Annotated in this window: 54 protein-coding genes (2 of these 54 only partly in view); 23 read left to right on the top strand and 31 right to left on the bottom strand. The window is 66.0% G+C overall.

Annotated features, from left to right (window positions below; genetic code table 11):
- Positions 1–1,566: the 3' portion of an arylsulfatase gene (locus EV560_RS03035; RefSeq protein WP_131853851.1), read on the top strand. 69 nt of this gene lie to the left of the window's left edge; only the last 1,566 of its 1,635 coding nucleotides appear in the window; the start codon falls outside the window, past its left edge; it ends in the stop codon at positions 1,564–1,566.
- A gap of 72 nt (positions 1,567–1,638) precedes the next feature.
- On the opposite strand, the gene EV560_RS03030 is transcribed toward EV560_RS03035, so the two are convergent.
- The gene (locus EV560_RS03030; protein ID WP_131853849.1) at positions 1,639–2,406 is read right to left on the bottom strand and encodes an SDR family oxidoreductase; all 768 of its coding nucleotides are present in this window, start codon (positions 2,404–2,406) and stop codon (positions 1,639–1,641) included.
- Between the two features lie 123 nt (positions 2,407–2,529).
- On the opposite strand from EV560_RS03030, the gene EV560_RS03025 reads away from it, so the two are divergent.
- Positions 2,530–3,567: an L-idonate 5-dehydrogenase gene (locus EV560_RS03025; RefSeq protein ID WP_131853847.1), complete on the top strand. Its 1,038-nt coding sequence runs from the start codon at positions 2,530–2,532 to the stop codon at positions 3,565–3,567.
- Between the two features lie 374 nt (positions 3,568–3,941).
- Here EV560_RS03025 and EV560_RS03020 read toward each other — a convergent pair whose 3' ends face one another.
- On the bottom strand, positions 3,942–5,615 hold the full coding sequence (locus tag EV560_RS03020) for a formate--tetrahydrofolate ligase (RefSeq protein ID WP_131853845.1): 1,674 nt from the start codon (positions 5,613–5,615) through the stop codon (positions 3,942–3,944).
- Positions 5,616–5,867: 252 nt separating this feature from the next.
- Here EV560_RS03020 and EV560_RS03015 point away from each other — a divergent pair, with 252 nt between their 5' ends.
- Entirely contained in the window at positions 5,868–7,376 is a 1,509-nt protein-coding gene (locus EV560_RS03015; protein WP_131853843.1) for a sensor histidine kinase, read from the top strand.
- Positions 7,377–7,605: 229 nt separating this feature from the next.
- Here EV560_RS03015 and EV560_RS03010 read toward each other — a convergent pair whose 3' ends face one another.
- Positions 7,606–8,292 (bottom strand): glutathione S-transferase family protein, encoded by a 687-nt coding sequence (locus EV560_RS03010; RefSeq protein WP_131853840.1) that lies wholly within the window; start codon positions 8,290–8,292, stop codon positions 7,606–7,608.
- Positions 8,293–8,308: 16 nt separating this feature from the next.
- Positions 8,309–9,052 (bottom strand): haloacid dehalogenase type II, encoded by a 744-nt coding sequence (locus EV560_RS03005; protein ID WP_131853838.1) that lies wholly within the window; start codon positions 9,050–9,052, stop codon positions 8,309–8,311.
- A 115-nt stretch (positions 9,053–9,167) separates the two neighbouring features.
- Here EV560_RS03005 and gpmI point away from each other — a divergent pair, with 115 nt between their 5' ends.
- Positions 9,168–10,682 carry a 2,3-bisphosphoglycerate-independent phosphoglycerate mutase gene (gene gpmI, locus EV560_RS03000; RefSeq protein ID WP_131853836.1) on the top strand — a complete coding sequence of 505 codons (1,515 nt, stop codon included), beginning with the start codon at positions 9,168–9,170 and terminating at the stop codon, positions 10,680–10,682.
- Between the two features lie 221 nt (positions 10,683–10,903).
- Here the strand turns inward: gpmI and EV560_RS02995 are convergent, their stop codons facing one another.
- Both EV560_RS02995 and EV560_RS02990 read right to left on the bottom strand, forming a co-directional pair.
- Positions 10,904–11,803, bottom strand: coding sequence for a hypothetical protein (locus EV560_RS02995; RefSeq protein WP_131853834.1), 900 nt, complete (start codon positions 11,801–11,803; stop codon positions 10,904–10,906).
- A gap of 170 nt (positions 11,804–11,973) precedes the next feature.
- Positions 11,974–12,543 carry an NUDIX hydrolase gene (locus EV560_RS02990; protein ID WP_165923295.1) on the bottom strand — a complete coding sequence of 190 codons (570 nt, stop codon included), beginning with the start codon at positions 12,541–12,543 and terminating at the stop codon, positions 11,974–11,976.
- Positions 12,544–12,609: 66 nt separating this feature from the next.
- Between EV560_RS02990 and EV560_RS35670 the strand changes: the two genes are divergently transcribed.
- Positions 12,610–12,831, top strand: a complete 222-nt coding sequence (locus EV560_RS35670) for a hypothetical protein (protein ID WP_165923294.1) — start codon at positions 12,610–12,612, stop codon at positions 12,829–12,831.
- Positions 12,832–12,837: 6 nt separating this feature from the next.
- Here EV560_RS35670 and EV560_RS02985 read toward each other — a convergent pair whose 3' ends face one another.
- Together EV560_RS02985 and EV560_RS02980 are read right to left on the bottom strand one after the other, a co-directional pair.
- A complete protein-coding gene (locus tag EV560_RS02985; protein ID WP_131853830.1) occupies positions 12,838–13,881 on the bottom strand; it encodes a DUF3616 domain-containing protein in 1,044 nt (347 codons plus the stop codon).
- Between the two features lie 109 nt (positions 13,882–13,990).
- Positions 13,991–14,821, bottom strand: coding sequence for an alpha/beta fold hydrolase (locus tag EV560_RS02980; RefSeq protein ID WP_165923293.1), 831 nt, complete (start codon positions 14,819–14,821; stop codon positions 13,991–13,993).
- 121 nt (positions 14,822–14,942) lie between these two features.
- Here EV560_RS02980 and EV560_RS02975 point away from each other — a divergent pair, with 121 nt between their 5' ends.
- Positions 14,943–15,926, top strand: coding sequence for a GlxA family transcriptional regulator (locus tag EV560_RS02975; RefSeq protein ID WP_131853826.1), 984 nt, complete (start codon positions 14,943–14,945; stop codon positions 15,924–15,926).
- 149 nt (positions 15,927–16,075) lie between these two features.
- A complete protein-coding gene (locus EV560_RS35665; protein ID WP_165923292.1) occupies positions 16,076–16,246 on the top strand; it encodes a hypothetical protein in 171 nt (56 codons plus the stop codon).
- Between the two features lie 195 nt (positions 16,247–16,441).
- Here the strand turns inward: EV560_RS35665 and aceB are convergent, their stop codons facing one another.
- The 4 genes from aceB to ygfZ form a co-directional block, all read right to left on the bottom strand.
- On the bottom strand, positions 16,442–18,043 hold the full coding sequence (gene aceB, locus EV560_RS02970) for a malate synthase A (protein ID WP_131853824.1): 1,602 nt from the start codon (positions 18,041–18,043) through the stop codon (positions 16,442–16,444).
- Positions 18,044–18,158: 115 nt separating this feature from the next.
- The gene (locus EV560_RS02965) at positions 18,159–18,761 is read right to left on the bottom strand and encodes a YfbR-like 5'-deoxynucleotidase (RefSeq protein WP_131853822.1); all 603 of its coding nucleotides are present in this window, start codon (positions 18,759–18,761) and stop codon (positions 18,159–18,161) included.
- Between the two features lie 2 nt (positions 18,762–18,763).
- A complete protein-coding gene (locus EV560_RS02960; RefSeq protein WP_131853820.1) occupies positions 18,764–19,387 on the bottom strand; it encodes a DNA-3-methyladenine glycosylase I in 624 nt (207 codons plus the stop codon).
- On the bottom strand, positions 19,384–20,298 hold the full coding sequence (ygfZ, locus tag EV560_RS02955) for a CAF17-like 4Fe-4S cluster assembly/insertion protein YgfZ (protein ID WP_131853818.1): 915 nt from the start codon (positions 20,296–20,298) through the stop codon (positions 19,384–19,386). Before ygfZ ends, EV560_RS02960 begins: the two co-directional genes overlap by 4 nt.
- Before the next feature lie 87 nt (positions 20,299–20,385).
- Between ygfZ and EV560_RS02950 the strand changes: the two genes are divergently transcribed.
- From EV560_RS02950 to EV560_RS02930, 5 genes are all read left to right on the top strand, one after another.
- Positions 20,386–21,726: a dihydroorotase gene (locus EV560_RS02950; protein ID WP_131853816.1), complete on the top strand. Its 1,341-nt coding sequence runs from the start codon at positions 20,386–20,388 to the stop codon at positions 21,724–21,726.
- Between the two features lie 211 nt (positions 21,727–21,937).
- The gene (locus EV560_RS02945; RefSeq protein ID WP_131853814.1) at positions 21,938–22,600 is read left to right on the top strand and encodes a dihydrofolate reductase family protein; all 663 of its coding nucleotides are present in this window, start codon (positions 21,938–21,940) and stop codon (positions 22,598–22,600) included.
- Between the two features lie 104 nt (positions 22,601–22,704).
- The gene (locus tag EV560_RS02940; protein ID WP_131853812.1) at positions 22,705–23,133 is read left to right on the top strand and encodes a YciI family protein; all 429 of its coding nucleotides are present in this window, start codon (positions 22,705–22,707) and stop codon (positions 23,131–23,133) included.
- Between the two features lie 83 nt (positions 23,134–23,216).
- Positions 23,217–23,642, top strand: a complete 426-nt coding sequence (locus tag EV560_RS02935; protein ID WP_131853810.1) for a YciI family protein — start codon at positions 23,217–23,219, stop codon at positions 23,640–23,642.
- 87 nt (positions 23,643–23,729) lie between these two features.
- Positions 23,730–25,010 (top strand): RNA polymerase sigma factor, encoded by a 1,281-nt coding sequence (locus EV560_RS02930; protein WP_131853808.1) that lies wholly within the window; start codon positions 23,730–23,732, stop codon positions 25,008–25,010.
- A 114-nt stretch (positions 25,011–25,124) separates the two neighbouring features.
- Here EV560_RS02930 and EV560_RS02925 read toward each other — a convergent pair whose 3' ends face one another.
- The 5 genes from EV560_RS02925 to pdxH all read right to left on the bottom strand — a co-directional run bounded on the left by EV560_RS02925 (position 25,125) and on the right by pdxH (position 27,933).
- Entirely contained in the window at positions 25,125–25,394 is a 270-nt protein-coding gene (locus EV560_RS02925; RefSeq protein ID WP_131853806.1) for a hypothetical protein, read from the bottom strand.
- 206 nt (positions 25,395–25,600) lie between these two features.
- The gene (locus EV560_RS02920) at positions 25,601–26,050 is read right to left on the bottom strand and encodes a TIGR02301 family protein (RefSeq protein WP_248311866.1); all 450 of its coding nucleotides are present in this window, start codon (positions 26,048–26,050) and stop codon (positions 25,601–25,603) included.
- Positions 26,047–26,529 carry an NUDIX hydrolase gene (locus EV560_RS02915; RefSeq protein WP_248311865.1) on the bottom strand — a complete coding sequence of 161 codons (483 nt, stop codon included), beginning with the start codon at positions 26,527–26,529 and terminating at the stop codon, positions 26,047–26,049. Before EV560_RS02915 ends, EV560_RS02920 begins: the two co-directional genes overlap by 4 nt.
- Positions 26,526–27,248: an SDR family NAD(P)-dependent oxidoreductase gene (locus tag EV560_RS02910; RefSeq protein WP_131854706.1), complete on the bottom strand. Its 723-nt coding sequence runs from the start codon at positions 27,246–27,248 to the stop codon at positions 26,526–26,528. The genes EV560_RS02915 and EV560_RS02910 overlap by 4 nt, the downstream gene beginning before the upstream one ends.
- A 70-nt stretch (positions 27,249–27,318) precedes the next feature.
- On the bottom strand, positions 27,319–27,933 hold the full coding sequence (gene pdxH, locus EV560_RS02905; RefSeq protein ID WP_131853804.1) for a pyridoxamine 5'-phosphate oxidase: 615 nt from the start codon (positions 27,931–27,933) through the stop codon (positions 27,319–27,321).
- Between the two features lie 143 nt (positions 27,934–28,076).
- On the opposite strand from pdxH, the gene EV560_RS02900 reads away from it, so the two are divergent.
- The 3 genes from EV560_RS02900 (at position 28,077) to fabI (ending at position 30,663) form a co-directional block, all read left to right on the top strand.
- Positions 28,077–28,520 carry an RT0821/Lpp0805 family surface protein gene (locus tag EV560_RS02900; RefSeq protein ID WP_248311864.1) on the top strand — a complete coding sequence of 148 codons (444 nt, stop codon included), beginning with the start codon at positions 28,077–28,079 and terminating at the stop codon, positions 28,518–28,520.
- A 264-nt stretch (positions 28,521–28,784) separates the two neighbouring features.
- Complete coding sequence (locus EV560_RS02895; RefSeq protein WP_131853800.1) at positions 28,785–29,705, top strand: DnaJ C-terminal domain-containing protein; 921 nt, start codon at positions 28,785–28,787, stop codon at positions 29,703–29,705.
- A gap of 118 nt (positions 29,706–29,823) precedes the next feature.
- Positions 29,824–30,663 (top strand): enoyl-ACP reductase FabI, encoded by an 840-nt coding sequence (fabI, locus tag EV560_RS02890; RefSeq protein WP_131853798.1) that lies wholly within the window; start codon positions 29,824–29,826, stop codon positions 30,661–30,663.
- Between the two features lies 1 nt (position 30,664).
- Here the strand turns inward: fabI and folK are convergent, their stop codons facing one another.
- The 3 genes from folK to folP are packed head-to-tail and all read right to left on the bottom strand — an operon-like array spanning position 30,665 to position 32,371.
- Positions 30,665–31,180 carry a 2-amino-4-hydroxy-6-hydroxymethyldihydropteridine diphosphokinase gene (folK, locus tag EV560_RS02885; protein ID WP_248311863.1) on the bottom strand — a complete coding sequence of 172 codons (516 nt, stop codon included), beginning with the start codon at positions 31,178–31,180 and terminating at the stop codon, positions 30,665–30,667.
- Positions 31,170–31,544, bottom strand: a complete 375-nt coding sequence (folB, locus tag EV560_RS02880; RefSeq protein ID WP_131853794.1) for a dihydroneopterin aldolase — start codon at positions 31,542–31,544, stop codon at positions 31,170–31,172. Before folB ends, folK begins: the two co-directional genes overlap by 11 nt.
- The gene (gene folP, locus EV560_RS02875; protein ID WP_131853792.1) at positions 31,541–32,371 is read right to left on the bottom strand and encodes a dihydropteroate synthase; all 831 of its coding nucleotides are present in this window, start codon (positions 32,369–32,371) and stop codon (positions 31,541–31,543) included. The genes folB and folP overlap by 4 nt, the downstream gene beginning before the upstream one ends.
- A gap of 155 nt (positions 32,372–32,526) precedes the next feature.
- On the opposite strand from folP, the gene EV560_RS02870 reads away from it, so the two are divergent.
- From EV560_RS02870 to ribB, 5 genes are all read left to right on the top strand, one after another.
- Positions 32,527–33,123 carry a histidine phosphatase family protein gene (locus tag EV560_RS02870; protein ID WP_131853790.1) on the top strand — a complete coding sequence of 199 codons (597 nt, stop codon included), beginning with the start codon at positions 32,527–32,529 and terminating at the stop codon, positions 33,121–33,123.
- A gap of 274 nt (positions 33,124–33,397) precedes the next feature.
- The gene (locus tag EV560_RS02865) at positions 33,398–37,408 is read left to right on the top strand and encodes a Pls/PosA family non-ribosomal peptide synthetase (RefSeq protein ID WP_248311862.1); all 4,011 of its coding nucleotides are present in this window, start codon (positions 33,398–33,400) and stop codon (positions 37,406–37,408) included.
- A 104-nt stretch (positions 37,409–37,512) separates the two neighbouring features.
- Complete coding sequence (locus EV560_RS02860) at positions 37,513–37,890, top strand: hypothetical protein (RefSeq protein WP_165923291.1); 378 nt, start codon at positions 37,513–37,515, stop codon at positions 37,888–37,890.
- 73 nt (positions 37,891–37,963) lie between these two features.
- Complete coding sequence (gene aroC / locus EV560_RS02855; RefSeq protein WP_131853784.1) at positions 37,964–39,082, top strand: chorismate synthase; 1,119 nt, start codon at positions 37,964–37,966, stop codon at positions 39,080–39,082.
- A 70-nt stretch (positions 39,083–39,152) separates the two neighbouring features.
- A complete protein-coding gene (gene ribB, locus EV560_RS02850) occupies positions 39,153–40,430 on the top strand; it encodes a 3,4-dihydroxy-2-butanone-4-phosphate synthase (RefSeq protein ID WP_165923290.1) in 1,278 nt (425 codons plus the stop codon).
- 130 nt (positions 40,431–40,560) lie between these two features.
- Here the strand turns inward: ribB and EV560_RS02845 are convergent, their stop codons facing one another.
- Positions 40,561–41,490 carry a histone deacetylase family protein gene (locus EV560_RS02845; RefSeq protein WP_131853782.1) on the bottom strand — a complete coding sequence of 310 codons (930 nt, stop codon included), beginning with the start codon at positions 41,488–41,490 and terminating at the stop codon, positions 40,561–40,563.
- A 245-nt stretch (positions 41,491–41,735) separates the two neighbouring features.
- Between EV560_RS02845 and EV560_RS02840 the strand changes: the two genes are divergently transcribed.
- Positions 41,736–42,332 carry a L,D-transpeptidase gene (locus EV560_RS02840; RefSeq protein ID WP_131853780.1) on the top strand — a complete coding sequence of 199 codons (597 nt, stop codon included), beginning with the start codon at positions 41,736–41,738 and terminating at the stop codon, positions 42,330–42,332.
- Between the two features lie 60 nt (positions 42,333–42,392).
- Here EV560_RS02840 and EV560_RS02835 read toward each other — a convergent pair whose 3' ends face one another.
- The 6 genes from EV560_RS02835 to EV560_RS02810 form a co-directional block, all read right to left on the bottom strand.
- Positions 42,393–43,286, bottom strand: coding sequence for a metallophosphoesterase (locus tag EV560_RS02835; protein WP_131853778.1), 894 nt, complete (start codon positions 43,284–43,286; stop codon positions 42,393–42,395).
- A 33-nt stretch (positions 43,287–43,319) separates the two neighbouring features.
- A complete protein-coding gene (locus EV560_RS02830) occupies positions 43,320–43,559 on the bottom strand; it encodes a hypothetical protein (protein WP_131853776.1) in 240 nt (79 codons plus the stop codon).
- 181 nt (positions 43,560–43,740) lie between these two features.
- Entirely contained in the window at positions 43,741–45,117 is a 1,377-nt protein-coding gene (locus EV560_RS02825) for an aspartate aminotransferase family protein (RefSeq protein ID WP_131853774.1), read from the bottom strand.
- A gap of 341 nt (positions 45,118–45,458) precedes the next feature.
- Complete coding sequence (locus EV560_RS02820) at positions 45,459–46,925, bottom strand: amidase family protein (RefSeq protein ID WP_131853772.1); 1,467 nt, start codon at positions 46,923–46,925, stop codon at positions 45,459–45,461.
- 131 nt (positions 46,926–47,056) lie between these two features.
- Positions 47,057–47,908: a patatin-like phospholipase family protein gene (locus EV560_RS02815; protein ID WP_131853770.1), complete on the bottom strand. Its 852-nt coding sequence runs from the start codon at positions 47,906–47,908 to the stop codon at positions 47,057–47,059.
- 7 nt (positions 47,909–47,915) lie between these two features.
- Positions 47,916–48,317, bottom strand: coding sequence for a MarR family winged helix-turn-helix transcriptional regulator (locus EV560_RS02810; RefSeq protein WP_131854704.1), 402 nt, complete (start codon positions 48,315–48,317; stop codon positions 47,916–47,918).
- 213 nt (positions 48,318–48,530) lie between these two features.
- Between EV560_RS02810 and EV560_RS02805 the strand changes: the two genes are divergently transcribed.
- On the top strand, positions 48,531–50,162 hold the full coding sequence (locus tag EV560_RS02805) for a long-chain-fatty-acid--CoA ligase (protein WP_131853768.1): 1,632 nt from the start codon (positions 48,531–48,533) through the stop codon (positions 50,160–50,162).
- A gap of 41 nt (positions 50,163–50,203) precedes the next feature.
- On the opposite strand, the gene EV560_RS02800 is transcribed toward EV560_RS02805, so the two are convergent.
- From EV560_RS02800 to EV560_RS02785, 4 genes are all read right to left on the bottom strand, one after another.
- Positions 50,204–50,551 carry a hypothetical protein gene (locus tag EV560_RS02800; protein ID WP_131853766.1) on the bottom strand — a complete coding sequence of 116 codons (348 nt, stop codon included), beginning with the start codon at positions 50,549–50,551 and terminating at the stop codon, positions 50,204–50,206.
- A gap of 70 nt (positions 50,552–50,621) precedes the next feature.
- Positions 50,622–53,045 carry an arylsulfatase gene (locus EV560_RS02795; RefSeq protein ID WP_131853765.1) on the bottom strand — a complete coding sequence of 808 codons (2,424 nt, stop codon included), beginning with the start codon at positions 53,043–53,045 and terminating at the stop codon, positions 50,622–50,624.
- Positions 53,046–53,367: 322 nt separating this feature from the next.
- The gene (locus EV560_RS02790; RefSeq protein ID WP_131853764.1) at positions 53,368–54,018 is read right to left on the bottom strand and encodes a glutathione S-transferase family protein; all 651 of its coding nucleotides are present in this window, start codon (positions 54,016–54,018) and stop codon (positions 53,368–53,370) included.
- Positions 54,019–54,168: 150 nt separating this feature from the next.
- Positions 54,169–54,534: a VOC family protein gene (locus tag EV560_RS02785; protein ID WP_131853763.1), complete on the bottom strand. Its 366-nt coding sequence runs from the start codon at positions 54,532–54,534 to the stop codon at positions 54,169–54,171.
- A gap of 112 nt (positions 54,535–54,646) precedes the next feature.
- On the opposite strand from EV560_RS02785, the gene EV560_RS02780 reads away from it, so the two are divergent.
- Positions 54,647–55,283: the 5' portion of a DUF1499 domain-containing protein gene (locus EV560_RS02780; RefSeq protein ID WP_131853762.1), read on the top strand. 140 nt of this gene lie beyond the right edge of the window; only the first 637 of its 777 coding nucleotides appear in the window; it begins with the start codon at positions 54,647–54,649; its stop codon lies beyond the right edge, outside the window.

The following is a 55,283-nucleotide window of genomic DNA, read 5'->3' as shown; positions in this document are numbered from 1 at the left end:
CGCCGGATCCTGCTCTCGGGAACTGCGTTCGCGACCGCGGCGACATTTGGCTCCGGCGCGCTCGCGCAACAGCCGGCACCTGCGCCACGGGCTCCCGCGCCTTCCGGCGCGGCGCCGAACATTCTCGTCATCTGGGGCGACGATATCGGCACCTGGAACATCAGCCACAATAATCACGGGATGATGGGCTATCAGACGCCCAATATCGACCGTATCGCGCGCGAGGGCGTCAGCTTCACCGACTATTATGGCCAGCAGAGCTGCACTGCCGGACGCGCCGCCTTCATGGGCGGCACCGTGCCGGTTCGCACCGGCATGACCAAGGTCGGCCTGCCCGGGGCGAAGGAAGGTTGGCAGGCAAGCGACCCGACGATCGCGGCCCTGCTCAAGGACAAGGGCTATGCGACCGGCCAATTCGGCAAGAACCATTTCGGCGACCGCGACGAGCACCTGCCCGTCAGGCACGGCTTCGACGAGTTCTTCGGCAATCTCTACCATCTCAACGCCGAGGAAGAGCCGGAGAATATGGATTATCCGAAGAATCCGGAGTTCCGGAAGCGCTTCGGACCGCGCGGCGTGATCAAGGCCAGCGCGGACGGCAAGATCGAGGATACCGGGCCGCTCACCAAGAAGCGGATGGAGACGATCGACGAAGAGACATCGGCCGCGGCGATGGATTTCATCGAGCGCCAGGTGAAGGCGAACAAGCCGTTCTTCTGCTGGTGGAACGCGACGCGTATGCATTTTCGCACGCATGTGAAGGAGGCCAATCGCGGCAAATCCGGCCAGGACGAGTATAGCGACGGCATGGTCGAGCACGATGCGATGGTCGGCGTTGTCCTCAAGAAGCTCGACGATCTCGGGATCGCGGACAACACCATCGTCTTCTATTCGACCGATAACGGGCCGCATTACAACGCCTGGCCGGATGCGGGGACGACGCCTTTCCGCAGCGAGAAGAATTCGAACTGGGAGGGTGCCTATCGCGTCCCCGCCTTCGTGCGCTGGCCCGGTCGATTCCCGGCGGGCACGACGCTGAATGGCATCGTGGCGCATGAGGATTGGATGGTGACCTTCCTTGCGGCCGCCGGCATGCCTGATGTCAAGGAGCGCCTGATGAAGGGCGATACCTTTGCCGGGCGACAATATCGGGCTCACCCCGACGGCTACAATATGCTCGACTATTTCAGCGGCAGGACGAAGGAATCGCCGCGCAAGGAATTCTGGTACGTGAACGACGACGGTCAGGTCGTCGCCGCGCGCTACGAGGATTGGAAGGTCGTCTTCCTGGAGAACCGGGGCGAGGCCTTCGGCGTCTGGCGCGAACCCTTCGTCGAGTTGCGGGTGCCCCTGCTGTTCCACCTGCGGCGCGATCCGTTCGAGAAGGCGCAGCACAATTCCAACACCTACAATGACTGGTTCCTGGACCGCGTCTTCGTCATCGTCCCGATCCAGGGGCTGGCGGCGCAGTTCCTGCAGTCGATGAAGGATTATCCGCCCAGCCAGACGCCGGGCTCGTTCAACCTGACGAAGATCGAGGAAAGGCTTCGCGCAGCGGCGCAATAGTCGAAGCAGTAGAAGCGGCCCATCGCGCGCAGCGATGGCCCGCTCTTTCAAAGCCTGGTCTGTTGCGCGGCCTCAGACCGCGACGCTCAAGCCGCCATCGACCATCAGCAAATGGCCGTTGACGTAATCTGAGGCGGTCGAGGACAGGAAGATCGCCGCTCCGATCAGTTCCTTGGTCTCGCCCCAGCGCCCGGCCGGGGTGCGGCTCTTGACCCAGGTCGAGAAGGCCTCGTCGGCGATCAGCGCCTGGTTCAGCTCGGTGACGATATAGCCGGGGCCGATCGCATTGACCTGGATATTATGCTTGCCGAGCTCGGCGGCGAGGCCGCGCGTCATCGTCTTCACCGCGCCCTTGGTGGCGGTATAGGGCACGATCGTCGGGCGGCCGAGCTCGCTCATCACCGAGCCGATGCTGACGATCTTGCCGCGCTTGCGCTCGACCATGCCCTTGGCCACCGCCCGCGTGACATAGAAGACCGAATGCAGGTTGGTCGCGACGATCTGATGCCAGTCGGCGGCAGCGAAATCGACAAAGGGGCCGCGCTTCTGCATGCCGGCATTGTTGATCAGGATGTCGATCGGCCCGGCTTTCGCCTCGACCATGGCGATGCCTTCCTCGACCGCATGCTGGTCGGTGACGTCGAAGGCGGCGACCGAGACCTCGCGGCCGGCATCGGCGATCGCCTTGCGGGCGGCCTCGAGCTTGGCCGTGTCGCGCCCGTTCAGCACGACATGGGCGCCGGCTGACGACAGGCCCTCGGCCATGGCGAGCCCGATGCCCTGGCCCGAGCCGGTGACCAGCGCGACCTTGCCTTCCAGATTGAACAGCGACAGCGACATGGGTGCCTCCCTCCTGCGGCGAAACGCCGGGCCGATTTGCGATTGCGCCGGCTCACTTGGTTTCGGTAAGCAGCTTTCAATCGATTAGACAATCGTCGGAACTATCATCTCCGGAGGGTCGCCATGCGCGCCGTCGTCATCCATTCCGAAAAGGACCTGCGTGTCGAGGAGACCACCGCGCCGGAGCTCGGTCCGCTCGATGTCCGCGTGAAGATCGAGGCCGGCGGCATTTGCGGCTCGGATCTGCACTACTATCTGCATGGCGGCTTCGGCACGATTCGCGTGCGCGAGCCGCTGATCCTCGGCCATGAGATCGCCGGCACGGTCGAGGCCGTCGGCGGCGAGGTTTCGCGGGTGAGGCCGGGCGACCGGGTCGCGGTCAATCCGAGCCGGGCCTGCGGGCGCTGCCGCTATTGCCAGATGGGCCTGCAGCAGCACTGCACGGATATGCTGTTCTATGGCAGCGCCATGCGCTTCCCCCATGTCCAGGGCGGCTTCCGCGACGTGCTGGTGATCGAGGAGCGCCAGGCGGTCAAGCTGCCGGGCCATGTGCCGGCGGCGCAGGCCGCCTTTGCCGAGCCGCTCTCTGTCTGCCTGCATGCGGTCAAGCGCGCCGGCCCGCTGCTCGGCAAGCGGGTGCTGGTGACAGGCTCGGGGCCGATCGGCGTACTGACCGTGGTGGCGGCCAAGGCTGCCGGGGCGGCCGAGATCGTCGTGACCGATGTGGTCGATGCGCCGTTGCCGACGGCGCTGAAGATGGGAGCGACCGGCGCCATCAACGTCTTGGCCGAGCCTGACAGGCTCAAGGCCGAGTACAGCGCGGAGAAGGGCGCTTTCGACGTGATGTTCGAGGCCTCGGGCAACCAGCATGCGCTGACCGGAGCCTTTGACGTCGTGCGCTCCGGCGGCGTGATCGTGCAGATCGGTGTCGGCGGCAATTTCACCTTGCCGATCAACGTGCTGGTCGCCAAGGAATTCGACCTGCGCGGCTCCTTCCGCTTCCACGAGGAGTTCGACTGGGCGGTGCAGATGATCGGCTCGGGCAGCGTCGATCTCTCGCCGCTGCTGACGGCGCAGATTCCCGTCGAGCGGGCGATCGAGGCGTTCGACCTCGCGGCTGACAAGTCGAAGGCGATGAAGGTCCAGCTCGTCTTTGGGTGAGTAGCGTCATCCCGTGCGCTGCTGCATGCAATGCTGTTGCGCAGACACGGGACCGTGTGACGAGAAGGCCCTCTTTTCGCCGGTACGGCGCCCTATTCTGAGGCCGGCCCCGCATCTGCGCAGCGGCACTGCGCGCCGCAGCGCGTGCGGGATGACACCTTCATCCGCCGCTTAGATTCTCGGACCGGATATCGTATCCGGTCCGAGGATCCAGCTTCTGGTTTTCGCATCGGCTTTTCCGAAAGCCGCAAGCCAGTTTTCGGGCCGATGCGCTAGAGCATTTCCGCGTTTCTCCGAATCGCGAAAATTCTCTAACCTTTTGTTTTAACGCATTTTCTTCACGCGAACCGGTGTCCACTTCGCTCGAAAATGCTCTAGAACAGCCCCTCGATCTGCCCGGCAGCATCGACATAGATCCGCTCCGCCGCAGGCTCCCGCGGCAAGCCGGGCATCGTCATGATGTCCCCGCAGATCGCGACGACGAAGCCGGCGCCGGCCGAGAGCCTCAGCTCGCGCACCGGGACGAGATGGCCGGAGGGCGCGCCGCGCAGCGTCGGGTCCGCCGAGAAGGAATATTGCGTCTTGGCTACGCAGATCGGCAGGTTGCCGTGGCCGGCTTCCTCCAGCTCGGCGAAGCGGGCGGCGACCTTCGGGCCGAGCGAGAGGCCGGAGGCGCCATAGATCTCGCGCGCGATCGTCTCGAGCTTCTGCTTGAGCGGCATCTCGTCGGGATAGAGCGGGGCGAAATCGGCCTCGCCGCCTTCGGCGAGATCGGCGACCTTATGCGCCAGTTCCTCCGCGCCCTTGCCGCCTTCGGCCCAGTGGCGGCAGATCACCGCCTCGACGCCGAGATGGTTGCGGCAATAATTGCGGATCAGCTCGTGCTCGGCATGGGTGTCGCTGGTGAAATTGTTGATCGCGACGATCGGCGGCACGCCGAATTTGCGGATGTTCTCGACATGGCGCGCGAGGTTGGAGAGCCCGGCCTGGAGCGCGTGCAGATCCTCGTGGCCGAGCGCCTCCTTGGCAAGGCCGCCATGCATCTTCAGCGCGCGCACGGTCGCGACGATCACCGCCGCATCCGGCCGCAGGCCGGCCTTGCGGCACTTGATGTCGAAGAATTTCTCGGCGCCGAGATCGGCCCCGAAACCAGCTTCGGTGATGACGTAATCGGCGAGCTTCAGCGCGGCGCGGGTGGCAATCACCGAGTTGCAGCCATGGGCGATGTTCGCGAAGGGGCCGCCATGGACGAAGGCCGGCGTGCCTTCCAGCGTCTGCACCAGATTGGGCATCAGCGCGTCCTTCAGCAGCACGCTCATCGCGCCGGTCGCCTTGAGTTCGGCTGCGGTGACCGGCTGCTTGCCACGGCTGCGGCCGACGACGATGCGGCCGAGCCGCTCCTCCAGATCGTCGAGATCCTTCGACAGGCAGAAGATCGCCATGACCTCGGAGGCGACGGTGATGTCGAAGCCGTCCTCGCGCGGGTAGCCGTTGCCGTTGCCGCCGAGCGAGGAGACGATGCTGCGCAACGCCCGGTCGTTCATGTCCATCACGCGCCGGAGCGCGATGTTGCGGGCGTCGAGATCGAGTTTGTTGCCCCAGTAGACATGGTTGTCGAGCAGCGCCGCCAGCAGGTTATGGGCGCTGGTGATGGCGTGGAAATCGCCGGTGAAATGCAGGTTGATCTGCTCCATCGGCACGACCTGGGCATAGCCGCCGCCGGCCGCGCCGCCCTTCATGCCGAAGCAGGGGCCGAGCGAGGGCTCGCGCAGCGCGATCATGACGTTCTTGCCGATCCGCCTCAGCCCGTCGCCGAGGCCGACCGTGGTGGTGGTCTTGCCTTCGCCTGCCGGCGTCGGGTTGATCGCCGTGACGAGGATCAGCTTGCCATCGGGGCGCGAGGCGAAATCAGGGATTTCCGCCGTGTCGACCTTGGCGATGTACTTGCCGTAGGGATTGAGGGCTTGCTCGGGGATGCCGGCCGTTTCGGCGACGGCGGCGATCGGCTTCAGCCGAGCGGAGCGGGCAATCTCGATATCGGTCGGCATTCGGTCCTCTTGGGCCGCGTCGGAGCATGCAGCCTCTATGCGGAATCGGGCGGCACAGTGCCGCGAAATGCGATGCACTGCCAGTGCCCCTCGCAATGCCAGAGGCATGCCGCCCTGTGAAGCCTGTGTCTTTTGACGCATGTGCCGCGTTGCACGCCTGCTATTGCTGCGGTCGTGGCACGGTGGCAATCAGATGTGAGCCAGCGTTCGGGTGCGGGGCCTTTGCCGGCGGGCTTGGGGGACTATGCCGTAATGGCAGACGAGACTTGGCCGATTGGCGGCGGCGAGGCTGGGCGCTTGCTGCGCGGCTTCAGCGAATCCTCGTCCGCGCTCGGTGCGCCCTCGGCCTGGCCCGCCGCCCTGAAAGCGGCAGCGCAGCTGATGCTCTCGTCGCCGACGCCGATGACGCTGTTCTGGGGCGACAAGGGCTTCATGGTCTATAACGACGCCTACGCGGTCATCGCGGGGGCGCGGCATCCGGGCATCCTCGGCAAGAGCGTGTTCGAGGCCTGGCCCGAAGTGCTCGAGTTCCATCGCGACGTGATGGCCAAGGTGCTCGGTGCGGGCGGGCAGCTCTCCTATCGCGACCTGCCGCTCGAGCTGCACCGCAACGGGCGGGCGGAAGAGGTCTGGCTGAATGTCGATTACAGCCCGATCCTCGACGAGGCTGGCGAGCCGGCCGGCGTGCTGGCGATCGTCCTCGAGACGACGGAAGCGGTGCGCACCAAGCTGGCGCAGGAAGCGGCCGAGCAGGCTCTGCGGGCGCGCGAGCGCCAGCTGGCGCGGGTGCAGAAGATCGGAAAGGTCGGCGGGCTCGAGGTCGGCCTGCGCGAGGGCTTCGTCAACAAGCGTTCGCCGGAATATCTGGTGCTGCACGGCTTGCCGCCAGAGGCGGTGAACGAGAGCCATGAGGATTGGGTGCGGCGCATCCACCCGCAGGATCGCATCACGACCGAGGGCCATTTCCGCGAGGCGGTGGCCGGCACGGCGACGGACTATCATGCGGAATACCGGATCATCCGGCCCTCGGACGGGGCCTTGCGCTGGATTTCCGCGAATGCCGAGATCGAGCGCGACGAGGCCGGCAAGCCGCTCAGGCTGGTCGGCGCGCATATCGACATCACCGAGCGCAAGGAGGCGGAGGCACAGCAGCGCCTGCTGCTGCAGGAACTGGCGCATCGGGTCAAGAACTCGCTGGCGATGATCCAGGCCATCGCCTCGCAAACCTTCCGCAGCGCGACCTCGCTGGAAGCAGCGAACGAGACCTTCAGTGCGCGGCTCGCAGCGCTGTCGCGGGCGCATGATCTCCTGGTGCACGGCAACTGGTCGAGGGCGACGCTGCGCGACGTCGTCACCGGGGTCATCGGCATCCAGGGCGAGCCGGAGCGCTTCTCGATCAGCGGTCCCGCCGTCGCGGTCGGCCCCAAGCCGGCCCTCTCGCTTTCGCTGATCCTGCACGAGCTTGGCACCAATGCCGTCAAATATGGCGCGCTCTCCAATCAGACCGGGCGGGTCGACGTGACCTGGCGGATCGACGAGATCGAAGGCGAGCCGCATTTCCGGCTGCGCTGGCAGGAGAGCGGCGGCCCGCTGGTGACGCCGCCGGCCCGTCGCGGCTTCGGCTCGCGGCTGATCGAGCGCTCCTTCCCGTCGCAGCGGGCGCGGGTCGAGAACGCGTTTCCGCCCGCCGGCGTCGTCTTCACGCTCGATGCGCCGCTGGCGGCGCTGGGCGCGGAGGAAAATGGCGAAGAAGGACACTAGCGCATTTCCGCGTTTCTTCGAATCGCGGAAATGCTCCATCTATTTGTTTTGACGCATTTTCTTCACGCGAACCGGTATCCACTTCGCTCGAAAATGCTGTAGATCATCGGACCGGATACCGCACCCGGTCCGATGGTCAAGCTCCTTGTTTTCGCATCGGCTTTTCCGAAAGCCGCAATCCACTTTTCGGGCCGATGATCCACCCGAACGCGCCGAAACGGTCCGCCGCTCACGCCACCAGGTTGGCGTTCTGCGGGAAGAGGAACTTGCGCGCTTCCTCGTCCATCTCGGCCTTGAAGGCGAACTGGTCCTTGAGCGCCATCGCGCGCTGGGCGGCGGGCCGCGCCGAAATCTCGTCGAGATGGCGCTTGATGTTGGGAATCTGGCTGAAGATCTCCTCGCCGAGCGCGAAGGGGATGCGCGTCGCCCAGCCCCAGACGGCCATGTCGACCAGCGTGTAGCTGTCGCCGAGCATGTAGCGGTGCTTGCCGAGCTGGGCCTCGATCAGGCCCCAATGGCGCTTGGCCTCGTAGCTGTAGCGGTTGATCGCGTAGGGGATCTTCTCCGGCGCGGCGCGGGTGAAATGCACGGCCTGGCCGCAATAGGGGCCGATGCCGGTGGCGACGAACATTAGCCAGGACAGCATCTGGCCGCGCGCCTCCGGCGTGTTCTCGGGCAGGAACTGGCCGGTCTTCTCGGCGAGGTAGAGCAGGATGGCGCTGCTGTCGAAGATCTTCACGTCACCATCGGTCAGGGCCGGGGTCTTGCCATTGGGATTGATCGCCAGGAATTCGGGCTTGAACTGATCGCCGCGACGGGTGTCGACCGGCACCATCTCGTAGGGCAGGCCGGCCTCTTCCAGGAACAGCGCGACCTTCGCCGGATTGGGCGATGGGTGGTAGTAGAGCTTGATCATCAGGGTCTCCGGGCAATCAGCGGCGCGCGGTGGCGTAGGGAACGAGATCGGTCAGCGCCGCGATGGTGAGATCGGCGGCGAGGCCAAGCTGCTCGGGCTGCATGCGCAGGGCCTTGAACAGGGTCTTGGCGCCGACGAGGCTGGCCTGCTCCAGCTCTGCGCGCAAGATGGCGGGCGGAATGCGCTCGATGCGCGCCACGCTGAAGCCATGCGCCTTGGCGCCTGCAATGTCGAAGCCATTGGAGGAGACGAAGAGGATCTCGTCGCGGCTGAGGCCGAGCCGTTTCTCGACCAAGGCATAGCCGCGCGGATCCGGCTTGTAGATGCCGATCTCGTCGACGCTGATCACGGTCTCGAGCAGCCCGTCGATACCGGCGTGATGGATGAGCCGCTTCAGCATCGCGGGGCTGCCATTCGAATAGATTGCGAGACGAAAGCCGGACAGTGACGTCAGCGCCTGCCGCGCCTCGGGATAGAGCGCGAGCGCGTCATAGGCTTCGGCGATCTTGGCGATCAGCTCGGGCGTGGCGGCGAGGCCGAGCGTCTTCAGGGTGAAATCGAGCGACTCGCAGGTGACGGCCCAGAAATCCTCGTAGCGGCCCATCAGCGCCCGCAGCCAAGTGTATTCGAGCTGCTTCAGCCGCCAGATCTGGGTGATCGTCTCGCCGCGGCCGGGAAACGCGGCATCGGTGACGCCGGCGACCGACTGCACGTCGAACAATGTGCCATAGGCATCGAAGACCAGAGCCTTGAGCGCCATCTGCGTCTCCTCGGGTTTTGTTCCGCAGGGCCGGGTTTCCTTCTTAGCACTCGCGCCGTCGGCGGCGAGCGTGATATCCGCACGGGCAGTTTTCACAGATGCCGAAGGTCGCGCCATGTCCAACCGCCCCGTGATGCTGATGATCCTCGATGGCTGGGGCTGGCGCGAAGAGAGCGAGAACAACGCTGTCAGGCTGGCGAAGACACCGAACTTCACCCGCTATTGGGAAAGCTCGCCGCATGGCTTCCTGAAGACGTCGGGCCTCGATGTCGGCCTGCCTGATGGACAGATGGGCAATTCCGAGGTCGGCCATCTCAATCTCGGCGCTGGCCGCGTGGTCATGCAGGACCTGCCACGGATCAACCAGGCGATCGCCGACGGTTCGATCGACAAGGCTCTGGAGGCCAGCGGGCTTATCGCCAAGCTGAAGCAAAGCGGGGGCGCTTGCCACCTCCTCGGCCTCGTCTCGCCCGGCGGCGTGCATGCGCATCAGGACCATGCAGTGGCGCTGGCGAAGCTGGTGACGGCGCAAGGCGTCAAGGTGAACGTCCATATCTTCACGGACGGCCGCGATACGCCGCCGCAATCGGCCGCCGACTATGTCCGTGACTTCGTCGCGGCGCTGCCGGAGGGGGCGCGCGTCGCCAGCCTGTCGGGCCGCTATTACGCGATGGATCGCGACAATCGCTGGGAGCGGGTCGAGCAAGCCTGGAAGGCCATGGTCCTAGGCGAGGGCAAAGGCTTTGCCAGCGCCGAGGCTGCGATCGCCGGCTCTTATGCCGACGGGGTCAATGACGAGTTCATCGTCCCCGCCGTGATCGGCTCCTATGGCGGCATGAAGGACGGCGACGGACTGCTCAGCTTCAATTTCCGCTCCGACCGCATCCGCGAGATCCTGACGGCGGTGCTGGAACCGGAATTTTCAGGCTTTGCGCGCTCGCGCGTGCCGACGCTGGTGGGAGCGGTCTCGATGACCTCCTACAGCGCCGAGCTCGACAGGCGCATGGGGGTGCTGTTCGCGCCGCAGACGCTGGCCAACGGCCTGGGCGAGACGGTCGCGAAGGCCGGCCTGAAGCAGGTGCGCATGGCGGAGACCGAGAAATATCCGCATGTCACCTATTTCTTCAATGGCGGCGAGGAGACGCCCTCTCCCGGCGAGGACCGCGTGATGGTGCCATCGCCCAAGGTCGCGACCTATGACCTGCAGCCGGAGATGTCGGCGCCGGAGCTGACCGAGAAGGCGGTCGAGGCGATCTCGTCGGGACAATACGATCTCGTGGTGCTGAACTTCGCCAATCCGGACATGGTCGGCCATACCGGCGTGCTTGCGGCTGCGATCAAGGCGGTCGAGACGGTCGATACCGGGCTCGGACGCATCGCCGAGGCGGTGCTGAAACAGGGCGGCGCGCTGCTCGTCACCGCCGATCACGGCAATTGCGAGCTGATGGTCGATCCGAAGACCGGCAAGCCGCATACCGCACATACGACCAACCCGGTGCCGATCATGCTGATCGGGGGCGAGGCCAAGGCGCTCGCGAATGGGCGGTTGGCCGATATCTCGCCGACGCTGCTGAAGCTGATGGGGCTGGAGCAACCGGCTGAGATGACGGGTGGGTCGCTGCTGCGCTGAGGCGCTAGAGCATTTCCGCGTTTCCTCGAATCGCGAAAATTCTCTATCTACTTGCTTTGACGCATTTCCTTCACGCCGGTATCCACTTCGCTCGAAAATGCTCTAGTCGTCATGGTCGGGCTTGTCCCGACCATCCCTGTCTTCTTCGATGGGGGACGGTGTTCAAGACCTGGATGCTCGGCACGAGGCCGAGCATGACGGTCGTGCCTGCTCTCGAGGTCTCAGAAGCTATAGCCCAGCTTCACCTTCACCAGATGCTGGCTGAAATTGGTCAGGTCGAGATTGCCGGGCTCGCCCTTGGCCTTGCCGCCGAGCTGGATGTTGTAGGCGGCCGAGATCGCCAGATCCTTCGTCGCCTGCCAGTAGATGCCGGGGCCGGCGAAGGTGGCATAGCCCGCCTCCTTGCTGAAGCCGAGCGTGTTATAGGCGCGCATATGGCGGACCTCGCCGCTCAGATAGACGCTGTCCACGATTTGCCAGGCGAGCGAGCCGGAGAGCGTGAAGGTTGCGGAGCGGGCGTAAGGATCGGGCCCTGTCCAGGTCATGTCCTGCGAGACATTGAGTGCGGCGTAGAGCTTGCCCGGGATCAGCGTCGTGTCGGCGAAGAGGCGCAGGCCCGTGTTGTAGACGGTGAAGCGGCCGGCGCCCTCGGGGTCGATGCGGTTGAAGCTCGGATCGACCACCGCGGTCAGGCCGATGCCGTGCGCGTCGCGGGTGAGCAGCTTGTACTTCATCTCGATGCCGGCGCCGAAGGCGCGCTCGTCGGCACTGAAGCCGCCGACCGAGGCATTGGTGAAGTTGCCGAGCAGGTAGGGACCGACCTCCATGCAGGGGAAGAGCCCGTAGGAGCCCTGGAGCTGGCCGCCATGGCTGTTCGACCGTCCGGTCCGCGTGCCGAAGGCGCCGCCATAGGTGAAGCTTGGGCCGAAGGAGCCGACATCGGCGACATCCGAGCCGGTGGTGAAGCCGAAAGCGTCGGTGGGGATGCTCTCGCTCTCGGAACAGGCCGAGGCTGGCGGCGGGGCTGCCGGGGCGGCTTTGCGCGAGGGCAGGTCGGCGGCGAAGGCGGCGGTCACGCCGGCGCTGAGGAGCAGAGCGGCGGCGGCGAGCTTGAGCGGCATCGGGCAGGTCCTATTACGTCGCCAGAATGGTCAAGATGCAAATGATTTGCAATAGCGATCTTGCCGATTCCGACGACGGAAGCATCGTTCACGGCCGCCGATAAAGCGAGAGCCCGCAAGGCGACGCTAATGTAATAAAGTAACATGTTGCGCCGCGGCAACAGCCTCGCTCACGGCAACGGGAGGGAGGCCAGCCGGGCGAAGGCGCGCGGCGCGATCTCCTCGAGCGCGGCGACCGGCTTCCAGGCGGCGGCATGGACTTCCTCCTCCTGCGCCACCAGCGCGAGAGCGGGGTCGGCGAGGAAGAGATATTGCAGGTCGTGATGGATATGCGCCGGCTCGCCGCGCGACGGCTTGCCCGGTACGTCATGGCTGTCTATGGCGAAGGGCAGGTCGTCGCCGCGATGCCAGGGATGCAGCCTGAGGCCGGCGACGCCGGTCTCCTCGACCGCCTCGCGCGCCGCCGACTGGTGGAAAAGTTCGGCCGGCTCGTAATGCCCGCCGGGCTGGAGCCAGCGGCCGATCACGACATGGTCGATCAACAGGACCTGTTCATGGCCGGGCGAGAGCACGATGGCGCTGGTGGTGACATGGCCGGGGAAGGTGTCGCGGCTGTCGAGCGCGTGACCTTGCGCGATCTGCCAGCGCAGCAGGGCGAGATGCTCACGCGGGCTGGCGACCTCGGCGCGGAAGCGGGTGACGAGCGGCTCGAGCCGGGCGAGGAAGGATGTCGAGGTCATGGTGCTTGCTAGCTGATTCCCCTCCGCGATGGGTATGTCATGTGCTTGCAATCCACGCGCCCCAGCTTGGGTGCCCAGCAATCGGGTGGACGCCGGCCTTCCTGGCATTGCCCCGGGCCGCCGGGCCTGAACGCCGCTCACGTCTTCTCCAACACTCTGCTCGATGCAGCCAATTCAACCGGAGACGTCGACGCTTTCGTCTCGCGCCTGATCGCGATCGTGAACGGCCTGGACGATGCCGAGTTCCAGCCGGCCCGGTTCGAGAATGGCGGGCTGCGGTCGGGCTGAGGCCAGTCATTGCAACGGCAGGCGATACTCCTCGAAGTCGCCGTTCTTCTTGCCGTCATAACCGACGAGAAGGATCACGCCGTCCCTCGTCTCGGCGAGCAGCGTGACCACCTCCGCCTTGGCATTCCGCTTTTGCCGGAGTTCGCCGAGTTCCCGGGCTGCGTCCGGCTGGCGCGGATCGACCAGGATCAGCGCGTAGGGGACATCCTCCTCCTGGCGCGCGCCGACCAGTGCGATGAGCCTGCCGTCGGCAAGTGCGGCGAGATCGCGGATGCCACGGTCCTTGCCCGCATCGAATGCGACGATCTCGGGCTCGGCCCCAAGCGATCCGTGACCCGGCGCGAACAGCGCCGAGACGCTGGTGCCGACCAGTACGGCGCGACCGCCTGGCGCGGGAGCACGCAGCCCGGCCCACAGCCGGTCGCCGACCACCGCCACGCCTTCGATATTGAGCCCATCCGCGCTCATCAGATCCTTGCCGAAGAAGGCACCGGCGGCGCCGGCTTGCCGCAATGCGTCGCCGAGCCGGTAGGTCAGTTCGGCCGGCCCCTCGGGCTTGCCGGCGGCATCGACCTTGATCCGCGCCAGATGGAATGAGGAGAGGCGGAATTCGCCGGTATTGCGCGAGCAGCCATGCGAGCCGACGACATAAAAATAGGGCGCCGCGTAGGCGACGCCCTCGCTGTCGAATTCGCCGAACGAGCCCGGTTTCGGACAGGCGACCGAGGGCGTGGCGCCGAGCGTCGCGGCCGAAGGCTTGTCGCCGATGAGCGCGACTGTCTTGCCGGGCTTGATGCGCTTGCCCTTCAGCGTTGCGAATTGGGCAACGATATTCTCGTCATTGGCGAGCAGGCAGCGGCGCTCGCCATCATTCCGGGGCAGGCAGGCCAGGCCGCTGACATCCTTGGCGGGCTTGCTGGGCGTCTTGCCCGTGAAATCCGCGCTTGCCTGGATCTTGCGTTCCGGCTGCAATGGTTTGGCCGATGACGGACATGCGGATAACAGCAGGACGATCGCGCAGGCTACCGGGGCGAAGAGAGCAGGTTGCATCGCGTCCTCCAAGCTTACCTCTGATTGAGCGCACTTCGCCTGCTTTTGTCAAAACCGTCTGCCCGGACGGAGTGTGAGGCGAGCCGGGAGTCCGGCTCGCCCCTGTCGATCAGCCCTTGATGAAGGCGAGCAGGTCTGGATTGACGATCTCGGGATGGGTCGTGCACATGCCGTGCGGCAGTCCCTCATAGGTCTTGAGCGTGCCGTTCTTGAGCAGCTTCACCGCGAGCGGCGCCGAGTCGGCATAGGGGACGATCTGGTCGTCGCTGCCATGCATCACCAGGACGGGGACCTCGATCGTCTTCAGGTCCTCGGTGAAATCGGTCTCCGAGAAGGCCTTGATGCAATCGTAATGGGCCTTGGCGCCGCCCATCATGCCCTGCCGCCACCAATTGTCGATCAGGCCCTGGGAGACCTTCGCGCCCGGCCGATTGAAGCCGTAGAAGGGGCCGGCCGGCACCTCGATGTAGAACTGGGCGCGGTTGGCGGCGAGCGCTTCACGGAAGCCGTCGAACACCTCGAGCGGCAGGCCGCCGGGATTCTTCTCGGACTTGACCATGATCGGCGGCACGGCGCCGATCAGCACCGCCTTGGCGACACGGCCGGGCTCGGCGCGGGCGACGTAATGAGCGACTTCGCCGCCGCCGGTGGAGTGGCCGATATGGACGGCGTTCTTGAGGTCGAGCGCCCTGGCCAGCTCGATCACGTCGGCGGCGTAGGTGTCCAACTCGTTGCCGGTCGCGGTCTGGCTGGAGCGGCCATGGCCGCGGCGATCATGCGCGATCACCCGGAAGCCCTGATGCAGGAAATACAGCATCTGGTTGTCCCAATCGTCGGCGCTGAGCGGCCAGCCATGGTGGAAGACGATCGGCTGCGCATCCTTCGGGCCCCAGTCCTTGTAGAAGATCTCGGTGCCGTCCTTGGTGGTGATCGTGCTCATCTGTCGCTTCCTTCGGCTTCCGGGCGGCAGGAGCGTCGCCCTTCGATGTGGACGGTTATAGGCGGAGCGGTGCATGCTGCCGCTTGGCGGAACCGACAATGTGCGGGGCAAAACTGACAACATGACTACAGGCCGGCAAATCATCGCAGAGATCGGGCTGCTGCTCTATCCCGATGTGCAGCTTGCGGCCGTCTATGGCCTCACCGATCTGTTTCGGATAGCCGGCGAAATGAGCGAGGCGAACCGAGGGCCGGATGGGCCGGTGATCCGCGTGAGCCATTGGCGCCAGAGCGCGGATGGCGACGATGTCGAATGCGTCTTCGACAGCCATCCGGGCATGCCCAACAGGCCGGGGCACCTGATCGCCCCGCCGAGCCTGATCATGCCGGCGAAGATGCAGCCTATGCGCGGCTTCGTGAGCTGGCTGGCCGAGCGCCATGGCGAGGGCACGACGCTGTGCTCGGTCTGCGCCGGCGCCTTCCTGCTCGGCGAGACCGGTCTGCTCGAAGGCCGCGAGGCGACGACGCATTGGGCCTTCGCCGAGGAGTTGGCCGCGCGCTTCCCGGCGATCCGCGTCGATACCGACCGGATGGTGATCGACGATGGCGACATCATCACCGCCGGCGGCATCCTGGCCTGGACCGATCTCGGGCTCACCCTGGTCGAGCGGCTGCTCGGACCGAGCATCATGCTGGAGACGGCGCGCTTCCTGCTGATCGACCCGCCGGGCCGCACGCAGCAGCCCTATGATCATTTCGTGCCGAAGCTCGACCATGGCGACGCCGCGATCCTGAAGGTGCAGCATTGGCTGCAGGCGACCGGCGCCAAGGATCATACGGTTCCGGAACTGGCAAAGCGGGCGGGATTGGAGGAGCGCACCTTTCTGCGCCGCTTCCGCAAGGCGACGGGCCTGCGCTCGACCGAATATGCCCAGCAGATCAGGATCGCCAAGGCGCGCGAGGCGCTGGAACTCAGCCGTCGGCCGGTGGCGCAGATCGCCTGGGAGGTGGGCTATGGCGACGCCTCCGCCTTCCGCAAGCTGTTCCAGCGCGTCACCGGCCTCGCGCCGGCGGATTATCGCCGCCGCTTCGGCGTTGCCGGCTGAGCCGCTCAAAAACCCTCTCCAGCGCTGATCCTCGCAACGCCCGGCGGCTGGCCCGCGCTTTGCGCTGATCCTGATCGACAGGGCTACCACCGGCCTAAGCCGTACCAAATCGAGACGATCAGGTTCAATTCAACACAACTGGGGACGACATGTCGCAGCGTCAGCGTTCATCACGGCTATCGCGTATTCTCGAGCGCCTGAGGAAGCGCAAGCTCGCCGAGAAGAAGGCTGCAGCGCAGGCGCAGGGGGGAGACAATGCCACCCAGCGGCCGGAGCATTCCGCGCAGCAGGCTGCCTCGAAGACCGAGCAGAAGAACTGAGTTCCGCCGCGAGCGCTGTTGTTCGGCTGGAGCCGGCCGGACTATAGCGCTCGGACGGGATCATTGGACTGAGCGCGATCTGGAAAGCCGATGCGCTTCCCAGATCTCGCGGAAGAGCCGGTGAATCCGCCTCTCAACTATTGATAGAGACGCGCGATCAGATCGGCGCGTGCTCCAGTGTCGTCGGCCGAGGGCTCAGCCGAGCTTGGCGTAGGCCGGGAGCGTCAGGAACTCCTCGAATTCCGGCGCGAGCGAGAGCTTCGAGAAGATCTCGATCGCCTCGGGGAAGCGGCCCTTGGCATAGTTGTCAGGGCCGACCTCACCCTTGACGCGCTCCATCTCCTCGCTGAGGCAGCGCTTGAACAGGTCCTTGCTGACCTTGGCTCCGCCTTCGAGCTCAACGCCGTACTGGACGAACTGCCAGATCTGGGCGCGGCTGATCTCGGCGGTCGCGGCATCTTCCATCATGTTGTAGATCGGCACGGCGCCGCGGCCGCGCAGCCAGGCTTCGAGATACTGCACGCCGACGCGGATGTTCTCGCGGAAGCCGGCCTCGGTGCGCGTGCCCTCATGGATCTCGAGCAGGTCGGCGCGGCCGATCTCGGCATTGCCGAGCGGCCGGGCAAGCTGGTTGGCCTGCGGCATCAGCCGGTCGAACACCTCGTTGGCGACCGGGACGAGATCGGGATGCGCGACCCAGGTGCCATCATGTCCGTCGCCGGCTTCGCGCTCCTTGTCGGCGCGGACCTTGGCAAAGGCGGCCTCGTTGGCGGCGGGATTGTTCTTGACCGGGATCTGCGCGGCCATGCCGCCCATCGCGAAGGCGCCGCGTTTGTGGCAGGTCTTGATCAGCAGCAGCGAATAGGCGCGCAGGAAGGCCTTGCTCATCACGACCTGCGAGCGGTCGGGCAGGACATAGGCCTGGTTGCGGGCGAGCTTCTTGATGAAGGAGAAGATGTAGTCCCAGCGGCCGCAATTCAGGCCGGCGATATGGTCCTTCAGCTCGTAGAGGATCTCGTCCATCTCGAAGGCGGCCGGCAGCGTCTCGATCAGGACCGTGCCCTTGATCGTGCCGTTCTTCAGGCCGAGCGCGGTCTGGGCGGCGACGAAGACGTCGTTCCAGAGGCGCGCTTCCAGATGGGTCTCGAGCTTGGGTAGGTAGAAATAGGGGCCCGAGCCGGCCGCGAGCGCGGCCTTGGCGCAATGGAACATGTAGAGGCCGAAATCGACCAGCGCGCCTGAGGCGATCTCGCCGTCGATCTCGATATGGCGCTCCGGCAGGTGCCAGCCGCGCGGGCGGATGATCAGCACGGCGGTCTTGGCGCCGAGCTTATAGGCCTTGCCGGTATTCGGATCGGTGAAGTCGATCTGGTTGGCCCAACGATCTTTCAGGTTGATCTGGCCCTCGACCATGTTGGCCCAGACCGGCGAGGACGCGTCCTCGAAATCGGCCATGAAGACCTTCGCGCCCGAATTCAGCGCGTTGACGATCATCTTGCGGTCGACCGGGCCGGTGATCTCGACACGGCGGTCCTGCAGGTCGGCCGGGATCGGTGCGACCTTCCAGTCGCCCTCGCGGATATGCTTGGTCTCGGCCAGGAAATCCGGGGTCTCGCCGGTATCGAAGCGCTTCTGGCGCTCGGCGCGCAGGGCCAGCAGGCGCTTGCGGGTCTCGTTGAAGCGGCGCTGCAGATCGGCGACGAAGGCGAGCGCGTCATGGGTCAGGACCTCGTCGAAACGGGGGCCGATCGCGCCGGTGATGACGACGCCCTTGGGCAGGTTCAGACTGGTCGACATGGCTGCACTCGCTGATGGTTTCGTTCCAGGTGGGACTTATCGCTCCGAATGACTTTCGCCGGTAGCCGCGGGAAGCGCGAGCACTTGTTCCGGAAATGAAAAGATAGCGCGGTGCTCAGCGGCCTCCGAGTTCCCTGAACCTTGCAACGAAACGGTCCTGCGCCTGTTCCGTCGAAAGCGGCTTCAGCCAGTCCATCACGGCTGGTGGCAGAGGCTGCGGGCGGCCGAAGAATTTCAGCGCTTCCGCGCGGTCGAAACCCGCCAGTTCCGTAGCCTCGAAGAAGGCCGAAATCTTGTCCGCGTCCTTGGTCTTGCGGGCGAGCGTCTCCGGCGTCGTCGCCGGCAGGCCGAAGCGCAGGTGGATCGCCGTCAGCAGGCGCAGTTCGACGCTCTTATAGGCATCGCCCATCACGACCTTGAACGGTGAGATCATGTCGCCGATGACGTATTCCGGCGCATCGTGCAGCAGCGCCACCAGTCGCCAGGCATCCGACCAGTCGGGGTTGAGATGTCCCGCGATCGCTTCGACCAGCAGGCAATGCTGCGCCACCGAAAAGGAATGGGCGCCGATCGTCTGGCCGTTCCAGCGCGCGACGCGGGCGAGGCCATGGGCGATGTCGTCGATCTCGATATCGAGGGGCGAGGGGTCGAGCAGGTCGAGGCGGCGGCCCGACAGCATGCGCTGCCAGGCCCTCGGCGGGGCGGGAGCTTTTGCCATGCTCAGGCGGCTGGCCTGCTGTCGCGAGCCAGGGCGGCGCATTCCTGCCAGCGGAAGCAGCCGGTGACATGGTCGTTGACCAAGCCGCAGGCCTCCATGAAGGCGTAGACGATGGTCGGGCCGCAAAAGGTGAATCCGGCGGCCTTGAGTTGCTTCGAAATCGTCTCCGACACCTTGGTCTGGGTCGGGACCTCCTCATGCGTGCGGAAGGCGTTCTGGACGACGCGGCCGTCGAGATGGTTCCAGAGGAAATCGGCGAAGGGCTGCTTCTCGCTGATCTTCAGATAGGCCTGGGCGCTCTTGATCGTGCCCTCGATCTTGCCGCGATGGCGGATGATGCCGGCGTCCGCCAGCAGGCGCTGGACATCGGCCTCGCTGAAGCTGGCAACTTTCTCCGGCTCGAAGCCGGCGAAGCCGGCGCGGAAGGCGTCGCGCTTGCGCAGGATGGTGATCCAGGCGAGCCCGGCCTGGAAGCCGTCGAGGATCAGTTTTTCCCAGAGCGCGCGGGAATCATATTCCGGCACGCCCCATTCGGTGTCGTGATAGGCGAGGTAGAGCGGATCGGTGCCCGGCCAGACACAGCGGAACTTGCCGTCGGGCCCTTCGACTGCTGCGCGCCCGGTCATGCTGCGGCTCCAAAGCCGGGCTCGCCCGGGAAGGGGAAGCGCAGGAAAGCGGGCTTCTCCAAGGTGAAGGCAAGGCCGCCGCCTTCGAGCGCATGGCCTTCCGCCAGCGCGTCGGCGACGCGGTCGAGCCGGAGCATGGCGATGCCGCGGCCGCCGGCGGCCGACCCGACGCGGCCGAGCGCCTTGCCGCCGGCCGTCGCCTCGACGCCGATTTCGGGATTCAGGCCCTCGGTGAAGGCGACCGGCACGGCGCGGGTGCGGGCGGTGCCGCGATGCTGCATGCGGGAGACGACCTCCTGGCCGATATAGCAGCCTTTCTTGAAGGAGACGCCACCGAGCTGATCGAACAGGGCCTCGTGCGGGAAGGTGTCGTTATAGGCAAAGTCGCGGCCGCCATCGGGAATGCCGAGCGCGATGCGGCGCGAATGATAGGCGTCCATGTCCTCCGCCGCGATCTCCTCGACGCCGTCGCGATCGGTGATGGCGCGGTCGCCGAGCTCCGGCAGGCGCGGATCGGCAAAGACCAGGCCGGCATCCTCCGGCAGCTTGCCGCCATCGGTCGCGGCGATCACGGCGCTCGCTTCGCTGAGATCGTCGAGCGCGACCTTGGCGCGCAGCTTGTAGAGTTTCAGTCGCTTCATCAGATCGGGCACCTGGAGGAGCGGCACGTCGAGCAGGAAGCCGCCTCCTTCCGCCTCCGGCACCGCGATCACCAGAAAATCGCTGATGATCTTGCCTTGCGGTGTCAGGAGCCCGCCATAGCCGGCGCGCTCGGCCGTGACGAGGTCCATCTCGTTGGTGACGATATTCTGCAGGAAGTCGCGCGCATCCTCGCCGCTGACGCGGATGACGCCGCGGTCCTTGAGATGGGCCGCCTTGAGATGGCCGCCCTTGTGATGACTTGCCGACATGGAACGCGTTCTCGATTCTGGCTGGACGCCGGTTCCTGCGATAGGTAGGCCGCTTCAGTCCCTTCCTCAACCAGCAGGACCGTTCCCATGCCGCAGAGCTATGATGTCATCCTGAAGGGCGGCACGGTGGTGAACCAGGACGGGCGCGGCGAGCGCGATCTCGGGGTCACCGGCGGCAAGATCATGGCCATCGGCGACCTGAGCCAGGCCTCGGCCGGCGAGGTGGTCGATTGCCGGGGGCTGCATATCCTGCCCGGCGTGATCGACAGCCAGGTGCATTTCCGCGAGCCGGGGCTCGACCACAAGGAAGACCTGGAGAGCGGCTCGCGCGCCGCTGCGCTCGGCGGAGTGACCTGCGTCTTCGAGATGCCGAACACGAACCCGCAGACGGTGACGCCGGAGGCGCTGGCCGACAAGATCAGGCGCGGCACGCATCGCATGCATTGCGATTTCGCCTTCTGGGTCGGCGGCACGCATGAGAATGCGCATGAGGTCGCCGATCTCGAACGCCTGCCGGGTGCGGCCGGCATCAAGGTGTTCATGGGCTCCTCGACCGGCGATCTCCTGGTCGAGGATGACAAGGGCGTCGCCGAGATCCTGAAGCGCACGCGCCGGCGCGCCGCCTTCCACTCCGAAGACGAGATGATGCTGCGCGAGCGGATGAACCTTCGCGTCGAAGGAGATCCGTCGAGCCACCCGGTCTGGCGCTCGCCCGAGGTCGCGTTGACCTGCACCAAGCGGCTGGTCCGGATCGCGCGGGAGACCGGTGCGCGGGTGCATATCCTGCATATCTCGACCGGCGAGGAGATGGTCTTCCTAAGGGATCACAAGGATGTCGCGACCGTCGAGGTGCTCCCGAACCATCTGACGCTTGTGGCGCCGGATTGCTACGAGCGGCTCGGCACCTATGCCCAGATGAACCCGCCGATCCGTGACGACAGCCATCGCCAGAGAATCTGGTGGGGTGTCGAGCAGGGCATCGTCGACGTGCTCGGCTCGGACCATGCGCCGCATACGCATGAGGAGAAGCACCACGCCTATCCGGCCAGCCATTCAGGCATGCCGGGCGTGCAGACGCTGGTCCCGATCATGCTCGACCATGTCAATGCCGGGCGGCTGACGCTGGAGCGCTTCGTCGATCTTTCCAGCCATGGCCCGCAGCGCATCTTCGGGCTGGAGGGCAAGGGCCGGATCGCGGTCGGCTACGATGCCGACTTCACGATCGTGGACATGAAGCGGCGCGAGACGATCACGAATGACTGGATCGCCTCGAAATGCGGCTGGACGCCCTATGACGGCGTCACCGTCACCGGCTGGCCGGTCGGTACCTATGTGCGCGGCAAGAAGGTGATGTGGGAGCGCGAGCTGGTGACGCCTTCGCAGGGCGAGCCGGCGCGCTTCCTCGAGGCCCTGCCGCGGGCGGTGTGAATCTCGACGCGCCATTTCCGGAGCACAGCGTAGCGACGACGCGGCTTCGCCGCTTGTCCGGGATGAGGTCGAAAGCCAGCTGAAAAGAAAAATGCGACGGGGCTCGAAATTTTTTCGAGCCCCGTGTCGATTCCCGTCGATCCCGTTCGTCGTGACGGCAGAGACCCGATGCACAAGCCCGTGCGACGGTCCTCACGAACGGAGAATCGAGATGAGAAAAGTCGTTGCCGCCACCTTCCTGTCCCTCGATGGCGTGATGCAGGCGCCGGGCGGCCCGGAAGAGGACGTTGCCGGCGGTTTCAGCCATGGCGGCTGGACCTTCCACTACTGGGACGAGGTCATGGGCGAGGCGATGGGCAAGGCCTTCGAGACGCCCTTCGATCTGCTGCTCGGCCGCCGGACCTATGAGATCTTCGCGGCTCACTGGCCTCATGCCGGCGCGGAGGATCCGATCGCCAAGGTGTTCAACCAGGTCACGAAATATGTCGCGACCTCGTCCAACGCGCCGCTGACCTGGCAGAACTCGGTCGCCCTGCGCGATCCGGCTGCCGAAGTCGCCAAGCTGAAGCGGCAGGACGGGCCGAACCTCCTGATCCAGGGCAGCAGCGTGCTGATCCAGACCCTGCTGAAGGACGACCTGATCGACGAGATCGACGTGATGGTCTTCCCGCTGATCCTCGGCAAGGGCAAGCGCATGTTCGGCGAGGGCGCGATCCCGGCCGCGCTGAAGCTCGTCGACAGCAAGGCCTCGTCGACCGGCGTGGTGATGAACCGCTATCGCCGCGAGGGCGAGCTCAAGACCGGTTCCTTCGCCTTCGACGAGCCGAGCGAGGCCGAGATTGCCCGCCGCGAGCGGATGACGGCCGAAGGCTGACGAAAAAATTTCATGAGCATTGTCGATTTTGCTTCGCGCCGTTCGACGTCACCATAGAGGGCGGCAACAGGTGGCCCTTCGGTCGACAACCCAAGGAGAGAAACATGCGTTTCATGGTCATCGTCAAGGCAACCAAGGACAGCGAAGCCGGGATCATGCCGGGCATCGAGCTGCTCACCGCGATGGGCGCCTATAACGAGGAGCTGGTGAAGGCCGGCATCATGCTGGCCGGCGACGGGCTGCATCCGAGCTCGAAGGGCGTGCGCGTCCAGTTCAACGGCGACAAGCGCGGCGTCGTCGACGGGCCCTTCGCCGAGACCAAGGAGCTGATCTCCGGCTTCTGGATCTGGCAGTGCAAGTCGATGGAAGAGGCGGTCGAATGGGTCAAGCGCTGCCCCAACCCGATGCTCGGCCCGTCCGAGATCGAGATCCGCCAGATCTTCGAGCCCGAGGATTTCGGCGCCGAGTTCACGCCCGAGCTGCGCGCGCAGGAAGAGCGCGTCTGGGCCGAGGCCAAGAAGAACGCCGGCTGATCAGAGCGACATTCCAACCTTCCACTCAATCCGGACGGCGCGAGGCACCGCCTTGGCCGCTCCTATCCCAAAGGAGAAGACCGATGCGTTTCATGGTGATGGTCAAGGCGACGACCGACAGTGAGGCCGGTGCGCCGCCGACCCAGGAACTGCTGGAAGCGATGATGGCGTATAACGAGGAACTCGTGAAAGCCGGCATCATGAAGGGCGGCGACGGCCTGCAGCCGAGCTCCAAGGGGGCGCGTGTGCAGTTCGACGGCCCCAAGCGCGCTGTCGTCGATGGCCCCTTCGTCGAGACCAAGGAACTGGTCGCCGGCTTCTGGCTCTGGGAGTGCAAGTCGCTCGACGAGGCGATCGAATGGGTCAAGCGCTGCCCCAATCCGATGCCCGGCCCATCCGAGATCGAGATCCGCCCGCTCTACGAGCTGGCCGATTTCGGTGAGATCGTGACGACCGAGGTCGTGGCCACCTGGGATCGCCTCAAGACCGAGATCGGCGACAAGACCTGAAACACCCTTCGGGGGCGGCTGAAGCTGCCTCGCGCAGTGCCCGGCCGGCTTGCCAGAGAAGGCCGCTGATGGTGTGTATCGCAGCCGATGACGGCAAGCGATGCACACCGCACGGTTGAGGCGGTCTTCAGGATCGAGTCCGCGAAGCTCATCGCGGGCCTGACGCGATTCACCCGTGATGTCGCCCGGGCCGAGGAGCTGGCGCAGGATGCGCTGGAGGCCGCGCTGAAGCAGTGGCCGGAGACCGGCGTGCCGCGCAGCCCCGGCGCCTGGCTGATGCAGGCGGCCAAGAACCGCGCCATCGACGCCATCCGCCGCGACAAGCTGATCCAGCGCAAGCACGAGGAGCTCGGCCAGGACCTGGAGTCCGATGCCATGGCGGTGCCGGATCTGGATGCGGCCCTCGACGATGATGTCGGCGACGACCTGCTCAGGCTGATCTTCACCGCCTGCCACCCCGTCCTTTCGGTCGAGGCGCGGCTGGCGCTGACGCTGCGCCTGCTCGGCGGGCTGACGACCGAGGAGATCGCGCGCGCCTTCCTCGTGCCCGAGCCGACCATGGCGCAACGTATCGTCAGGGCGAAGAAGGCGCTGGCCGACGCGAAAGTGCCGTTCGAGGTGCCGCATGGCGAGGAACTTGCCGCTCGCCTCGCCTCGGTGCTCGAGGTGGTCTACCTGATCTTCAACGAAGGCTATGCCGCCACCGCCGGCGAAGACTGGGTCCGCCCGGCGCTCTGTGAGGAGGCGATGCGGCTCGGGCGCATCCTGGCGGAGCTCGCACCGCAGGAACCGGAGGTCCACGGCCTGATCGCGCTGATGGAATTGCAGGCCTCGCGCTTCAAGGCGCGGGTCGGGCCGTCAGGCGAGCCGGTCCTGCTGCTCGACCAGAATCGCGGGCTCTGGGACCGTTTGCTGATCCAGCGCGGGCTCGCGGCGCTCGACCGGGCGCTGGCGCTGCAGGTTCCGGCCGGGCCCTATCTGCTGCAGGCCGCGCTCGCCGCCTGCCATGCGCGGGCGCGCACGGCGGAAGAAACCAACTGGCGGCAGATTGCAGCGCTCTACGGCGCTCTTGGGACGCTGATGCCTTCGCCCGTGGTCGAGCTCAACCGGGCGGTGGCGGTGGGCATGGCCGAGGGGCCGCAGGCCGGACTCTTACTGGTCGATGCGCTGGCCGCGGAGCCGGCGCTCAGGACCTACCATCTGCTGCCGAGCGTGCGCGGCGATCTGCTGGTCAAGCTCGGCCGCAACGAGGAGGCGCATGTCGAGTTCGAGCGCGCGGCAGCGCTGACCAAGAACCTGCGCGAGCGGGCATTGCTGCTGAAGCGTCGCGAGGATGCGCGGCTTGCGGCGAAGGAGAGCCGTCCGTAGAATCAGCCCCCGCCCAGCACATCGGCCCGAAAAGTGGATTGCGTTTTTCGGCAATGCCGGTGCGCAAACAAGAAGCTGGATCATCGGGCCGGATACGATATCCGGTCCGAAGATCTAGTGGCGGGTGCCCGTGGTGAAGGCGCCGCTGCGGACCTTTTCGGGCAGGGCCTCGGAGAAGACCGCCGTCGCTTCCTCGCCATAGGTCTCGACGAGGGTGCGGAAGGCGGCGAAGAGCGCGGCATGGGCCAGGGCATCGCTGTCGAGCCCGTCCTGCTGCGCTTCGGTGAAGGCGTCCTCGACATAGCTATAGGCCACGCGGCGAGCGTCGTTCCGGTCGTCGGCGAGCAACGGGTCGAGCGGCAGATCGTCGGAGAGGATGGACATGAAGGCACAAATCCGGCGGCATGATCGCCAACGCGCCTCACGGAGTTGTTCCGATTCGGTACGCCAGCGGCGATGACTAGCCATCAAGTCATACGTCAGGAGGGCGGTGCGGCGCCACTATCGCGTTTAAGAAAGGTTAATTTGACCGCGAGAGTTTTGAAAAAGACACAGTTTCGTCCAGATGTGACCTATCCGCCATAGAGCGGTCATCCTCCATAGCGGCCGGCCAGCACCCGGGCCAGGCGTTCCCCCTCCGCCGCGAGCCGAGTCGAGGCCTCCTGGCTGACATCGGTGCAGCTGCGGTGGGTCACCGAATAGGCGCGAAAACCCCGATTATAGGCGCTTGTCAGGCGCTCGCGCCGCAATGGCGTGCGTCCTTCGGCCTCGACCAGGGCGGTCATGCGCTCGCGCCAGTCCTGTGCTTCCTTGCCGGCGCAGAGCGTCCTCAGATAGGCAAGCGAGCCCATGATCTCGGCGAGCTTGAGCAGTTGTGGCTCATAGGGCGGGGGCGGCGGCTCCGGTTCCGGAGCCGGTTGCGCCGGCTGCTGGGCCGGTGCCGCCGGGCGCTGCGCCTGTGCATAACTTTCCGCAACCGGCGCAGCCGATAGCACCAGGGCCGCCAGCGCGGCGCGAATCAGGCGCGCCGACATGGTCATGGCGAGTGCCCGGCATCATGGAAAAGCGTCTGGGCGCGGCGCAGCACATCGCCGAGCTCGCGCGTCGTTGCGAGGCCGCCGAGGCGCCGCGGATCGACCCATTTCACCGCGCCCGCCTCAGGCCCGACGGTCGGCTCGCCCGAGAGCCATTCGCCGACGAAGGAGGCGACGACGAAATGATGCGTCACGGCGCCCGCCGAATCGCGTCCGAAGATCTCGACATGGCGGTTGAAGCCAATGATGCGGGCCTGGACCCCGACCTCCTCATCGAGCTCGCGCAGGGCTGCCTGCTCGAGCGTCTCGCCGGCCTCGACCTTGCCGCCCGGCAGCGACCAGAGCTGGTCAGCCGGAGGCTTGGTCCGGGTCGCGAGCAAGACCTTGCCCTCGCGGAAGACCGCGATCGAGGCTGCGAGCACGGGCCGCGCCGGCGCCTTGGCGCTGCTCGGGAACTTGATGACCTGGCCGCTGTCGCCGCTCACACGTGCTGCCCGCCATTGATGTGGAGTTCGGCGCCGGTGACATAGCTCGAGGCGTCGGTGCAAAGGAAATAGATCGCCTTCGCCACTTCCTCGGTCTTGCCGAGCCGGTGCAAGGGCAGCTTCTCGACGATCTTCTCGGTGCCGGGCGAGAGGATGGCCGTATCGATCTCACCCGGCGAGATCGCATTCACCCGGATGCCGAGCGGGCCGAAATCCGCGGCCATCTCGCGGGTGAGGCTGGCGAGCGCCGCTTTCGAGGTGGCGTAGGCCGCGCCCGCGAAGGGGTGCACGCGCGATCCTGCGATCGAGGTGACGTTGACGATCGTGCCCTTGGCCGCGGTCAATTCGTCGAGCAGGCCGCGCGCGAGCATGATCGGCGCGAAGAAATTGACCTGGAAGACCTTGTGCCAGTCGTTGAACGAGGTGGTGGCGGCACCCAGGCGGGCGCCGGTCGGCCCTTTCGGCGAGATGCCGGCATTGTTGACGAGCGCGTTGAGCTTGCCGCCCTCGGCCGCCAGCCGCTTCTTGATCTCGGCGATACCGCGCATCGTGTCCTCGGGATCGCCCAGATCGATCTGGACATGGTCGTCGGCGCCGGACGGCCAGGGGCATTTCTCCGAAAAGGCCTGGCGCGAGCAGGAGAGGATGCGCCAGCCCGCCATGGCGAACTGCATCACCGTGGCATGGCCGATGCCGCGGCTCGCCCCGGTCAGCAGCATGACCGGGCGCTTGCCGGGCTCGGTCTTGGGGAAGTCGAATTTCGGCATGGCCATGAGAGGTGGTCTCTCCTCAAGGGTAAAGGCGGGTGCGCGTCCAGGGTTCTGCCGCCGAGGGCCGGCGGAAGACGACACGGTCATGCAGGCGGAAGGCGCCGTCGCGCCAGAATTCGATATAGACCGGACTGATGCGGAAGCCCGTCCAGTGCGGCGGCCGGGGGATCTCGCCGATGCCGAATTTCAGCGCGTGGGCCGCGACCGACTTTTCCAGTGCGAAGCGGCTTTCCAGCGGGCGCGATTGCTGCGAGGCCCAGGCGCCGATGCGGCTGTCGCGGGCGCGTGTCTGGAAATAGGCGTCGGCCTCCGCCTCACTCACCAGTGAGACTGGGCCGCGGATGCGGACCTGCCGGCGCAGGCTCTTCCAGTGGAACAGGGCGGCCGCCTTGCCCTGGCCAAGCAGTTCCTCGCCCTTCTGGCTCTGGGTGTTGGTGTAGAAGACGAAGCCGTCGCGGTCATGACCCTTCAGCAGGACCATCCGGACATTGGGCAGGCCATCGGCATCGACGGTCGAGAGCGCCATGCCGTTCGGGTCGTTCGGTTCCGAGCGGCCAGCCTCTGCGAGCCAGGTTTCGAACAGGACGAAAGGCTCGTCCGCCTCGGTAAAGTCACCGGGTGTTAACCGTTCCACGTGCCTAATCCTCGGTGAGTTCTGTGCATGCGTCGGGGCGAGCGCATTCGGTGGGTTTGACAGCAAGCTTATATAGGTCAGGCGCGGGGGCGATCCAAAGCCCTCATCGGCGCGCGACGGGAATGCGCCCGGTTTGTGTCGCGATGACCCTGCTGCTTGCGGTCGCGAGCGCGGGCTGCTCGGTCTCCTTCCCGATCATCGGCCTGTCGAGCAAGGGCGATGACGAGGTGGCGATGACGACCTCCTCGACCCTGCCGGCGCGCGGCGCTGCCCAATCGGGCGCGCTGATGGCTTTCGCCTCGGAGCTGGGACCGGAGGACATGCGCCGGGCCGATGGCGCCATGGCGGTGGCGCTCGACCCGCAGGGCAATGGCGCGCCGGTGAGCTGGGACAATCCGCAAAGCGGGATCAAGGGCAGCTTCACTCCGGTGGGCGGGCCCTTCCTGCGCTCCGACGAGGTCTGCCGGGCCTTCATCGCCGCGGTCCAGACCCAGAAGAGCCCCGGCAAGGTGCAGGGCACAGCCTGCCGGCCTTCGGGTGGTGAATGGGTCGTGAAGGAAACCCAGCCCTGGAAGGGCACCAGCTGAGACCGGTCGATACCTCTAACCGGGGCGGCCGCCTGACGTGATCCTCTGCGCTTCCGGTGCTCACGGACGGTAGTCCGCTCCGCTCTGGTTCTCTACGATCACGCCAGCCGACTCACCCCGGCGAAGTCCCGAACGATCTCAGGCGAAGACACGTTCAATAGGATGTTGCCTTCCAGCCACACCATCCCCACATAGCGGGCGCAGCCGCCTTGCGCCAGAACGGCGATGGGGCGGCAATCCATTTGTATGATTGGGGTTCATTGCATGCGTGATCCGTATCAGGTCCTGGGCGTCGCCCGTGGGGCGAGCGAGGCCGAGATCAAGAAGGCCTTCCGCAAGCGCGCCAAGGACCTGCATCCCGACCGCAACCAGGACGACCCGAAGGCGCAGGACCGCTTCGCCGAGCTCAACGGCGCCTATGAGATCCTGGGCGACGAGACCAAGCGCAAGCAGTTCGACCGCGGCGAAATCGATGCCGAAGGCAAGCCCAAGTTCCAGGGCTTCGAGGGCATGGGCGCCGGGCGCGGCGGCAATCGTCAGGGCGGTTTCGAGTATCATTTCGGCCAGGGCTTCGGCGGGCGCGGTGGCGCTGGCGGCGGCGCGGATGGCGGTTTCGACCCTTCCGACATTTTCGGCTCGCTCTTCGGCGATGCCGTGCGTCGGCAGGGCAGGGCACGGCCCGAGCCGCAGAAGCCGGCCGACCAGAGCTTCACGCTCGAGGTCACGCTGGCCGAGGCCGCGTCCGGCGCGACCCGGCGTGTGCGTCTGCCCGGCGGGCGCGAGGTCGAGGTCACGATTCCCGAGGGTGTCAGCGATGGCAAGGTCATGCGCCTGCGCGGCCTCGGCCAGCCCGATCCGTTCTCCGGCGAGAGCGGCGACGTGATGATGACGATCAAGGTCAAGCCCGATCCGCGCTTCACGATCGAAGGTAATGACCTGCGCACACGCGTTGCAGTGCCGCTCGGCAAGGCCGTGCTGGGCGGGCCGATCCATGTGCCGACGCTGACCGGCGCGGTCGAGATGAAGATCCCGCCACTGACCGGCTCCGCCAAGCAGTTCCGCCTGCGCGGCAAGGGGCTGAAGGGCGAGAAAGGCGCGGTCGGCGACCTCTTCGTCAGCATCGATATCGAGATGCCGGAGAGCGACGCTGAGCTGACAGCGCTGATGAAAGCGCGCGCCGGCTGAACGGGGGCGAGCGGGCATTTACCCACCAGTGAAGGCCCGCCCTGTCCTAAAACCGCTTCCCACATTCCGGCATCTTGATCTAAGAGACCTCCCGCTCCGTCCAATTCGCAGGTCTCAGATGCCCGAATCCAGCGCTGCCTCCTCGGTCGCCCATGTCCTCAAGGGCAAGCGCGGTCTCATCATGGGCGTGGCCAATAACCGCTCGATCGCCTGGGGCATCGCCAAGGCGGCTGCCGATGCCGGCGCCGAACTCGCTTTCACCTATCAGGGCGATGCGCTGAAGAAGCGGGTCGAGCCGCTGGCGCAGCAGCTCGGCGGCCATGTCGTCGGCCATTGCGACGTCACCGATGGCGCTTCGATCGATGCCGTCTTCGCCGAGGTCGAGAAGCTCTGGGGCAAGCTCGATTTCGTCGTCCACTGCATCGCCTTCTCCGACAAGGACGAATTGACCGGGCGCTATGTCGAGACCAGCGAGGCGAATTTCTCGAAGTCGCTGCTGATCTCCTGCTATTCCTTCACCGCCATCACCCAGCGCGCCGAGAAGCTGATGACGGACGGTGGCTCGCTGCTGACGCTGAGTTATTACGGCGCCGAGAAATGGATGCCGCATTACAACGTCATGGGTGTCGCCAAGGCGGCGCTGGAGGCGAGCGTGCACTATCTCGCCGCCGATCTCGGCCCCTCTAAGATCCGCGTCAACGCGATCTCGGCCGGCCCGATCAAGACGCTGGCGGCATCCGGCATTGGCGATTTCCGCTACATCCTGCGCTGGAACGAGTACAATTCGCCGCTGCGCCGCACCGTGACGATCGAGGAGGTCGGCGAAACCGCGGTCTTCCTGGTCTCCGACATGTCGCGCGGCATCACCGGCGAAATCCTGCATGTCGATGCCGGCTACCATGTCGTCGGCATGAAGGTGCCGGACGCGCCGGACATTACGCTCGACAAGGGCGAGTAGCTCACTCCTCCAGCAGCGCCCCCAGCCGTGTCGTCGCCTCGTCGTCGAGGCGGACGCTGTCGTCAGCCAGTGCTGCGTGCAGTTCAGCGACGCTCTTCTCGCCGATCATCAGATGCGGCGCGATCTCGTTGAGCGGGGTCAGCACGAAGGCGCGCTCGGCGATGCGCGGATGCGGGATCTGCAGGCCCGGCCGGTCGATCGCCTCCTCGCCATAGGTCAGGATGTCGATGTCGAGCGTGCGCGGGCCCCAGCGCACGAGACGCTCGCGGCCGCGCTCGCGCTCGATTTCCAGGCAGAGTTCGAGCAGCTCGCCTGGCGACAGGGCCGTTTCGATCAGCACGGCCATGTTGAGGAAATCGGGCTGGTCGAGCTTGCCCCAGGGCGCGGTGCGGTAGACCGAGGACTGCCGCAGCAGGATGTTTTCGGGATGGCGCTTCAGGCTGGCAAGGGCCGTCGCGAAGGCCTCGATGGGATCGTCGAGATTGCCGCCGAGAGCGAGCGCGGCCTCAATCTTCACGGCGGAAATCCAGCTTGATGCCGACGGCCGCCATCCGGCCGGGGATCGGCGGGGCGGGCTTGCGCATGGTGATGCTGATCGCGGTGATCGGCGGGTAGGTCGCGAAGATCGCGTCGGCCAGGGCGCGGGCCGCCGCTTCGAGCAGCTTGAAGCGGCGGGCGGAGAAGGTCCTGGTCACCAGCGCGACGACTTCGCCATAGTCGACCGTATCGGCGAGATTGTCGCTGACGGAGGAGGCACGCAGGTCGCAATCGAGCACGAGGTCGATGACGAAGCGCTGGCCGAGCCGCTCCTCCTCGGCGAAATGGCCGTGATAGGCGTAGAGATCGAGCTCCTCGATCAGGATCTGTCCGGTCCGGCTCATGAGGCTTCTCCGATGGCCGACCAGACCTTGAGGGCCTCGGCATGCGGGCGCACATCATGCGCGCGGATGATCGCGGCGCCCTGGGCGACGCCGTAGAGATGGGCAGCGATGCTGCCGGCGACACGCTCGGCGGCGATTTTCTGTCCCGTCACCAGTCCGATCGTCGATTTGCGGGAGGCGCCGAGCAGGATCGGGCAACCGAGCTCCTTGAGCCGGCCGAGATCGCGGATCAGCGCCAGGTTCTGCTGCGGTGTCTTGCCGAAGCCGATGCCGGGATCGACGACGAGCTGGGAGCGCGGCACGCCGGCCTCCGTGGCGATCGCGATCGAGCGTTCTAGGAAGCGCAGCACATCGGCGAAGATGTCGATCGTTGCGTCGACGCTGTCGCGGTTGTGCATGAGGATCATCGGCGCACCCCGGCGGGCGGCGACGGCGGCGATGGCCGGCTCGCGTTGGGCGCCCCAGACGTCGTTGACGATCATGGCGCCGGCGCTCAGCGCCGCTTCCGCCACCTCGGCCTTGTAGGTATCGATCGAGATCGGCACGTCCCTGCGCGCCCTCAGGCCGGTGATGACCGGCATGACGCGGGCAAGTTCGGTCGCGGCATCGACGTGGGCATGGCCCGGCCTGGTCGATTCGCCGCCGATATCGACGATCTCAGCCCCTTCGGCCGCGAGCCGTTCGCCATGGGCGATCGCCGCCTCGGCATCCCGAAGCAGGCCGCCATCGGAGAACGAATCCGGCGTGACGTTGACGATGCCCATCAGCAGCGGCGCCCCCGCGAGCGCCAGCCTGCGGCCATCGGGCAAGGTCAGTGCGGCGATCATAGGGGCTTGCGCGATTCCGGGTGGTCGAGCGCCGCCTATACACAGCGCGGCCGGCCACGGCCAATGGAAAGCGTTTCAGCGCCATGGCTGCGGCGCATGGCCCCATCACCCTCTCTCGCTTTGACGCGGCGATGCCGAGCGTGCATGAGCCGGGCATGATCCCGCTGACACTCTCCCACCGGCTTTTCCTGGTTCGTCATGGCGAAACCGACTGGAATCGGGAGGGCCGGCTCCAGGGCGGCCAGGATATCCCGCTCAACGACCTCGGCCGCGAGCAGGCGGTGGAGGCGGCAGGGCGGCTGCGCAACCTGGTGAATGGCTATGACGGGCTCGACTTCATCGCCTCGCCAATGCAGCGCGCCTGCGAGACCATGGAGATCCTGCGCCGTCAGCTCGGCCTGCTGGCGAAGGATTACCGCCGCGACGAGCGCCTGAAGGAGCTGACCTTCGGAGAGTGGGAAGGCTTCACCTGGCGCGAGGTCCGCAAGGCCGAGCGCGAGCTGGCGCTGATGCGCGAGCGCGACAAATGGAGCTTCGTGCCGCCCGGCGGCGAAAGCTACAAGATGCTGGCCGAGCGGCTGAGGCCCGTGCTCGAAGGGCTCGTGCGCGAAACGGTCCTGGTCAGCCATGGCGGCGTGGCGCGGGCGGTGCTGGCGCTGGTCGGCGAGGTTTCGCCGGGCGAAGCGGCGATGGTCGATATCTGGCAGGGCAAGATCCTGATGATCGACGCCGGCAAGGCGAGCTGGGTCTAGTCTCTGTCGGAGGACAGACCCTGGGAGACGCGCTTCAGCCCTCGTGCCCGAAGGTTGCCGGCCGTTCATCGGAAGTTCAGTGATGCTCGCGCAATGGTGATGTGCTAGCACGGATCCGCGCAGCGGCGACATGCTCGGCCGGGGGGCTTGGTGGGGATTCAGATCGGGATTCCCGGCGAATTTGAGGTGCGTTGAGCCGTAAAGTGGCCTTCGGGACGCGCTAGGGAGCGCGCCGCCTGGCTCACCCATCCCGGCCGGACCGCAGCAGGGCATGATGAACGATATCAGCAGTGTTTCGACTGAGGGCGCGGTCCGCAGCGCCAGCCCCTTTGCAGTCGTGCTGGGCGAAGCCCGGCCCGATCTCATTCGCGACGAGGTGCTCGGCGAGATCTTTGCTGCGAGCGTTTCCGCGCGCGGCAGCCATCCCGCCCTGACCGACACGACGCGCAAGCTTTCCTATGACGAGGTCTTCGCCGCCGCAGGCAAGCAGGCGCGTGGCCTGGTCCTCTCCGGCGTCGGCCCGGGCGACATGGTCGGCCTGTGGATGCCGCGCGGCATCGACCTGCTCATCGCCCAGATCGCCATCACGCTCTCTGGCGCCGCCTGGGTGCCGTTCGATGCCGAGGCGCCAGTCGAGCGCATCGCCACCTGCCTGAACGATGCCGCGGCCAAGGGCATCATCACCTGTCAGGATTGGCAGGGCAGGGCGGCCGGGACCGAGCGCCAGGTCTGGTCTCCGGCGGATCTTGCGGCGCTCGACGATGGCGCCGGGGTGCCGGCGCGCGCGCCCGGCCTGACCAAGGACCATCCGGCCTATCTGATCTACACCTCGGGCTCGACCGGCACGCCCAAGGCGATCGTCATCAGCCATCGCAACATCTGCCATTTCCTGCGCTCGGGGAACGCGTTCTACGGCATGGCGCCGGAGGACATCGTCTTCCAGGGCGCTTCCGTCGCCTTCGACCTGTCGATGGAGGAGATCTGGACGCCCTATCTCGTCGGCGCGACGCTGTTCGTCGCCTCGCCGGAGATGATGGGCGATGCCGAGAAGCTGCCGGCCATCCTGAACGAGGCCGGCGTCACCGTGATCGACACGGTGCCGACCTTGCTCGGAATCCTGCCGGGGGACGTGCCGTCGCTCAGGCTGATCCTGCTCGGCGGCGAGGCGCTGCCGCCCTCGATCGTGCAGAAATGGTCGAAGCCCGGCCGGCGTATCCTCAACACCTATGGCCCGACCGAAGCGACCGTGGTCGCGACCGCGACCGAGGTGAAGCCGGGCGAGGTCGTGACGATCGGCAAGCCGATCCCGAACTACTCCGCCTATGTCGTCAGCGAGGAGCTCAAGCTCGTCGGCCCCGGCGAGCAGGGTGAGCTGCTGATCGGCGGTCCCGGCGTCGCCAAGGGCTATCACGGTCGCCCCGAACTCACGGCGGAGAAATTCATCGCCAACCCGTTCGGCGGAGACGACCCGGTGCTCTACCGCTCGGGCGATGCGGTCAGCCTCGATGCCGCCGGCAATATCGCCTTCCACGGTCGTATCGACGATCAGATCAAGATCCGTGGCTTCCGCGTCGAGCTCGGCGAGATCGAGACCAAGCTCTCGGACGAGCCGGGTGTGAACCAGGCCGCGGTGGTCCTGCGCCAGGATGACGGCATCGAGCGGCTCGTTGCCTTCATCGTCGGTGAGCCGGGCGTCGCGATGGATGCGGCCTGCCTGCGCGCGGCGCTGCGCGACAAGCTGCCGCCCTATATGGTCCCGGCGCATTTCGAGGCGGTCGGCTCGTTGCCGCGCATGGTCTCCGGCAAGGTCGACCGCAAGATGCTCAAGGCGGCGCCGCTGACTGCGCCCGCCGCCACCGGTGAGCAGGAAGCGCCCCGCAACGCCACCGAGGCCGTATTGCTGGACGCGGCCAAGCGCGTTCTCGGCGCCCAGAGCCTGCCGCTCGAAGCCGATTTCTTCGTCGATCTCGGGGGCCACTCGCTGCTGGCCGCGCGCTTCATCTCGATCGTGCGCGAGGCGCCGGCCTATGCCGGCATCACGCTGCAGGACGTCTATGGCGCGCGCACCTTGCGCGGCATCGCCAGGCTGCTCGACGAGCGCGGCGCGGCCGAAGCCGAGGACCTGTCGTTCACGCCGCCGCCTTTCCTGCGCCGCCTCCTCTGCGGCCTGGCGCAGGCCGCGGTGCTGCCGGTCATCATCGGCCTGGCCACTGCGCAATGGCTCGGCGTCTTCGTCGCCTACATGCTGCTCTCCGGCGAGGATCTCTCGCTGATGGGGCAGGTCTTCGCGCTGCTCGGCGTCTATGTCGCGATCACCATCGTCACCGGCCTGATCGCGATCGCCTTGAAATGGATCGTGCTGGGCAAGACCAAGCCGGGCGTCTATCCGCTCTGGGGCGTCTATTACTTCCGCTGGTGGTTCGCCGCCCGCGTCGCCGGCCTTGTCCATATCAAATGGCTGCAGGGCACCCCGGTGATGCGCTTCTACTGGCGCCTGCTCGGCGCCAAGGTCGGGCGCGACGTCATCATTTCCGATTACGAGGTGGGCGCGATCGACCTGATCGAGATCGGCGAGGGCACGGCGCTCGGCTCCAAGACCACGTTCGCCAATGGCGAAGCCATCGGCGACAAGCTGATCATCGGCAAGATCACGCTCGGCAAGGATATCTATGCCGGCTCCTCCGTCGTGTTCGGCCATGATTGCGTGATCGGCGACCATGCCGAGATCGGCGACCTGACCGCGATCCCCGCCGGTACGCAGGTCGGCAAGGCCGAGATCTGGGACGGCACGCCGGCCCGCAAGATCGGCATGGTCGATCTCGCCGCGCTGCCGCCGCAAGCCGAGGCGAGCGCGCCCAGGCGCGCGCTGATGACCGCCTATTACGTGCTCATGCTCGTCGTGCTGCCGCCGATCAGCCTGTTGCCGATCTTCCCCGCCTTCTGGCTGTTCGACCAGATCGACAACTGGATCGCGACCTGGTCCGATCTCAGCTATCTCTGGTACCTGCCGATCCTGACCTGGCCGACGGCCATGGGACTGATCGCCTTCACCGTGCTGCTGATGGCCGGCCTGCGCTGGGCGATCCTGCCGCGCGTGACCTCGGGCTCGTGGTCGATCCATTCCGGCTTCTATGCCCGCAAATGGACGGTGGCGCTGGCGACCGAAGTCACGCTGGAGACGCTCTCCTCGCTGTTTGCGACCATCTACATGCGGTTCTGGTACCGGCTGATGGGCGCACGCATCGGCAAGGGCGCGGAGATCTCGACCAACCTCTCCGGCCGCTACGACGTCACGGCGATCGGCGAGGGTAATTTCATCGCCGACGAGGTCGTCTTCGGCGACGAGGACATGCGCCGTGGCTATATGCGCCTCGACATGACCCGGACCGGCGACCAGGTCTTCGTCGGCAACGACGCGGTCGTGCCGCCCGGCGCCGTCATTCCCGACCGGGTGCTGATCGGCATCAAGTCGAAACCCCCCGCCAATGAGACAATGCAGGCTGGCGATACCTGGTTCGGCTCGCCGCCGATCCGGCTGCCGACGCGCCAGAAGGTCGATCTCGGCGCCGACTGGACCTATAAGCCCTCGCTCGGCAAGAAGCTGGCGCGCGCCGCGTTCGAGGCGATGCACACCTCCTTCCCGGCGATGCTGTTCATCACCTTCGGCACGATCGCCGTCGATCTCGTGCTGCAGGAAAAAATCTTCGCGCGCGACTGGCTCGGGCTCGTCACCAGCTTCATCTGGGTCGCGCTGCTGATCGCCGTGGTGCAGGCCCTGATCTGCGCCGCGATGAAATGGCTGCTAATGGGCGTCTACAAGCCGGTTATGAAGCCGATGTGGTCGTTCTGGGCGATGCGCACGGAAGCCGTGGCGGTGCTCTACTGGGGCCTTGGCGGCAAGGTGCTGTTCGACTATCTGCGCGGCACGCCGTTCCTGCCCTGGTTCCTGCGTCTGTTCGGCGCGAAATATGGCAAGGGCGTCTGGCTCGACTCGACCGATATCACCGAGTTCGACTGCATCAAGGTCGGCGATTTCTGCACCGTGAACGCGCATTCGGCCTTGCAGACGCATCTCTACGAAGACCGCGTCATGAAGGTCGGCCGCGTCACGCTCGGCAAGGGCGTCTGCATCGGCGCGGGCGCGACGGTGCTCTACGACACCCATGTCGGCGACTACGCGCAGATCGGCCTGCTGACCGTGATCATGAAGGGCGAGAACCTGCCGGCGAACACCCGCTGGGAGGGGGCGCCGGCGGTGCCGGCGAAGGCGGCGGCTGAGCATTAAGTCGTAGCCTGGCGGCTGCAACTGGCGATTGCGAATCCCCTCGTGCCGTGCTGAATGTCCGCCGCCCATATGGGCTGGGGGATATGATGAATCTGAGATACGTGATGGGCAGCGCCGCGCTGGCGCTGCTGGCTGCCGGCTGCAACTCCACTACCACCTTCACCACCAAGACGAACACACCCGTCATTGTAGCGGCGCAAGGGATTTACGTTGTAGGTGCCTGCACCAGTTGGGAACCGCCGGAGACCTCGGTCTCGGCTCAGCCTGCCAATGGCCGGGTGACGACGGTCCTCGGAAAGTTTCCGATGAAGGTGAAGGGGCACCCTTGCGATGGTGCGGTGCTCGACAGGATGATCTCCACCTACACGCCGCGGCAAGGTTTTCGCGGGCAGGACCGTTTCACGATCAAGTACGACTACATCACTGATGATGGCGGCGGCCGGGCGACGACCAGCCGAGATTTCATCGTCGACGTGAAGTGAGTTGCAGCGGCGACGGGTTCCGCCTGCGCCGAAATGCGGCTAAGAGCCTGACGCGTCACAGTGTCAGGCTCCAATGTCCCATAACACCTTCGGCCATCTCTTCCGCGTCACCACTTTCGGCGAGAGCCATGGCCCGGCGATCGGCTGCGTCGTCGATGGCTGCCCGCCGCTGCTGCCGCTGAGCGAGGCCGATATCCAGGGCGATCTCGACCGGCGCCGGCCGGGCCAGTCGCGCTTCACCACGCAGCGCCAGGAGCCTGACCAGGTCCGCATCGTCTCGGGCGTGTTCGTGGAGGAGGCGACGGGCCGACAGGTCACCACGGGCACCTCGATCGGGCTGATGATCGACAATGTCGACCAGCGGTCGAAAGATTATTCCGACATCAAGGACAAGTACCGGCCGGGCCATGCCGATTTCACCTATGACGTGAAATACGGCATCCGTGACTATCGCGGCGGCGGGCGTTCCTCGGCGCGCGAGACGGCGATGCGGGTCGCGGCGGGCGCGATCGCGCGCAAGGTCGTGCCGGGCATGATCGTGCGCGGCGCGCTGGTGCAGATGGGGCCGCACAAGATCGACCGGAACAACTGGGACTGGGACGAGGTCGGCAACAACCCGTTCTTCTGCCCGGACGCCAAGGCGGCCGCCGTCTTCGAAGGCTATCTCGACGGCGTGCGCAAGGCGGGCTCCTCGATCGGCGCCGTGCTCGAGATCGTCGCCGAGGGCGTGCCGGCGGGGCTGGGTGCGCCGATCTACGGCAAGCTCGATGCCGAGCTCGCGGCGGCGCTGATGAGCATCAACGCGGTGAAGGGCGTCGAAATCGGCGAGGGCTTTGCGGCGGCGGCGCTCGCGGGTGAGGAGAATGCCGACGAGATGCGGGCCGGCAATGACGGCAAGCCGCTCTTCCTCTCCAACCATGCCGGCGGCATTCTCGGCGGCATCTCGACCGGCCAGCCGATCGTGGCGCGCTTTGCGGTGAAGCCGACCTCCTCGATCCTGGCGACGCGGGCCACCGTGACACGCACCGGAGGCGAGGCCGAGATGTTCACCAAGGGCCGCCATGATCCTTGCGTCGGCATCCGCGCCGTGCCGGTCGGCGAGGCGATGGTCGCCTGCGTCATGGCCGATCAGTTCCTGCGCCACCGCGCGCAAGTGGGCGTGGTCGAGCCGCGCTGGCCATTCCAGGATTGATCTTTCAGTATTACTGAAAATCTTGCTTCGCTTCATTGCGAATGAAGCGGCGACGCATTAGCTTGCCCGCATGAAGCTCGACACTTGGCTCCAGCAGCAGGGCATGGCCCGCAGCGCGTTTGCGCGAAAGGTGGGATTGTCTCCCGCCAGCGTCACCGCGCTGTGCAACGACCAGAGCGCCTGGATCTCGCGCGAAAGCGCCGAGCGCATCACCGCCGCGACCGGCGGCGCCGTCACCCCCAATGATTTCCTCGGCCTGCAAGGCCCGCGGGAGGCCACCATGTCCCAGAATGTCACCCAGGCCATCGACGCCTTCGCCCGCGGCGAGATCGTCATCGTGACCGATGACGACGACCGCGAGAACGAGGGCGATCTGATCATCGCCGCCTCGCTTTGCACGCCGGAGAAGATGGCCTTCATCATCCGCAACACCTGCGGCATCGTCTGTGCGCCGCTGACGGCGGACGAGGCGCGCCGCCTGCGGCTCGACCCGATGGTCTCCTCCAACGATGCACCGCTCGGCACCGCCTTCACCGTGACGGTCGATGTCAAGCACGGGCTGACCACCGGCATCTCGGCCGAGCAGCGCAACAATACGGTGCGCGCGCTCGCCAACGGCAATATGGGCGCGACCGATTTCGTGCGCCCCGGCCATGTCTTCCCACTGATCGCCAAGGATGGCGGCGTGCTGATGCGCTCGGGCCATACCGAGGCCGCGGTCGACCTGTGCAAGCTCGCCAGCCTGCCGCCGGTCGGCGTGATCTGCGAGCTCGCCAATGACGACGGCACGGTGATGAAGGGCGCGCAGATCACCGCCTTCGCGCAGAAGCACGGGCTGCAGCAGATCACGGTCGCCGAGCTGATCGCCTATCGCCAGGCGCGCGAGAAGCTGGTCGAGCGCGTGCATTCCTTCCCGGTGAAGACCGAGTTCGGCGAGATGACCGGCCATGTCTATGTCACGCCCTTCGAGGACACGCAGCATTTCGCCTTCGTGATGGGCAAGCTCGGCGACGGCGAGAAGGTGCCGGCCAGGCTGCATCGCGCCAATGTCGTGGCCGATGTGCTCGGTGGCGCGCAGACGATCCAATGCGCGCTCAAGCGGTTCCAGCAGGATGGGCGCGGCGTGCTGGTCTATCTGCGCGACGGTTCGGCCGGCGTGCCGCTCAAGAGCGTGGAAGAGGGCTCGGATGCGCTGCGCTCGCAGCAATGGCGCGAGGTCGGGCTCGGCGCGCAGATCCTGCGCGATCTCGGCGTCGTCTCGATCGTCAACCTCGCCGGCTCGTCGCGCTCCTATGTCGGCCTGAGCGGCTTCGGTATCGAGATCGCCGATACACAGCCGCTGGAGTAAGCCGCATCGTCATCGCGAGGACCCGGGCCTTGCCCTTGGCAAGCCGAGAACAGGCTCCGCGAAGCAGTCCGGAGGACCCGGCACCCGGTCCTCCTGGATTGCTTCGTCGCTCCGCTCCTCGCAATGACGGCTAGCCCCGCATCAGCGCGGTGACGTGGGCGGCGGCCGATTTCGACAGGCCTTCGAGATCGTAGCCGCCTTCCAGGATCGAGACGATCCGGCCCTTGGCGTGGCGGTCGGCGATCTCCATCAGCTTCTGCGTCGCCCAGGCATAGTCGGGCTCGACCAGGTTGAGATTGGCGAGTGGGTCGCGCCAATGCGCATCGAACCCGGCCGAGATGATGATCAGGTCCGGACGGAAATCCTCGAGCCGCGGCACCAGAGCGCTCTCGAAGGCTTCGCGGAAGACGTCCGAGCCATCGCCGGCGCGCAAGGGGGCGTTGACGATCGTGCCATGGGCGCCGCGCTCGGACGGGGCGCCAGTGCCGGGATAGAGCGGCATCTCATGGGTAGAGGCGTAGAGCACGCTGGCATCGTCCCAGAAGATCTGCTGCGTGCCGTTGCCGTGATGCACGTCCCAGTCGACGACCGCGACGCGCTCGACGCCATGCGCCTTCTGGGCGTGGCGGGCGGCGATGGCGGCGTTGTTGAAGAAGCAGAAACCCATGGCGCGCGTCGTCTCGGCATGGTGGCCGGGCGGGCGCATGGCGCAGAAGGCATTGTCCGCCTTGCCCTGCATGACCTCGTCGACGGCCTGGGCGGCGGCGCCGACGCCATGCAGCACCGCATCGAGCGTGCCGGGCGACATCAGCGTGTCCGAATCGAACTGGACGAGGCCGCTCGCCGGCGAGGCGGCGATGACGGCTTCGGCGAAATCCCCGGGGTGGCAGAGCGTGACGAGCTCAAGCGTGCCGCGCTCGGCGGTGCTGCGGGCGAGGCCGGCGAATCGCTCCCCTTCCAGGACCTGCTCGACGGCGCGGATGCGGTCGGCGCGCTCGGGATGTCCGGCCGGAGTCGCATGCTGAAGCGTGGACGGATGAGTGATCAGAAGCGTCGTCACGGGCCTGAACCTTTCTCGAAGCGGCGGTCATACCCGCATTCTGGGGCGGTGAAGCGTGGCGATATTGCCACTGTTGCGGCTTGAAAAGCCAAATTTCGTGACACCATCGGAACTTCGTTGCGCCATCTTTGTTTCGGGCCTAGAGCTGCGGCAAGGCTTGTACGTCATCGTATCGAGTGGCCGATACGGAACGTTAACTTCTCATTCATCATAAATACCGCTCTCGGGCGTGGGCTGGTGGAGATATGAAGCAAACTGCGATCGTGGCGCTGGCGCTCTCGGCTCTTCTGGGCGCCTGTCAATACAAGAGCGTGAATGCGCCTTCACTGTCGGCGCGCGATGCCGAATACATCGCGCTCGTGCCGAAATTCGATGTCGAGCTGACCCATCTCCCCTATGAGATCAGCGACCCGACCGGCCAGCCGCCGGGCACGATCGTCGTCGATACGAAGGGCAAGTACCTTTATTTCGTGCTGCCGAACAAGAAGGCGATCCGCTACGGCGTCGCGACCGGCGACGAGGCCTTCGGCTGGACCGGAGAGGCCGTGGTGCAGCGCAAGGCCGAGTGGCCGCGCTGGACTCCGCCGGCGGAGATGATCGCGCGCTGGCCGCATCTGGCGCCGCGCGCCGGTGGCATGGAGGGCGGCCCGGATAATCCGCTCGGCGCACGCGCGCTCTATCTCTACCAGAATGGCCACGACACGCTTTATCGCATCCACGGCACCAACGAGCCGGAGACGATCGGTCGCTCGGCTTCGTCGGGATGTATCCGGATGCGGAATATCGACGCGATCGACCTGTTCAACCGGGCCCCTGTCGGCACCAAGGTGATCGTGAGCTGAGGCGCTACGCCATTCGATATGGGAAGGCCCGGGCGACGCCCGGGCCTTTTCTTTTAGGTTTTAGCCCAGCTCGACGCAGACGATCTCGGGCGGGATGCCGAGCCTGACCGGCAGCTTGCTGGTGCCGATGCCGGCGGAGACGATCAGGTCGCGGCCGTTCTCGTGGACATGGCCATAGGCATAGCGGTTGCCATAGCGCGACGGCACGATCGGCGACCAGCCGAACAGGCGGACCTGTCCGCCATGGGTATGGCCGGAGAAGGTCAGCGCGACGCGCTCCGGCATATGGGCGAAAGCGTCCGGCTCATGCGCCATCATGATCACGGGGGCGCCGTCATCGGCAATCTGCGCCATGGTGCCGGCAAGGTCGGCGACGCCGCCCGGCAGGCCACGCACGCGTTTCAGGAAGGCGATCTGGTCACCGAGGCCGGCGATCCAGAGCGGGCCGGCGACGGTGTCGAGCCGCAATGCCCGGTTTTCCAGAACCTCGATTCCGGCCGCCTCCAGCGCGAGCCCGACCTGCGTCGGTCCCGAGCGGTTCTTCTGCGTCGGCGCGTCGTGCCACCAGTCGTGGTTGCCGAGCACGGCGTAGACGCCGCTCGGCGCGGTGAGCTTGCCGAGTTCCGCGGCCAGGGTCGGAATCGGAGGATCGGAGGCGATGCGGTCGCGGCTGGCGACGAAATCGCCGAGCAGCAGGATCAGGTCGGGCTCGAGCTTGTTCGTCGCCGCGACAATCTGGCTGACGCGCGCCAGCGGCACATGCGGCCCGCCGGCATGGAGATCGGAGATCACGGCGAGCCGGAGGCGGCGCCCCTGCGGCCAGCCGCGCGGCGTGAGCCGGTAACGGGTCAGCTGCTGATGGGTCGGTTCCCAGGCATAGGCATAGCTGCCCGTGCCGAAGCCGGCGAAAAAAAGACCGGCGAGAGCCTTCAGAACTCGTCGCCGGTCAAGCATTGGAGGGTCTCGAAGAAGTCGGAGTATCGTTAATCAGTCGTCGAAGCCGTTGCGAAGAATTGCCGGGACATTGTCCGGCTTTTTCTCCGCCGCCCGATCCTGAGCGGGAGTTGCACGCCTCGTTCCGGCGGCGACCGCCGGGAAGGCGATGGGGCGGAACCGGGATGTATAGGCATCCTTGGCCGCTGCATCGTGGAAACTCGCACTGCCTTGCGTCATCTGCTGACGCTCGTTGTGGGGGCGCATGGTTCCTGACTTCACTGGTTGCGACATGCCGACGGTTCCTGGGCCGCCGACGAAGGGAGTGTCACCTCCGATCGGGACGGTCAAACGGCGTGATCGTGATTTATTCGTGGCTTTTCAGACCTGTCGGGCAGGATGCCGCCTCGTCGGTTAAGCGTCCGTTAAGTGCGTCACACTTCTCCGGGCGGGAGAAACGCGACGCTCTGTCCGGTCAGATCAGCCCTTCCGCCTTGACCCAGTTGAGGGTCTTGGCGAGTGCGCGCTCGTAGCGGTCGAACATCTCGTCGATCTCCGCCTCGCTGATGATCAGCGGCGGGCAGAAGGCGACGCGGTCGCCGCCGAGCGGACGCACGATCAGGCCTTCCTCCTGGGCGAAGGCGCCGGACTTCAGCGCGACGCCCTTCTTGGCCTCGAACTGAGCCTTGGTCGCCTTGTCCTTGACGAACTCGATGCCGGCGATCAGGCCGACGCCGCGCGCCTCGCCGACGAGCGGGTGCTCGGCGAGCTTCTCGACGCGCTGCAGAAAGCGCGGGGCGACCTTGCGGACATGCTCGATGATGTTGTCGCGCTGGTAGATCTCCAGCGTCTTGACCGCGATGGCACAGCCGACCGGATGGCCGGCATAGGTGTTGCCGTGGCCGAAGGTGCCGATCTTGCGGCTCTGGTCGACCATGACCTCGTAGGTCGCCTCGTTGATCATCACGGCGCTGAGCGGGAAGTAAGCGGATGTGATCGCCTTGGCGCAGGAGAGCGTGTCCGCGTTCAGGCCGTAGGTCGTGGTGCCGAACATGTTGCCGGTGCGGCCGAACCCGGTGATGACCTCGTCGGCGATGAAGAGCACGTCGTATTTGGCGAGGACGGCGTTGATCTTTTCGAAATAGCCCTCGGGCGGGGTGATGGCGCCGCCGGCGCCCATGACCGGCTCGGCGATGAAGGCGGCGACCGTGTCGGGCCCCTCGCGCAGGATCATCTCCTCAAGCTCGGCGGCGAGCCGGGTCGAGAAGTCCTGCTCGCTCTCGCCGGGCTGGGCGAAGCGGTAGTGATGCGGGCAGGAGGTGTGCAGGATATTGGCGATCGGCAGGTCGAAATCGGTGTGGTTGGCCGGCAGGCCGGTCAGCGAGGCCGAGGCCACCGTGACGCCGTGATAGCCCTTCAGCCGCGAGATGATCTTCTTCTTCTGCGGGCGGCCGAGCGCGTTGTTGATGTACCAGACCAGCTTGATCTGGGTGTCGTTGGCGTCGGAGCCGGAGGCGCCGTAGAAGACCTTGGAGATCGGGACCGGAGCGATCTCCTTCAGCTTCTCGGCGAGCTCGATCGCCGGGTCATGGCTGCGGCCCGAGAAGATATGGGTGAAGGGCAGCTTGCGCAGCTGCTCGGTCGCGACCTCGACCAGCTCCTCGTTGGAATAGCCGAGCGAGGTGCACCACAGGCCAGCCATGCCCTCGATATAGTTCTTGCCGGTCGTATCGTAGACGAAGACGCCTTCGCCGCGCTCGAGGATCAGCGGGCCGACTTCGCGATGCGTCGCGAGGTTGGTGTAAGGGTGCACCAGCGTTTCGATATCGCGGACGGCAAGATTGGACAGCATGGCTCGGACCCCTGATCTTTATGCGGCGTTTATGCGAGCATAGCCCGCAGCCGGCGCAAGAGCTGAGCGATTTTCACGCAGATCGAGGCAGAGTCTGGCGCAGGGCGAGGGCGTTCCAGTTTTTTCAAGCTCTCAGATCGGTGCTTGCAAGGTGCGCGGCTACTTGGTCCTGGTCTGGAAGCTCAAAGGCGCGAATGCAGACGTCGTCGAGCTCGTAGCGGACCTGTCCGCAGTTGCAGCCAGCGGACAATTTCATGGTGAGCTCGCATGTTCCGGGTTTCGCGGGGGATGGCAGACCAACGGTGCCTGTTACGGGGTGGTTTCGGAGAAAGACCTGACGACTATGCGCGGGTGATTGGCGGCGCCTGGAAGCCGCCGCCAGCCTCTGTGATCCATCCGCCAATCGCTGCTGCCAGCAAATCCTCGCCGATGGCCGTGATAACCTGCACGCCTAGCGGCAGCCCTGCGGCTGACAGCGTAACCGGCGCACTCAGCGCCGGCAGGTCGGCGCCGGTGGCGAGCGAGGCCCAGATCAGAAAGTCGAGATAGGGGCGCTTGTCGCCGTTCACGTCGAGGCGGCGAGCGTGGATATCGGGCGAATGATCATGCGGGATCGCTCCGACCGGAGCGGGTGGGCAGAGCACGGCATCGTAGCGCTCGAAGAAGCGAGCCCATTGCCGCTTCAGCGCGGCGCGACGCTGCGAGACCTGATGGTACTGGCTCGGCGTCATGCTGGCGCCGCGGGCCTGCAGGGCTTGGTGCGAGAGGTCGTTCGGGCTGAACCCACGCGCCGGAGCCTGGATGGGGGCACGGACCTTGGGCGGCAGGCAGTAGGCGACGACGGCATGGTTCAGCAGTGCGTAGACCTCGAAGGCATCGGCGAAGCGGATTGCCGGGCGCGCCGTCTCGTCGATGATCGCACCTTGCTCGGCCAGACGTCTGGCAGCGTCGCGGACCGCGCTCGAGACCTCGCTATCGGTCGGCGCGAACGGGTCCTCGGCCCAGAGCGCGACGCGCAGGCCCCTCGCATCCGCCCGGCGAGGGGCCGCCAATCTCGCGCCGACAATCGCAGCGTCACGCGGGCCGGCGAGCACTGGCAGGACTAGCGCCAGATCCTCTGCCGTGCGGGTGATCGGACCAGCGACCAAGAGGTCGGGATTGCGTGGCGGGCGGCGCTCGGGCGGTGGCGGGATCAGCCCCCAGGTCGAGACAAGGCCCCAACTCGTCTTCAGGCCAAAGACGCCGGTTGAATGGGCCGGCCAGCGCATCGAGCCGCCGAGATCCGAGCCGAGCTCGAAAGCGCTCATCCCGCTCGCGACGGCGACTGCAGCGCCGCCCGAGGAGCCGCCAGGCGAAAAGGCGAGGTTCCAGGGATTTCCTGTCACGCCATGGGCAGGATTGTAGCTTTGGAAATCGCCGGAGAAGACCGGGACATTGCTCTTGCCGATGATGACGACACCGGCGGCGCGCAGCCTTGCGACGGCCGTGGCATCCTCGGCGGGGATACGCTCCTTGTAGGCCGGCAATCCGCCGGAGGAGGGCAGGCCGGCGACGTCGAATGCGTCCTTGATGGAGATCGGCAGGCCTTCAAGCGGGCGTGCCGTGCCGGCGGCGAGGCGCCGGTCAGATTCCGCCGCCATCGCGCGGGCTGCCGCGCGATCCTGCGTGACGATCGCGTTCAGTCCGGGGTTGAGCGCATCGATGCGAGCGAAGCTGGCTTCGAGCAGGTCGCTCGCGCTGAAACGGCGGGCGAGCAGGGCCTGACGGAGTGCGGTCGCGGAGGCGGTGAGGTCGATCGGCGAGGCCATGGACGGATCCGGGCTGATGAGAGTCCAGCCTAAAGCATCTCCGCGTTTCCCCGAAACGCGAAAATTCTCTATGTCCTTGTTTCAACGCATTTTCTTTACGCGAACCGGTATCCACTTCGCTCGAAAATGCCTTAGACCGCGCGGGCCTTCGCCTCCAAGCTACGCAGGAAGGCCTCGCCATCGCGGATGCCGAGCTCATAGGCGAAGCGGATGCCCTCGGGATTGCGGATGGTGAACTGGCTGACCGGGATCACCTGCGACGGGCTGACATAAGTCCGGTTGGCGATCTGCGGCACGGCACTGACGGGGCGTGTGAGCAGGACGAGCGTCGGCTCGCCGGCCGCCTCCATGTCGGCGAGCGCCCAGGCCGGAGCATTGTCGACGAGGCCGCCATCGAGCGCGGCACGCTGACCGACGAGCCCAGCCGGCATGAAGGGTGGCACGGAGGCGCTTGCCATCAGGGCGGCGATGAGGTCGTCCGGCGCGGCGCAATTCTCCAGTCGGATCAGGTCGGGCTTGAAGCCGAGGCGTCGGCCCGCCGTGGCATGGACCGGCTTGCGCAGGCGCTTTTCAAGCTGATAGGCGCCGATGCCGAGCAAGGCTGCGACGGGCAGGGGCCAGAAGCGTGGCGGGCGCGAGATCGCGACGCGGAAATCCGCCTGTGCCTGCAGCGTAGCCAACCGTTCTCGCGTGAAGAGGTCGGTCAGCATGAGATGGTACATGTCGCCGACCGGAAAGAGCCGCCCGCCCTGGCGGAAGCCGGCCCAATCCATTTCCGAGCTGCGGCCGAGGCAGGCCTCGCAGACACGCTCGCGCACATAATGGCCAAGGCCGAGCGCGGTGTAGAGCATGGCGAGCGCGCCGGCGCTGGCGCCGACGACGCGTTTCGGCTTGAGATCAAGGCGCGGTGCCACGGTCTCATAGAAGCCGCCCTGCCAATAGCAGCGGTTTCCGCCGCCCGCGAAGACGAGACCCGCATACATGCCGGGATTATTGCGGGTCGGCGGCGCGGGCGAGATCGCGCCAAGCGAGGACGAGCCGGTCGAGCTCGGCGAGGTCGGTTGCCGGCAGCTTGCCGAGCGTCGTCGCGACATAGTCGCGCTGGGTCGCGATGCCGGCTTCGGCCAGGCGACGGCCCTCGCTCGTCAGATGCATCGCATAGGAGCGGCGGTCGCCGGCAATGGCGCGGCGCTCGACCAGGCCGGCCTGCACCAGCCGGTCGACCAGGCCGGAGACGTTGCCCTTGGTGACATAGAGCCGCTCGGCCAGCTCGCTCTGGCTGATGCCTTCGCGTTCGGTCAGGGTCGAGAGCAGGTCGAATTGCGGGATCGAGAGGCCGAGTGCGCGGATGCGCGCGGTCATCTGCGCGAGCATGCGCTGATGCAATCGCATGAAGCGGAACCAGACGCGGTCCGGATCGGCAGGCTCGATGCGAGGAGCGGCGTTGGTCGCGGACACGGAGCTGGCTCTCGAACGGGATCGGTTCTTATGTAAACCATCTCGCGGTCGCACGCGAGCTTTTCGTAACGTCCGCCCAATGGCGCATGTCCCTGTGCGGCGAGCCGGCTATGCTCAGGCAATAACGATAAGCCTGGGAGAAAACGCATGCTCGGCTTGATGCAGGACTGGCCCCTGCTGCTGCACCGGATCATCGACCACGCCGCCGTGCAGCATGGAAACCGAGAGGTGGTCAGCCGGGCGGTGGAGGACGGCTCGCTCAGGCGCTCGACCTATGCCGAGATCCGCAAGCGCACGTTGCAGCTCGCCAGGCGGCTGCAGAGGGAGGGGATGCGGCCGGGCGACCGGCTGGCGACCCTGGCATGGAACACCGAGCGCCATCTCGAGCTCTGGTACGGTATCGGCGGCATCGGCGCGATCACCCACACCGTCAATCCGCGGTTATTCCCGGAGCAGATCGCCTGGATCATCAATCATGCCGAGGACCGGCTGCTCTTCCTCGACCTGACCTTCGTGCCGCTGATGGAAGGCCTGCAGGACAGGCTGCCGAGCATCGAGCGCTATGTCGTGCTCACCGACGCCGCGCACATGCCCGAGACATCGTTGAAGCGGGCGGTGGCCTATGAGGACTGGCTCGCCGAGGCGGATGCGGATTTCGCCTGGCCGAAGCTCGACGAGAACACAGCCTGCGGGCTCTGCTACACCTCAGGCACGACCGGCAGCCCGAAGGGCGTGCTGTACTCCCATCGCTCCAACGTGCTGCATGCGATGGCCGCGGCCCAGCCCGATTTCATGAACCTGTCCTCGCGCGACAGCGTCATGCCGGTCGTGCCGCTATTCCACGCCAATAGCTGGTCGCTGGCCTATTCGGTGCCGATGACCGGGGGCAAGCTGGTCTTGCCCGGCGCGAGGCTCGACGGGCCGTCGCTGCTCTCCCTGCTCGAGGGCGAGGGCGTCACCATGACCGCGGCGGTGCCGACGGTCTGGCTCGGATTGCTGCAGCATCTGGAAGCGACGGGCGCAAGGCTCTCGACCCTGAAGCGCGTCGTCATCGGCGGGTCGGCCTGCCCGCGGGCGATGACCGAGGCTTTCGAGCGCAAATATGGCGTCACGGTCGCCCATGCCTGGGGCATGACCGAAATGAGCCCGCTCGGTTCGTTCTGCTCGGTGAAGCCGACCTACGCCCATCTCGGCGGCGAGGACCTGCTCGACCTCAAGATGAAGCAGGGTCACCCGTTCTTCGGCGTCGAGTTCCGGCTGACCGATGATGCGGGCGAGGACCTGCCCTGGGATGGCAAGACTTTCGGCCGCCTCAAGGTGCGGGGGCCGGCCGTGACGAAGGCCTATTTCCGCCGTGAGAACGAGACCATCCTCGACGAGAACGGCTTCTTCGACACCGGCGATGTCGGCACGATCGATCCGGCCGGCTACATGCTGATCACCGATCGCTCGAAGGATGTGATCAAGTCGGGTGGGGAATGGATCTCCTCGATCGAGCTGGAGAATCTCGCGGTCGGCCATCCCGACGTGGCGGAGGCGGCGGTGATCGGCGTCGCGCATCCGAAATGGGACGAGCGGCCGCTCTTGGTGATCGTGCCCAAGTCCGGACGCCGGCCCGATCGCGACGAGCTGCTCGCCTTCATGACCGGGAAGGTCGCGAAATGGTGGCTGCCGGACGATGTCGTCCTGGTCGAGGCGATCCCGCATACCGCGACCGGCAAGATCCAGAAGACGGCGCTGCGCGAGCAGTTCAAGGATTACCGGCTGCCGACGGCTTAGCTCCGATCCGTCCAAGAGGCGGGGGCACCGGCGCGCGCAGTCTATTTCGACGGCCTTCGCATTGCCCCGCAACCCAACAGCGCCGACAGGACCACGTGTAGGACGACCGCAGGCCACAGAAGGAGACCGGTCGAGCCGCCGGAATAGCCGAGGTAAGCAAGATAGGCCGCGATGGCTGTGCTGTAGCCGAGCATGCCGACCAACGGGGGGCCTGGCCAGCAGGCAATTCCCAGCGCGATCAGGGCGATTCCTGTCACGCGCGCGACCATCATGGCGATCCCGTCGGGTTCCTGACCGAGCAACAGCAATGCGACGGAGGACGGCACCAAGAGCAGCGCCAGCCCCATCGCGATTTCGCCGATCGCGGCAACAATCAGCACTTTCTTCATTGCGGCGAGGACATCTGATCTTTGCGCCCTTGCGTTCTGTTTGCTGGCGGCAGCTGCGGTCGCGCCTCCCTCATTGCGGCGGCACGAGCTTGAAGGTCAGCTTGTTGATTTCGCCGGTGAACCTGAACGGGACGTCGTAGCGATGCTCCAACAGCGCGACCCCGGTGCGGGTGTCTTGGCCGATGTCGAAGCTTTCATCCTCAGGGAAGCCGACGGGGGTGGTATGCTCCAGGGAATTGCTGGCGACCTGCTTGCCGTCCACGGACAGCACGCCCGTGCCTCCCTTGCCCAGGCCCGGGCCATCGGATTTGAAGTCGAAGACGATGGTATGCTTGCCCGGAGCCAGCTCGGGCCCTTCCCAGATCGTGCGCTTGAGGTCGAGCAGGTTGTACAGGAACACCGGCTTGCCCCGGCCGAAGCCGAATTCGCCTTTGCTGAGGAAGAGCGCATAGCCACCGAAGCGGCCGCCATCGGTGACGATCATGCCTTCGGCGCCGCCATCGGGCACGGTGACCTCGGCGGTGATCGTGTAGGATTTGTTCAAGGTGCTGGGGGAGCCACTATTGGGCACGCCGGTCAGCCTTCCAGTATAGGTGAACTCCGTTCGTCCCGCGGTCAGGCTCGGGCGGGGCGTGATGAAGCGGGCGAGCGTCGAATTGTCGAGCGGCAGCACGTCATGTTTTTGCGCTTCGGAGTAAAAGAGATCCTGTAATTGCTTCAGCCTCTCCGGCTGCTGGGAGGCCAGGTCATTGGACTGGGTCGGGTCCGCAGCGACATTATAGAGTTCCCAGTTGTAACCGGTAATCACGTCGGGCGGCGTGCCGGTGGCCGGTGCCCAGGGCAGGTTCGCGGGCGTCGTCGCCGCGACCCATCCGTCATGATAAATGGCGCGATTGCCGAGCATCTCGAAATACTGCGTGGTGCGCCGGCTCGGCGCGTCGGCGCTGGCCTTGTCCCATGTGTATGCCATGCTCACGCCATCGATGGGCCGCTGCCTGATGCCGTCGATCGCCTCCGGCCACGGGATGCCGGCTGCGTCGAGGATCGTCGGCGCGATATCGATCACATGATGGAACTGGCGGCGAATGCCGCCCACGTCATTGATATGGCCGGGCCACGACATGGCCACGCCCTGGGCGGTGCCGCCGAAATGGGACGCCACCTGCTTGACCCATTTGAACGGCGTGCTCATCGCCCAGGCCCAGCCGGCCGAGAAATGCGGAAAGGTCCGCTCCGATCCCCAGAACGGGTACCAGAGGAACTGGTCCTTCACGGGCACCTGAACGCCATTGAAGTAGGTGAGCTCGTTCGGCGTGCCGTTGATCATGCCCTCGGCACTCGGGCCGTTGTCGCCGCTGATATAGATGATCAAGGTATTGTCGCGTTCGCCGAGGTCTTCGACGGCTTGAATGACGCGGCCGATCTCATTGTCGGTGTAAGCCAGATAGGCGCCATAGACGTCCATCTGTTTGGTGAAGAGCCTTTTTTCTTCCCAGCCGAGCGAATCCCATTCCGGCAATTCCTTCGGCCATGGTGTCAGCCTGGCGTCGGCCGGCATGATGCCGAGCCGCTTCTGGTTCGCGAATATGGTCTCGCGCAGCTTGTTCCAGCCGTCGTCGAAGAGCCGCATGTCACTGATCTTCTTGATCCAGTCCGGCGTAGGATGATGCGGGGCGTGGGTGCCGCCCGGGACGTAGTAGACGAGGAACGGCTTTTCAGGCGCGACGGCCTTGAGGTCCCGCATGTACTGAATGGCCTCGTCGGCCATGGACGTCGTCAGGTTCCAGCCCGTCTTGCCCTCGAAAGGATAGATCGCGGTGGTGTTGCGGTAGAGGTTCGGTTGCCACTGGCTGGCGTCACCACCGACGAAGCCATAGAAATACTCGAAGCCCAGGCCATTCGGCCATTGATCGAACGGTCCGGCCCGGGTCGCCTGATAGAAGGGCGTGTTGTGGTTCTTGCCGAACCACGAGGTCGCGTAGCCGTTCTCCTTCAGGATCGCGCCGATGGTGCCATTCTCCTTGCGGATGATCGAGTTGTAGCCGGGAAAGCCGGTTGCTGCTTCGCCGACTACGCCGAAGCCCGCAACGTGATGGTTGCGGCCGGTGATCAGCGCCGCACGCGTCGGCGAGCACAGCGCGGTCGAGTGGAAATTCGTGTAGCGCAATCCGCTATTCGCAATTCGATCGAGCGCCGGCGTCGGCACGACGCCGCCGAACGTGCTCGGCGCGCCGAAGCCGACATCGTCGGTCATGATCAGCAGGACGTTGGGCGCTCCTTTCGGCGGCACGACGCGCGGTGCCCACCACGCGCGCGAGTCGGATGCTTTCTGATTGATCACTCCGCCGAATGCCGGATCGGGCGGGGGGAGTTGCTTGCCCGTCAGTGTGGCCGTGGCTCCGGGCGAGCCCGGAACCTGCTGGCCGCCTGCCGAGACGCTGGTCAAGGTAAGAAGAGCCGTCGCCGCAAGGAAGCCGAAACCGAACTTTGCCATGTGGAGCCCCCCGTCGGACCGAATAGCTGGTCGATTGCAGCTTGGCGAAAGCGTATTGCGGCAGTACGCGCCCGAACCCGATAGTGGTCAAGCAGGAGGCTTCAATGGAATTGGCGGCTTGGCCTACGTAATGGATATTCCCACGTGCTTGTGGCCCCGCACCTCATCGCGGAATTCCCGGATCGGAAAGGAGGAATGTCAGCAATGTGGAGGCGGGCGGAAGTTTATCTGGGCAGTCTGGGGTGCCGGCACTTAATTTGGGTCGAGCGCGCGCACAAGCGCCAGGCGTCAAGCCGGCTGATGAGCCCTGAGCAAGCCTCTATCAGTTGGCAGAAGCCGCGGTGAAGACTGCCAATTGAGCGTCGAAGGCGCGCTTATAGGCGGGCCGTGCTTCGCCACGCGCAACATAGTCCGGCAGGTTCGGGTACTCCTCGAGGATGCCTGATCCGTTCAACCTGCGCAGCACCGTCACCATGAGGAGGTCACCGGCGCTGAACGCTCCGTCGAGCCAGTCGGCACCGCCAAGGTGGCTGGAAAGGTCGGCCAGCCGCTTGCGGATGCCGTTTTCCAGAGCATGAAGGCGCTGCTCGTACCAGGGCTCGTTCCGCTCGAGAATCGTCGCGAGGGCGCGGTCGAAAATCGGCGGTTCCACCGTGTTGAGCGCCGCGAACATCCAGGTGATCGCGCGCGCCCGGCCATTCGCATCGCCCGGCAGCAGGCCGGCATGGCGCTCGGCGATATGGAACACGATCGCCCCCGACTCGAACAGGGCGAGATCGCCTTCCTCATAGGTCGGAATCTGCCCGAAAGGATGCAGCGCGAGATGTTCTGGCTGCTTCATCGCTTTGAACGAGACAAGCCGCACGTCATAGGGTTGGCCGACTTCCTCGAGCGCCCAGCGCACGCGCATGTCACGCGCCAGCCCCCTGCCGCGATCGGGGGATCGTTCAAAGGCGGTGATGGTGATCGTCATGGCAACGCTCCGGATCGGGGACACGGTGACCCGCAAGGGAGTCATTTGGCAACAAGCGAGCGATCGTTGCGGAAGCCGGGGCAGCTCACGCAAAGATCCGGTCGATCCCGGCGATCGCCTGATCGGCTGAACACTGTGCGGATGCGCAGCCTAGGCGAATGCCTGCGGCCCTTTCTCGATCACGCAGAAGCTGTTCCCATCGGGATCGCGCAGCACCACGTAATCGGCGCCTGGTGGATAGCGCCATTCGGCCCGGCGGGCGCCGAGCCCGATCAGGCGTTCGACCTCGCGCTCGCGGTCTTCAGCATAGAGGTCGAGATGGTGGCGCTGATGGTCCTCGGCTTCGGAGGAAACCTGGGTGATCGCCATTTGCGGGCCGGGCCCGTGTTTCGGCACAAGAATGGCCCAGTCGGGCGAGGGCGCGCGCAGCGGCTGATAATCCAGCGCGCCGCACCAGAAGTGGATGGCTTGCGGCACGTCGCGGACGCCCCAGACGATCGATCCAATTCTCAACATTCCCGAGCCTCCCTCTCCGCAGCGTCGCTCCGACAACGCAAAAGCGGGGCGGCAGGTCGCTTCGCATCAGCGAATGCTTGCCTTCCGCTTCAGCCTCCGCCACCTAATTGCCATGCACCGCCGTCTCGTCTTCGAGGAGCCGATCTCGCGCGCCGCGCTCTGGAGCCGGCGGCTGGTCTGGTTCGCGATCACGGTCGTGCTGCTCGCCCTGCTGATCTTCCGGCTGGGCGAGCCATCGCTGCAAGGCCTGACACCGATCGCCGGAGCCTATGGGCTCGTGCTGCTGGCGCTGCTGATGGCGGTGCTCGCCTTCATGCGGATCTGGCAGGCCGGACATCGCGGCGTCGGCATGGCGGCGCAGGCCTTCGTGCTGGCGCTGATCATGCTGGCGCCGGTCGCCTATGGCGGTTTCAAATACGCGACCTTGCCGGCCCTCACGGATATCTCGACCGATATCGACGACCCACCGGCCTTCAGCCGCTCCAGCGCCGCTCTCAGCGCCCGCACTGGCCGCGTGCCGCCGGACGTCCCGGCCGAGCAGCGGCGGCTGCAGCGCCAGGCCTATCCGAAGGCGTTGCCGATCGTGCTGGAGGTGCCGGCCGAGATCGCCTTCGACATCGCCCGCAAGGCGGCGGTCGCGATGGGCTGGCAGGTGCTCGAAGCGTCGCGGCCGGGCGGGCGCAGCGGGGCGGGACGGATCGAGGCCGTGGCACGCAGCCGCGTGCTGCGCCTCGCCGACGACATCACCA

The sequence above is a fragment of the Allobosea sp. BK604 genome (assembly GCF_004341515.1).
Lineage (GTDB): Bacteria > Pseudomonadota > Alphaproteobacteria > Rhizobiales > Beijerinckiaceae > Allobosea.
The sequence above is the reverse complement of the archived record's forward strand: the minus strand, read 5'-3'. Positions and strand labels throughout refer to the sequence as shown.

Excerpts from the sequence above, each read along its gene's own strand:
- folB (WP_131853794.1), bottom strand. The coding sequence starts at position 31,544 with ATGAGCCGGACCGGACAGATCCTGATCGAGGAGCTCGATCTCTACGCC.
- EV560_RS03015 (WP_131853843.1), top strand. The coding sequence starts at position 5,868 with ATGGCAGACGAGACTTGGCCGATTGGCGGCGGCGAGGCTGGGCGCTTG.
- EV560_RS02825 (WP_131853774.1), bottom strand. The coding sequence starts at position 45,117 with ATGCTGTCCAATCTTGCCGTCCGCGATATCGAAACGCTGGTGCACCCT.
- EV560_RS02990 (WP_165923295.1), bottom strand. The coding sequence starts at position 12,543 with ATGACCTCGACATCCTTCCTCGCCCGGCTCGAGCCGCTCGTCACCCGC.
- EV560_RS02965 (WP_131853822.1), bottom strand. The coding sequence starts at position 18,761 with ATGGCAAAAGCTCCCGCCCCGCCGAGGGCCTGGCAGCGCATGCTGTCG.
- EV560_RS02950 (WP_131853816.1), top strand. The coding sequence starts at position 20,386 with ATGCCGCAGAGCTATGATGTCATCCTGAAGGGCGGCACGGTGGTGAAC.
- EV560_RS03030 (WP_131853849.1), bottom strand. The coding sequence starts at position 2,406 with ATGTCGCTGTCGCTGTTCAATCTGGAAGGCAAGGTCGCGCTGGTCACC.
- EV560_RS02800 (WP_131853766.1), bottom strand. The coding sequence starts at position 50,551 with ATGAAGAAAGTGCTGATTGTTGCCGCGATCGGCGAAATCGCGATGGGG.
- EV560_RS02920 (WP_248311866.1), bottom strand. The coding sequence starts at position 26,050 with ATGACCATGTCGGCGCGCCTGATTCGCGCCGCGCTGGCGGCCCTGGTG.
- EV560_RS02930 (WP_131853808.1), top strand. The coding sequence starts at position 23,730 with ATGACGGCAAGCGATGCACACCGCACGGTTGAGGCGGTCTTCAGGATC.
- EV560_RS03010 (WP_131853840.1), bottom strand. The coding sequence starts at position 8,292 with ATGATCAAGCTCTACTACCACCCATCGCCCAATCCGGCGAAGGTCGCG.
- EV560_RS02895 (WP_131853800.1), top strand. The coding sequence starts at position 28,785 with ATGCGTGATCCGTATCAGGTCCTGGGCGTCGCCCGTGGGGCGAGCGAG.
- EV560_RS03025 (WP_131853847.1), top strand. The coding sequence starts at position 2,530 with ATGCGCGCCGTCGTCATCCATTCCGAAAAGGACCTGCGTGTCGAGGAG.
- EV560_RS02980 (WP_165923293.1), bottom strand. The coding sequence starts at position 14,821 with ATGAGCACGATCACCACCAAGGACGGCACCGAGATCTTCTACAAGGAC.
- EV560_RS02795 (WP_131853765.1), bottom strand. The coding sequence starts at position 53,045 with ATGGCAAAGTTCGGTTTCGGCTTCCTTGCGGCGACGGCTCTTCTTACC.
- EV560_RS02865 (WP_248311862.1), top strand. The coding sequence starts at position 33,398 with ATGAACGATATCAGCAGTGTTTCGACTGAGGGCGCGGTCCGCAGCGCC.
- EV560_RS02995 (WP_131853834.1), bottom strand. The coding sequence starts at position 11,803 with ATGCCGCTCAAGCTCGCCGCCGCCGCTCTGCTCCTCAGCGCCGGCGTG.
- EV560_RS02925 (WP_131853806.1), bottom strand. The coding sequence starts at position 25,394 with ATGTCCATCCTCTCCGACGATCTGCCGCTCGACCCGTTGCTCGCCGAC.
- EV560_RS02935 (WP_131853810.1), top strand. The coding sequence starts at position 23,217 with ATGCGTTTCATGGTGATGGTCAAGGCGACGACCGACAGTGAGGCCGGT.
- EV560_RS03005 (WP_131853838.1), bottom strand. The coding sequence starts at position 9,052 with ATGGCGCTCAAGGCTCTGGTCTTCGATGCCTATGGCACATTGTTCGAC.
- EV560_RS02785 (WP_131853763.1), bottom strand. The coding sequence starts at position 54,534 with ATGTTGAGAATTGGATCGATCGTCTGGGGCGTCCGCGACGTGCCGCAA.
- EV560_RS02805 (WP_131853768.1), top strand. The coding sequence starts at position 48,531 with ATGCTCGGCTTGATGCAGGACTGGCCCCTGCTGCTGCACCGGATCATC.
- EV560_RS02815 (WP_131853770.1), bottom strand. The coding sequence starts at position 47,908 with ATGTATGCGGGTCTCGTCTTCGCGGGCGGCGGAAACCGCTGCTATTGG.
- EV560_RS02985 (WP_131853830.1), bottom strand. The coding sequence starts at position 13,881 with ATGCAACCTGCTCTCTTCGCCCCGGTAGCCTGCGCGATCGTCCTGCTG.
- EV560_RS35665 (WP_165923292.1), top strand. The coding sequence starts at position 16,076 with ATGTCGCAGCGTCAGCGTTCATCACGGCTATCGCGTATTCTCGAGCGC.
- EV560_RS02790 (WP_131853764.1), bottom strand. The coding sequence starts at position 54,018 with ATGACGATCACCATCACCGCCTTTGAACGATCCCCCGATCGCGGCAGG.
- ygfZ (WP_131853818.1), bottom strand. The coding sequence starts at position 20,298 with ATGTCGGCAAGTCATCACAAGGGCGGCCATCTCAAGGCGGCCCATCTC.
- EV560_RS02840 (WP_131853780.1), top strand. The coding sequence starts at position 41,736 with ATGAAGCAAACTGCGATCGTGGCGCTGGCGCTCTCGGCTCTTCTGGGC.
- EV560_RS02820 (WP_131853772.1), bottom strand. The coding sequence starts at position 46,925 with ATGGCCTCGCCGATCGACCTCACCGCCTCCGCGACCGCACTCCGTCAG.
- fabI (WP_131853798.1), top strand. The coding sequence starts at position 29,824 with ATGCCCGAATCCAGCGCTGCCTCCTCGGTCGCCCATGTCCTCAAGGGC.
- EV560_RS02860 (WP_165923291.1), top strand. The coding sequence starts at position 37,513 with ATGGGCAGCGCCGCGCTGGCGCTGCTGGCTGCCGGCTGCAACTCCACT.
- aroC (WP_131853784.1), top strand. The coding sequence starts at position 37,964 with ATGTCCCATAACACCTTCGGCCATCTCTTCCGCGTCACCACTTTCGGC.
- EV560_RS02830 (WP_131853776.1), bottom strand. The coding sequence starts at position 43,559 with ATGTCGCAACCAGTGAAGTCAGGAACCATGCGCCCCCACAACGAGCGT.
- EV560_RS02960 (WP_131853820.1), bottom strand. The coding sequence starts at position 19,387 with ATGACCGGGCGCGCAGCAGTCGAAGGGCCCGACGGCAAGTTCCGCTGT.
- ribB (WP_165923290.1), top strand. The coding sequence starts at position 39,153 with ATGAAGCTCGACACTTGGCTCCAGCAGCAGGGCATGGCCCGCAGCGCG.
- EV560_RS02835 (WP_131853778.1), bottom strand. The coding sequence starts at position 43,286 with ATGCTTGACCGGCGACGAGTTCTGAAGGCTCTCGCCGGTCTTTTTTTC.
- EV560_RS03020 (WP_131853845.1), bottom strand. The coding sequence starts at position 5,615 with ATGCCGACCGATATCGAGATTGCCCGCTCCGCTCGGCTGAAGCCGATC.
- EV560_RS02975 (WP_131853826.1), top strand. The coding sequence starts at position 14,943 with ATGACTACAGGCCGGCAAATCATCGCAGAGATCGGGCTGCTGCTCTAT.
- EV560_RS02910 (WP_131854706.1), bottom strand. The coding sequence starts at position 27,248 with ATGCTGCTGACCGGGGCGAGCCGCGGCATCGGCCATGCCACGGTGATG.
- EV560_RS02900 (WP_248311864.1), top strand. The coding sequence starts at position 28,077 with ATGACCCTGCTGCTTGCGGTCGCGAGCGCGGGCTGCTCGGTCTCCTTC.
- gpmI (WP_131853836.1), top strand. The coding sequence starts at position 9,168 with ATGTCCAACCGCCCCGTGATGCTGATGATCCTCGATGGCTGGGGCTGG.
- EV560_RS02940 (WP_131853812.1), top strand. The coding sequence starts at position 22,705 with ATGCGTTTCATGGTCATCGTCAAGGCAACCAAGGACAGCGAAGCCGGG.
- EV560_RS02945 (WP_131853814.1), top strand. The coding sequence starts at position 21,938 with ATGAGAAAAGTCGTTGCCGCCACCTTCCTGTCCCTCGATGGCGTGATG.
- EV560_RS02810 (WP_131854704.1), bottom strand. The coding sequence starts at position 48,317 with ATGCGATTGCATCAGCGCATGCTCGCGCAGATGACCGCGCGCATCCGC.
- EV560_RS02870 (WP_131853790.1), top strand. The coding sequence starts at position 32,527 with ATGATCCCGCTGACACTCTCCCACCGGCTTTTCCTGGTTCGTCATGGC.
- aceB (WP_131853824.1), bottom strand. The coding sequence starts at position 18,043 with ATGTCGACCAGTCTGAACCTGCCCAAGGGCGTCGTCATCACCGGCGCG.
- folP (WP_131853792.1), bottom strand. The coding sequence starts at position 32,371 with ATGATCGCCGCACTGACCTTGCCCGATGGCCGCAGGCTGGCGCTCGCG.